This is a genomic window from Streptomyces sp. CLV115, from assembly GCF_038448545.1.
Taxonomy (GTDB): Bacteria; Actinomycetota; Actinomycetes; order Streptomycetales; family Streptomycetaceae; genus Streptomyces; species Streptomyces sanglieri.
Map to the genome: position 1 here is coordinate 1 of NZ_JBCEWQ010000062.1, position 46,737 is coordinate 46,737.

Here is a 46,737-nt window from a genome sequence, read left to right on the forward strand (position 1 = left end):
TCCGCCGCCCGCGCTCCGGCACGGGCGGCGGACCGCGCACGGGCGAAGCGCATATGGAACGCAAAAGGCCCGGTCCGGCGAGGAATTCGCCGGACCGGGCCCAAGCATGGAGCGGGCGACGGGAATCGAACCCGCGTAGCTAGTTTGGAAGACTAGGGCTCTACCATTGAGCTACGCCCGCAAAGCCGCACCGCAGGCCCGGGGGGCCGACGGCACGTGAAGCATCGTAGCGGGTCGCGGGCGCTGCCCGCACACCCGATCGCGGCCACCCGGTGTCGCGTTCGGTGACGCCCGCGAAAAGCGGCCGATGCACCGCCTGACTGCATGTACCCTACGTGTCGCACCGACGGGGTGTGGCGCAGCTTGGTAGCGCGTCCGCTTTGGGAGCGGAAGGTCGTCGGTTCGAATCCGGCCACCCCGACCACCGGCAAGATCCAGGGACCACCGCAAGCAGGATCAGGGACCGCCCGCAAGATCGCAGACCACGGGCAAGATCGCATTGTGGGAGTCCGACTCCTTGCCGTTACTATGCAAAATGCGTGCCCGTGTGTCTGATGTACCGGGCTCGGTCCGCGAAGCCGCCTCCAGTGCGGTGGAGCAGAACCCCAAGAAGTCAGCCACAAGGAGACCGAACCGTGAAGAGCGCCGTGGAGACCCTGAACCCGACCCGGGTTCGGCTCACTGTCGAGGTGCCCTTCGAGGAGCTCAAGGACAGCCTCGACGCGGCGTACAAGAAGATCAACCAGCAGGTCACGGTGAAGGGCTTCCGCAAGGGCAAGATCCCCGCCCGGGTCATCGACCAGCGTTTCGGCCGCGGTGCGGTGCTGGAGGAGGCCGTCAACGACGCCCTTCCGAAGTTCTACACCGAGGCCGTCAACGAGGGTGAGCTGAACGTCCTCGGTCAGCCCGAGGTCGACATCACCGAGCTGAAGGACGGCGAACTGCTGGCCTTCACCGCCGAGGTTGACGTACGCCCCGAGATCGAGATTCCGGACTACTCCGGCATCGAGGTCACCGTCGACGCCCTTGAGGTCAGCGACGAGGACGTCGAGAAGGCCGTGGAGCAGCTCCGCGAGCGCTTCGCCTCCACCAACCCGGTCGAGCGCGCCGCCGCCGAGGGCGACGTCGTGACGATCGACCTGCAGGCCAAGGTCGACGGCGAGGTCCTGGAGGACGGCGTGGCCGAGGGTGTCTCGTACACCATCGGTTCCGGAGAGCTCCTCGACGGCATCGACGCCGCCGTCACCGGCCTGGAGGCGGGTGGCGAGGCCACCTTCACCTCCGAGCTGAAGGGCGGCTCCGCCGAGGGCAAGGAGGCCGAGGTCACCGTCAAGGTCGCCACCGTCGCCGCCCGCGAGCTCCCCGAGCTGGACGACGAGTTCGCCCAGATGGCGAGCGAGTTCGACACCCTCGACGAGCTGAAGGCCGACAGCCGCAAGCGCCTGGAGAGCACCAAGCAGTACGACCAGGCCACCCAGGCCCAGGAGCGCGTCCTGGAGGAGCTGCTCAAGCTCGCCGAGGTCCCGATCCCGGAGAAGCTGCTCGCGGACGAGGTCCAGACCCGCAAGCACAACCTGGAGCACCACCAGCTCGGCCAGATGGGCCTGACCCTCGACAAGTACCTGGAGATCCAGGGCAAGACGGCCGAGGAGTTCGACGCCGAGACGTCCGAGCAGGCGGTCAAGGGCATCAAGACCCAGTTCGTCCTGGACGAGATCGTCAACAAGGAGAAGCTGAACGTCAACCAGGAGGAGCTCACCGAGCACCTCATGCGGCGCGCTGCTTCCTCCGGCATGAGCCCCGACCAGTTCGCCCAGGCCGTCGTCGAGGGCGGCCAGGTGCCGATGCTCGTCGGCGAGGTCGCCCGCGGCAAGGCGCTGGCCGTGGTCGTCGAGGCCGCCAAGGTCGTCGACACCAACGGTGAGCTCGTCGAGCTGGAGGACGACGAGGACGTGGCGGAGGAGGCCATCGAGACCGTCGAGGCCGCCGAGGGCACCACCGAGGCCGCCGAGTCCGCCGAGGAGAAGAACGAGGCCTGAGCCTCGCGCTGAACCCGAACGACGGGCTCCGGACGCATGTGCGTCCGGAGCCCGTCGCCGTATGGCGTACGGTGCCCCACAACCCTTGTGCGGACTGCGGACCTTGCGCTCCCAGCGAACAGTTGCGGAAGCGGGATGGCGTTGTCCCACCTGCGCGTTAGGGTCCATGAATAGGAAGGGCAGGGGAGCCCCCGCCCACCCGGTACGAAGACGCTGAGACGGCCGGAGCCGTCAGAGACGAGCAGGTGGATACGTGACGAATCTGATGCCCTACGCCGCCGGAGAGCCGTCCCTCGGTGGAGGCCTCGGTGACCAGGTCTACAGCCGGCTGCTCGGCGAGCGCATCATCTTCCTCGGTCAGCAGGTCGACGATGACATCGCCAACAAGATCACCGCGCAGCTGCTTCTTCTCGCCGCGGAGCCCGAGAAGGACATCTACCTCTACATCAACAGCCCCGGCGGTTCGGTGACGGCCGGCATGGCGGTCTACGACACCATGCAGTACATCCCGAACGACGTGGTCACGATCGGTATGGGCATGGCGGCCTCGATGGGCCAGTTCCTGCTCACCGGCGGCACCGCGGGCAAGCGCTTCGCGCTTCCGAACACCGACATCCTCATGCACCAGGGTTCGGCCGGCATCGGCGGAACGGCCTCGGACATCAAGATCCAGGCCCAGTACCTGCTGCGCACCAAGCAGCGGATGGCGGAGATCACCGCCCGTCACTCCGGCCAGACCGTCGAGACGATCATCCGCGACGGCGACCGCGACCGCTGGTACACCGCGGAGGAGGCCAAGGAGTACGGCCTCATCGACGAGATCATCACGATCGCATCGGGCGTTCCGGGCGGCGGCGGCACCGGCGCCTGATCCGGTCACCGGAGCAGGCCCCACCGCCCCGCGCACCTCTCGTACGCCGAGACACCCAGCCACAGAACGCCACCAGGATGGTGAACACCCACATGAACAACTTCCCCGGCGCCTCCGCGAGCGGCCTCTACACCGGCCCGCAGGTGGACAACCGCTACATCGTGCCGCGCTTCGTGGAGCGCACCTCGCAGGGCGTGCGTGAGTACGACCCGTACGCGAAGCTCTTCGAGGAGCGCGTGATCTTCCTCGGCGTGCAGATCGACGACGCCTCCGCCAACGACGTCATGGCGCAGCTGCTGTGCCTGGAGTCGATGGACCCGGACCGGGACATCTCGATCTACATCAACAGCCCCGGCGGCTCGTTCACCGCGCTCACCGCGATCTACGACACGATGCAGTTCGTGAAGCCGGACATCCAGACGGTCTGCATGGGCCAGGCGGCCTCCGCCGCCGCCGTGCTGCTCGCCGCGGGTACGCCCGGCAAGCGGATGGCGCTGCCCAACGCCCGTGTACTGATCCACCAGCCGTCCTCGCAGACCGGCCGTGAGCAGCTCTCCGACCTGGAGATCGCGGCCAACGAGATCCTGCGGATGCGCACCCAGCTGGAGGAGATGCTGGCCAAGCACTCCACCACCCCGCTGGAGAAGATCCGCGACGACATCGAGCGCGACAAGATCCTGACCGCCGAGGACGCCCTCGCCTACGGTCTCGTCGACCAGATCGTGTCGACCCGCAAGAGCGCGGCCGGAGCGTCCGCCTGACGTCCGCCTCCACCCCTTGGCACACCACGTTCGCCCGGTCTCTGCCGTGTGAACCGTGCCAAGGGGGGCCCGAACGGGGGGCAAGGCAAGGTACCGTCGGATAGAGGCACCAGGAGCCGCTGAACCAAGCTGCTCCCAGGCGAAGGGGAAGCACCTCGTGGCACGCATCGGTGATGGCGGCGACCTGCTCAAGTGCTCGTTCTGCGGAAAGAGCCAGAAGCAGGTGAAGAAGCTCATCGCGGGACCCGGTGTGTACATCTGCGACGAGTGCATCGATCTCTGTAACGAGATCATCGAGGAGGAGCTCGCCGAGACCTCCGAAGTGCGGTGGGAGGAACTCCCCAAGCCGCGCGAGATCTACGAGTTCCTTGAGGGGTACGTCGTCGGGCAGGAGCCCGCGAAGAAGGCCCTCTCGGTCGCTGTGTACAACCACTACAAGCGGGTCCAGGCGGGCGAGAACGGCGGCGCGCAGGGCCGTGACGACGCCATCGAACTGGCCAAGTCCAACATCCTGCTGCTGGGCCCCACCGGCTCCGGCAAGACGCTGCTCGCGCAGACCCTGGCCCGCATGCTCAACGTCCCGTTCGCCATCGCCGACGCGACGGCGCTGACGGAGGCCGGCTATGTCGGCGAGGACGTCGAGAACATCCTGCTGAAGCTGATCCAGGCCGCGGACTACGACGTCAAGAAGGCCGAGACCGGGATCATCTACATCGACGAGATCGACAAGGTCGCCCGCAAGAGCGAGAACCCGTCGATCACCCGCGATGTCTCCGGCGAGGGGGTCCAGCAGGCCCTGCTGAAGATCCTGGAGGGCACCACCGCCTCCGTACCGCCGCAGGGCGGCCGGAAGCACCCGCACCAGGAGTTCATCCAGATCGACACGACGAACGTGCTGTTCATCGTGGGCGGTGCCTTCTCCGGTCTGGAGCGGATCATCGAGTCCCGGGCGGGTGCCAAGGGCATCGGCTTCGGCGCCACGATCCGCTCGAAGCGGGAGATCGAGGCGAGCGACCAGTTCCAGGAGGTCATGCCGGAGGACCTGGTGAAGTTCGGGATGATCCCGGAGTTCATCGGCCGGCTGCCCGTCCTGACCTCGGTCCACAACCTGGACCGCGAGGCGCTGCTGCAGATCCTGGTAGAGCCGCGCAACGCGCTGGTGAAGCAGTACCAGCGGCTGTTCGAACTCGACGGCGTCGAGCTGGACTTCGACCGCCCGGCCCTGGAGGCCATCGCCGACCAGGCGATCCTGCGCGGCACCGGCGCGCGGGGTCTGCGGGCCATCATGGAGGAGGTCCTCCAGTCCGTGATGTACGAGGTGCCGTCGCGCAAGGACGTCGCCCGCGTCGTCATCACGGCCGACGTCGTCCGCAACAACGTGAACCCGACCCTGGTCCCGCGCGAGCCGCGGACGATCGGCAAGGGCGACGGCGGGCGGCACGAGAAGTCCGCGTAGCGATGCGCATACGGAAACGGGGCGCCCGGCCGGGCGCCCCTTTTCCGTATGCGCGGTCCGATCAGATCTTGGTGCGGGAGGTGTTGTAGAGCTCGGCGGCCAGGGCGGCCACATCATCCTGGGCCATGCCCTTGCCCGCCAGGGCGAGCGCCGCGTCGATGCCGTTGACCGTACCGACCGTGCTGTAGTCCGCCCAGACGCAGACGGGAATCACGAACTCCTTCGGGCCCTTGTCAGCCGTTCCGTCGCCGCTCTCGTTGAGCACCTTCAGGTCCTGGCACTTCATCAGCGCACCCTGGAATCCGGACGGTGTCACGGCCTTGGCGCTGCCGACGAGCTCGACGTTCATGCCCTCCTTGCTCTTCTTCAGCTCCGCCTCGGTATTGACGAAGGCGCTGTCGATGACCTTCGCCGGGTCGGTGACATCTCCCCAGATCCCCGAAAACGTCACGACCTTGTTGCTGATCGGGTTGTTCTTGGAACCCGACATGTACTGGGCCCTCACGTTCTGGGGGTCCTTGATTCCCAGCGCTTCGGCTTCCTTCTTGGTGTCGCCCGTCACCGGCCTCGACGTCGACGGCGTGCTGCTGTCCTTCTTGTAGCCGTTCAGCGTGGCAGCCGGCGTCAGCTTGTACCCCTTGGTGGAGTCCGCCACATCGCTGTTGCTGGCACCGCCCGATGTCAGGAAGTACACGCCGCCCGCGACGACCGCCAGCGCCACGACGGCGCCGACGACGATCAGGCCGGTCTTCTTCTTCGGCTCGGCCGGGGGCATCGGCATCGTGCCGTAGGCGGGCTGGCCGCCGTACGGGGGAGTGGGCGGCTGCTGGCCGTAGGGGCCGGGCTGCTGGGCCTGGGGGTAGCCGTAGCCCGGCTGGGGCTGCTGCTGGGGCGGGACACCCTGGGGAGCCTGCTGGGGATAGCCGTAGCCGGGCTGGCCCTGCGGGGGCTGCTGGCCGTACGGGCCCGGCTGCTGACCGTACGGGCCGGGCTGGCCCTGCGGACCGGGCTGGCCCTGCGGCTGCTGCTGGCCGTACGGTCCCGGCTGGCCCTGGGGCGGGCCACCGTAGGGTCCGGGCTGGCCCTGGGGCGGCTGGCCGCCGTACGGTCCCGGCTGGTTGTAGCTCATCTGCGGTGTCCCCTGTTCGGAAAAGCTCATCGGAATGCTTATGCGTTCCGAACATCCTGGCGGACGGCTCGCCCGGATGGAGCACCGGGAGTCACACCGTTACTCAACAAACCGGTTTCAGTGCATGACTGTGACGGCCCTAAACTGTCCCCCGTGACCGAGAAGACTCAGCAGACGCCAGCCAGCAACCCCGAACTGCCGACCCAGTACACACCGGCCGAGGTAGAGGGGAAGCTGTACGAGCGCTGGGTGGAGCGGGGTTACTTCGAAGCCGACGAGCACAGCGAGAAGCCGCCGTACTCCATCGTCATCCCGCCGCCGAACGTCACGGGCAGCCTGCACCTCGGGCACGCCTTCGAGCACACGCTGATCGACGCCCTCGTCCGCCGCAAGCGCATGCAGGGCTTCGAGGCGCTCTACCAGCCCGGCATGGACCACGCCGGCATCGCCACCCAGAACGTCGTCGAGCGCGAGCTCGGCAAGGAGGGCAAGTCCCGCCACGACCTGGGCCGCGAGGCCTTCGTCGAACGCGTCTGGAAGTGGAAGAACGAGTCCGGCGGCCAGATCTCCGGCCAGATGCGCCGGCTCGGCGAGGGCGTCGCCTGGTCCCGCGAGCGCTTCACCATGGACGAGGGCCTGTCCACCGCCGTCCAGACCATCTTCAAGCGGATGTACGACGACGGTCTGATCTACCGCGCCGAGCGCATCATCAACTGGTGCCCGCGCTGTCTGACCGCGATCTCGGACATCGAGGTCGAGTACCAGGACGACGACGGCGAGCTCGTCTCCATGACGTACGGGGAGGGCGACGACACCATCGTCGTCGCGACGACCCGCGCCGAGACGATGCTCGGTGACACCGCCGTCGCCGTCCACCCCGACGACGAGCGCTACAAGCACCTCGTCGGCAAGCAGATCAAGCTGCCGCTGACCGACCGCACGATCCCCGTCGTCGCCGACCACCACGTCGACCCGGAGTTCGGCACCGGTGCCGTCAAGGTCACCCCCGCCCACGACCCGAACGACTTCGAGATCGGCAAGCGCCACGACCTGCCGTTCCTCACGGTCATGGACGAGCGTGCGGTCATCACCGTCCCCGGCCCGTTCGAGGGTCTGGACCGGCTGGAGGCCCGCTCCGCGATCGTCGGCGCGCTGCGCGCCGAGGGCCGGATCGTCGCCGAGAAGCGTCCGTACGTCCACTCCGTCGGCCACTGCTCGCGCTGCAAGACCACCATCGAGCCGCGCCTCTCCCTCCAGTGGTGGGTCAAGGTCGCCCCGCTCGCCAAGGCGGCCGGTGACGCCGTCCGCGACGGCAAGGTCAAGATCCACCCGCAGGAGATGGAGAAGCGGTACTTCGACTGGGTCGACAACCTCCACGACTGGACGATCTCGCGCCAGCTCTGGTGGGGCCACCGCATCCCCGTCTGGTACGGGCCCAACGGCGAGGTCGTCTGCGTCGGACCGGACGACGAGGCCCCCACCGGCGAGGGCTGGACGCAGGACAGCGACGTCCTGGACACCTGGTTCTCCTCCGGCCTGTGGCCGTTCTCCACGCTCGGCTGGCCCGAACAGACCGACAGCCTCGCGAAGTTCTACCCGAACTCGGTCCTGGTCACCGGCTACGACATCCTCTTCTTCTGGGTCGCCCGGATGATGATGTTCGGCCTGTACGTCAACGAGGGCGTCCCGCCCTTCGGGACCATCGTCCTGCACGGCATGGTCCGCGACGAGCACGGCAAGAAGATGTCGAAGTCCTTCGGCAATGTCGTCAACCCGCTGGACTGGATGGACAAGTACGGCTCCGACGCGCTCCGCTTCACCCTGGCGCGCGGTGCCAACCCCGGTGTCGACGTCCCGATCGGCGAGGAGTGGGTCCAGGGCTCCGCCAAGTTCTCCAACAAGATCTGGAACGCCACCCGCTTCGCCCTGATGAACGGCGCCACGATCGAGGGCGAGCTGCCGTCCGCCGACGAGATGTCGGTGACCGACCGCTGGATCCTGTCCCGCCTCAACAGGACCGTCGCCGAAGTCGACGCGTACTACGACGACTTCCAGTTCTCCAAGCTCAGCGAGGCGCTGCGGCACTTCGCCTGGGACGAGGTCTTCGACTGGTACGTCGAGCTGTCCAAGACCACGTTCTTCGCGGGCGGCCGTCCGGCCGAGGTGTCGGGCCGGGTCCTCGGCGAGGTCCTCGACGTGATGCTGCGCCTGCTGCACCCGGTCGTCCCGTTCGTCACGGAGACGCTCTGGACCGCGCTCACCGGCCGGGAGTCCGTCGTCATCGCCGACTGGCCCACCGACTCGGGCTTCCGCGACGACGCGGCCGAGCAGGAGATCGCGCTCGTCCAGCAGGTCGTCACCGAAGTCCGCCGGTTCCGCTCCGACCAGGGCCTGCAGCCCGGCCAGAAGGTCCCGGCCGAGCTCACCCTGACCGGCACGCCGCTCGCCCCGCACGAGGCGGCCATCCGCCAGCTGCTGCGTCTCCAGCCCGCCGAGGAGGGCTTCCACGCCACCGCGTCGCTGCCCGTCGCGGGGGCCACGGTCGCCCTCGACCTCTCCGGCACCATCGACGTCGAGGCCGAGCGCAAGCGCCTGACGAAGGACCTGGGCGCCGCCGAGAAGGAGAAGGCCCAGGCCCTCGGCAAGCTCTCCAACGAGGCGTTCCTCGGCAAGGCCCCGGACAACGTGGTCGACAAGATCCGCGGCCGGCTCGCCAAGGCCGAGGCCGACATCGAGCGGATCGCCGGTCAGCTGGCGAGTCTGCCGCAGAGCTGATCACCTGAGCACGGAGCCCCCGTGCCCCTGACCGACCAGGGGCACGGGGGCTCCGCCCTTTCCGCGTACGGCGGGACCGCCCGTGCGACGGCCGCCCGGTACATCAGGTCTCCGGCGCCACCGGGCCCGCGGCCACCGGCTCCGCGTCGCGCCGCGCCTTCGCCCGGCCGTCGCGGCCGCGCGCAGCCTCCGCCGCCGGGTGCGGCGATCGGGATCAGCGGTCTGGATCAGCAGCCGGGGGCGCACGCCTCCGCCATGTGCCCGCCCGGCGCGACATGCCGACGGCGCTTCCCGCATGGGTGAACCGGGCCCGCCACCGGGCGCTGCGCGCGATGTCCGTGCCCATCCGTAGACTGGCCCCGTGAGTGAGCCCCGCCCTTCCGACCGGCACGACGACTCCGATCCCGACGAGACCTTCGCGGAGATCGTCGACGAAGAGACCCAGCGCGACCCCGACCTGGCGGTGATCGAGGCCGGGAGCCGCACGCTGCGCACCCGCTCCGGACCCCCGCAGGGCGACGAGGTCCCGGCCCGCCCCGCCGACCCCGAGGTGGACAAGGCGCTGCGCGCCGTGGAGCAGGAGCTCGCCGGACGCTGGGGCGAGACCAAGCTGGAGCCGTCCGTCGCGCGCATCGCCGCGCTGATGGACGTGCTCGGCGAGCCCCAGCGCGCGTACCCCTCGATCCACATCACCGGGACCAACGGCAAGACGAGCACGGCCCGCATGATCGAGGCGCTGCTCGGCGCCTTCGACCTGCGCACCGGCCGCTACACCTCGCCGCACGTCCAGTCGATCACCGAGCGGATCAGCCTGGACGGCTCCCCGATCGACCCCGAGCGGTTCATCGAGGCGTACCAGGACATCAAGCCATACATCGAGATGGTCGACGCCCAGCAGCCCTACCGGCTGTCCTTCTTCGAGGTGCTGACGGGCATGGCCTACGCGGCCTTCGCCGACGCACCGGTCGACGTCGCGGTGGTCGAGGTCGGCATGGGCGGCAGCTGGGACGCGACCAACGTCATCGACTCCTCGGTCGCCGTCGTCACCCCCATCTCGCTGGACCACACCGACCGGCTCGGCACCACCCCCGCCGAGATCGCCGGTGAGAAGTCCGGGATCATCAAGCAGGGCGCCACGGTCATCCTGGCCCAGCAGCCGGTGGACGCCGCGCAGGTCATGCTGAAGAAGGCCGTCGAGGTCGACGCCACGGTCGCCCGCGAGGGCATGGAGTTCGGCGTCGTCCACCGCGAGATCGCGGTCGGCGGCCAGCTGCTGACGCTGCGCGGCCTCGGTGGCGAGTATGAGGAGATCTTCCTCCCGCTGTACGGCGCCCACCAGGCGCACAACGCGGCGGTGGCGCTCTCCGCGGTGGAGGCGTTCTTCGGGATCGGTGCCGAGCGGCCCGGTTCACTCGACGCCGACACGGTCCGCCGGGCGTTCGCCTCGGTGATCTCCCCGGGCCGCCTCGAAGTCGTCCGCTCCAGCCCCACCGTCGTCCTGGACGCGGCGCACAACCCGGCGGGCGCCCGCGCCACCGCCGACGGCCTCTCCGAGGCGTTCGGCTTCTCCCGGCTGATCGGTGTGGTCGGCGCCAGCGGCGACAAGGACGTCAAGGGGCTCCTCGAAGCCTTCGAGCCGATCTTCGCCGAGGTCGTCGTCACGCAGAATTCCACCGCCCGCGCGATGGACGCCGACGCACTGGCCGCCGTCGCGGTCGAGGTCTTCGGCGAGGACCGCGTCCAGGTGGAGCCGCGCCTGGACGACGCCCTGGAGGCGGCGATCACCCTCGCCGAGGAGGAGGACGAGTACGCGGGCGCCGGGGTGCTGGTGACCGGTTCCGTGATCACGGTCGGCGAGGCCCGGCTGCTTCTGGGAAGGCGCTGACCGCATGCGTACGCTCTGTGCATCCACGCTGATCAGCGAGTTCTTCGTGATCGGCTTCGCCGGACTCGTCGCGATGAAGTCCGACGACCTGACCGGTGCCACCGTCTGGACCGTCTGCGGCATCGGGATGCTGCTGTCCGTGCTGCTCTGCGGGGCGGTCACCCGTCCCGGCGGGGTGCAGCTCGGCTGGGCGCTGCAGATCGCCCTGGTGCTGAGCGGCTTCGTCGTCCCGATGATGTTCATCCTCGGCGTGGTCTTCGCCGGGCTGTGGTGGGCCTCGGTGCACTACGGCCGCAAGATCGACGAGGCGAAGGCCCGCTGGGCGGCCGCGCAGGAGGCGACCGGGGCCCCCGCCGGCGGCTGACCCGGTGCCCGGTGGCCAAACCCGGCCGCCGGGCCGCCCCCGTACCCCTGTAGCCTCGGTTCACCGCACCCGCATGCCTGCAAGGAGCCGCACACCATGACCCAGCGCACCCTCGTTCTCCTCAAGCCCGACGCGGTCCGGCGCGGACTGGTCGGCGAGATCGTCGGGCGGATCGAGCGCAAGGCCGGATGGCGGATCACCGCACTGGAGCTGCGCACCCTCGACCGCGCCACGCTGGAGCAGCACTACGCCGAGCACGTCGGCCGCCCGTTCTACGAGCCGCTCGTCGAGTTCATGCAGTCCGGCCCGATCGTGGCGCTGGTCGCCGAGGGCGAGCGGGTCATCGAGGGCATCCGTACGCTGGCCGGCCCCACCGACCCGATCGCCGCCGCGCCCGGATCCATCCGGGGTGACTTCGGCACCATCACCCGGGAGAACCTCATCCACGCCTCGGACTCCGAGGAGTCCGCGGAGCGGGAACTGAAGCTCTTCTTCCCCGGAATCGTCTGATCCGCGATCAGCCGAACAGCGCTCATGACCTGGGGCGACCGAAGTAATTCGGTCGCCCTTCGGTATAGGGTCCGAGATCGCGGGAACGCATCCCTCCGACGTGACGTCACCATGAGTGGAACGGCCACCCGTTCCGCCCACAATGGCGAAGGACCCTCGCGCGGTGTCCGTCAATACGGCACTACGATGGAATCTTCCACGCCCACAGCGCTCACCTCGCCGTCCAGAACAAGCCACATCGCTTTCTCGGAAGGCCCGACGCATCCTCAATGGGGAACAAGGGGAAATCAATGTCGTTCATCGGCCGTGACATGGCTATCGACCTCGGGACTGCCAACACGCTGGTGTACGTCAGGGGGCGCGGCATCGTTCTGAACGAGCCGTCCGTCGTGGCCATCAACACCAACACCGGCGGCATCCTGGCGGTCGGCTCCGAGGCCAAGAAGATGATCGGGCGTACACCGGGCAACATCGTTGCCGTACGGCCCCTGAAGGACGGCGTGATCGCCGACTTCGAGATCACCGAGCGGATGCTCCGCTACTTCATCCTGAAGATCCACAAGCGTCGCTACCTGGCCCGACCGCGGGTCGTCGTCTGCGTGCCCTCCGGCATCACCGGGGTCGAGCGACGCGCCGTCATCGAGGCGTCGACGCAGGCCGGTGCGCGCCAGGTGCACATCATCGAGGAGCCCATGGCCGCGGCCATCGGTTCCGGACTGCCGGTCCACGAGGCCACCGGCAACATGGTCGTCGACATCGGTGGCGGCACCACCGAGGTCGCGGTCATCTCGCTGGGCGGAATCGTCACTGCCCAGTCGATCCGCGTCGCGGGCGACGAACTGGACAACGCGATCATCCAGCACGTCAAGAAGGAGTACTCGCTCCTCCTCGGCGAGCGCACCGCCGAACAGATCAAGATCACCATCGGTTCGGCGTACGACATGGACAAGGACGAGCACACCGAGATCCGCGGCCGCGACCTGGTCTCCGGGCTGCCCAAGACCGTGGTCATCTCGGCCGCCGAGGTCCGCAAGGCCATCGAGGAGCCGGTCAACGCGATCGTCGACGCCGTGAAGACCACGCTCGACAAGTGCCCGCCGGAGCTCTCCGGCGACGTCATGGACCGCGGCATCGTCCTCACCGGCGGCGGCGCGCTGCTGCGCGGACTGGACGAGCGGCTGCGCCGCGAGACCGGCATGCCGATCCACATCGCGGAGGACCCGCTGGACTCGGTGGCGCTCGGATCCGGCAAGTGCGTCGAGGAGTTCGAGGCGCTCCAGCAGGTGCTGGACGCCCAGCCCCGCAGGTGAGCAACTCCGCAGGTGAACAACACAATCGGTCCGCCGTACGGAACACTGCCGTTCCGTACGGCCGGTCGTTGACATACAGGCACGAACATTCCGACGAGGAAGGCACGGCCGCCGCACGTGAGGGACACACGAGAGAGCCGGCTGCTCCTGGTGCTGCTGATCGCCATCGCATTCGCATTGATCACGGTGGACATCCGCGGGGGCGAGGAGTCACCGGTGGACGGCGCCCGGCGGGCCGCCGCAGCGGCCTTCGGGCCGGTGGAGAACGGCGTCGCGGCAGCCGTCGACCCGGTGGGCAACGCCATAGGGGCGGTACGCGACTCCGGTGAACGGCACAACCGGATCGCCCAGCTGGAACAGCAGAACGCCGCGCTCAAGACGAAGCTCGGCAGCGACGACCGCAACCGCAGCCGGGTCCGCGAGCTGGACCGGATGCTGAAGAAGTCGGCCGCCGGCCAGTACGGCATCAAGGGCGCCGAGGTCATCGCCATAGGAGCGGCCCAGGGCTTCTCCTGGACGGTCACCATCGACGCGGGTTCCAGCGACGGAATCAAGCGCGACATGACGGTCATCAACGGTGACGGCCTGGTCGGCCGGGTCACCACCGTCGGCCCGGACACCGCCACGGTGCTCCTCGCCAACGACCCCGACTTCACGGTCGGCACCCGCATGGAGAAGACCGACGAACTGGGCTTCGCCACCGGCCAGGGCTCCCAGCCGCTGTCCGTCCAGTTCCTCAACGGCAAGGCCAAGGTGAAGAAGGGCGACCGGCTGGTCACCTTCGGCTCCAGCAAGGACAAGCCCTTCGTGCCAGGCGTCCCGGTCGGCGAGGTCGTCCGCGTCGACCCGTCCGGCGGCGGCCTGACCCGTACCGTCTACGTCCGCCCGTACGTCGGCTTCACCAAGCTCGACATCGTCGGCGTCGTCGTCCAGGCCCCGCGCGAGGACCCCCGCGACATGGTCCTGCCGAAGCAGCCCGCCAAGCCCGCGAAGCCGAAGCCCACGCCCACGGTCACCGTCACCATCTCGCCCAACGGCGACATCGTCGACACCGAGGGAAACGTGGTCGGGAACATCCACGAGAGCCCGGACCCCAGCGGCAGTCCGGACGCCACACCGAACGCCGGCAACGCGGTCAACGAGCAGAGGTAGAGCTGATTCCCATGCGTCTGAACCGGATTCTGCTCTCCACCGTCCTGGTCGTCGTCGCCCTCGTCGTCCAGGTCTCCGTGCTCGCCCGCCTCCAGCTCCCCGGCGCGGTGCCCGACCTGCTGCTCCTCGTCGTCCTCGCCCTCGCCTTCGTGTACGGGCACGTCAGCGGCGCCCTCATCGGCTTCGGCGCGGGACTCCTCGCCGACCTGGCGCCGCCCGCGGACCACGCGGCCGGACGCTACGCACTGGTCCTGTGCGTCATCGGCTACCTCGCCGGACTGGCGAAGCCGGAGAACGGGCAGCTGAAGTCGGCGATGGTCCCGATGATCGGGGTGGTCGCCGCGGCGATCGGCTCGACCCTGCTGTACGCAATGGTCGGCGCGCTCGTCGGGGACACGGCGGCCCGTCATGTCGGTCTCGGCAGCCTGCTGTTCACCGCGGCCGTGTACGACCTGCTCCTCGCCCCCTTCGTCGTGCCGCTGGTCATGGCGATCGCCAGACGCACGGTGAACGACCCGCTCGCCGACTCCTCCGGCGGCGACGTGGCCGCGGGCTGGCTCGCCTCCGGCACCGGACTGCGGATCGGCGGCCAGCGCGGCGGACTGCGCGTCAAGGCCGCCCGCAACCGCGCCTCCCGCGCCGGACGGATCAAGGGGGTCAAGCGACTGTGAGTCCGCACCACGGGCGGGACACCGCGCGTACCCCCGGCCCGACCACCACCGGGGGCGCCCCGTGACCAACATCCCCGAGACCGGCCGGACCCAGCGGGTCCAGATCCGGCTCATCGTCATCCAGGTCCTCGTCTTCTCCCTGCTGCTCACCCTCGGCGGGCGCCTCTGGTACCTCCAGATCCGCAACGGCCAGGAGTACAGCGACGAGGCGAAGAACAACCACGTGCAGCAGGTCGTCCAGCCCGCGGTCCGCGGCTCCATCCTCGACGCGCGCGGTGTGCCGCTGGCCGACAACGAGACCCGTCTCGTCGTCTCCGCGAGCCGCACCGAGCTGATGAAGATGAAGGACGACGGCAAGAGCGTCCTGACCCGGCTCGCCGGCGTCCTCGGCATGAAGCCCAAGGAAGTCCTCGACAAGGTCCGGCTCTGCGACTCCAAGACCCCGCAGCCCTGCTGGAACGGCTCGCCGTACCAGCCGATCCCGGTCACCGACGAGGCCACCACCCAGCAGGCCCTGACGATCCGCGAACGCGCCGAGGACTTCCCCGGCATCACCGCCGAGCCCACCGCCGTACGCCGGTACGCGGCACCCGGCAAGGCCAACACCGCCCAGGTCCTCGGCTACCTCTCGCCGGTCACCGACGAGGAGATCACCAAGGCCCAGGACACCGACTCGCCGTACCTGCGCTCCGACCAGGTCGGCCGCTCCGGCCTGGAGCGCACCTACGACAAGGAGCTGCGCGGCAAGGCCGGCGTCACCCGCTACGAGGTCGACAACCTGGGCCGGGTCATCGGCCAGGCCAAGAACGACAAGGCGGAGCCCGGCTCCAGCGTCGTCACCTCGATCGACGCCCGGGTCCAGGCCGTCGCCGAGTACGAGCTCAACGGGGCCATGAAGGAGGCCCGCAAGTCCTTCGACAAGAACACCGGCGAGAACTACAAGGCCGACTCCGGTGCCGTCGTCGTCATGGAGGCCAAGACCGGCCGAGTCGTCGCGATGGCCTCCCTGCCGAACTACGACCCCAACTCCTGGGTCGGCGGCATCTCCGCCAAGGACTACGCCAAGCTCACCGGCAAGAAGTCCAACTTCCCGCTGCTGAACCGGGCCATCCAGGGCCAGGCCGCCCCCGGCTCGATCTTCAAGGTCATCTCCTCAACCGCCGCGGTCAACGCCGGATACCCCTTCAACGGCCACTACCCCTGCCCCAGCTCGTACAACGTCGGCGGGCAGACCTTCAAGAACTTCGAGTCCCAGGGCTACGGCGACATCACCATCGGCCGGGCCCTCGAAGTCTCCTGCGACACCGTGTACTACGGCATCGCGCACAAGGAGTGGCTGAAGGACGGCGGGATGAGCCCCAAGAAGGGCGCCAAGGACTGGTTCTACAAGACCGCCCACCAGTTCGGCCTCGGCAAGGAGACCGGCATCGACCTCCCCAACGAGGTCAGCGGCCGGGTCCCCGACCGCAAGTGGAAGCAGGACTTCTACAAGGCGAACAAGGAAGCCTGGTGCAAGCAGGGCAAGAAGGGCGGCACGTACGTCGAGCAGATCGCGTACGAGAACTGCCTCGAAGGCGACAAGATGCGCGCCGGTGACTCCGTCAACTACTCGATCGGCCAGGGCGACACGCTCGTCACCCCGATCCAGATGGCCACCATCTACGCCGCGATCTCCAACGGCGGCACGCTCTACGACCCCACCGTCGGCAAGGCGGTCGTCAGCGGCGACGGCAGGACCGTCCAGGAGATCAAGCCCAAGTCGCACGGCAAGCTGCCCTTCACGCGCAAGACCCGCAACGAGATAGACGGCGCCCTCGCGGGTGTCGCGACCCGCGGTTCGGCCGCCTGGCGATTCGGCGGCTGGCCGCAGGACAAGATCCCGATGCACGCCAAGACGGGTACGGCCGAGGTCTACGGCAAGCAGACGACCTCCTGGTTCGCCACGTACACCAAGGACTACTCGATCGTCATGACGATCTCCCAGGGCGGTACGGGCTCCGGCGCCTCCGGGCCCGCCGTGCGCAACATCTACGACTCCCTCTACGGCCTCGACGACTCCGGCAAGCAGGATCTGAAGAAGGCGCTGCTGCCCACCCCGCAGAAGTCCCTGCCCAAGATCCAGCAGGACGGCTCGATCGACGCCCCGGAGATCAAGCCGTACAACCCGGCCTCGCAGAAGGTCCCGGAGGAACAGACCCTCGCCGCGATCCTCGGGAGGCGTGACTGATGGCCGGCTTCTCCGTCCAGCGGTACGCCCCCGAGCGGTCCGCCTGGGGCAAACTCACCGCCCGCGACTCCGTCGTACGCAAACTCGACTGGCCGCTGCTCGGCTCCGCGATCGCGCTCTCCTTCATCGGTTCGCTGCTGGTCTACTCGGCGACCCGGGGACGCGACTCGCTCACCCACGGCGATCCGTACTACTTCCTCTTCCGGCACGCCCTGAACACCGGCATCGGCTTCGCCCTGATGGTCGGCACGATCTGGCTCGGCCACCGCACCCTGCGCGGCGCCGTCCCGATCCTCTACGGCCTCTCGGTGCTCCTGGTGCTGGCGGTGCTCACCCCGCTCGGCGCCACGGTCAACGGCGCCCACGCCTGGATCATCATCGGCGGCGGATTCTCGCTCCAGCCGTCCGAGTTCACCAAGATCACCATCATCCTGGTCATGGCGATGCTGCTCGCCGAGCGCGTGGACGCGGGCGACCAGCTCCACCCCGACCACCGGACCGTCGCCAAGGCCCTCGGCCTGGCGGCCGTCCCGATGGCCGTCGTCATGGGAATGCCGGACCTCGGCTCCGTGATGGTCATGGTCGTCATCGTGCTCGGCGTGCTCCTCGCCTCCGGCGCGTCCAACCGCTGGATCGCCGGACTGCTCGGCGCGGGCGTGGCCGGCGCGATCGCGATCTGGCAGCTCGGCCTGCTCGACGAGTACCAGATCGCCCGCTTCGCCGCCTTCGCCAACCCCGCGCTCGACCCGGCGGGCGTCGGCTACAACACCAACCAGGCGCGCATCGCGATCGGCTCCGGCGGACTCTCCGGAACGGGCCTCTTCCACGGCACCCAGACCACCGGCCAGTTCGTCCCCGAACAGCAGACCGACTTCGTCTTCACCGTCGCGGGCGAGGAGCTCGGCTTCCTCGGCGCCGGGCTGATCCTCGTCCTGCTCGGAGTCGTCCTGTGGCGCGCCTGCCGGATCGCCCGCGAGACGAGCGAGCTGTACGGCACGATCGTGGCCGCCGGAATCATCGCCTGGTTCGCCTTCCAGGCCTTCGAGAACATCGGGATGACGCTCGGCATCATGCCGGTCGCCGGGCTCCCGCTGCCGTTCGTGTCGTACGGAGGATCCTCGATGTTCGCCGTCTGGGTGGCCGTCGGACTGCTCCAGTCGATCAGGGTGCAACGGCCGATAAGCGCCTGAGCCGGCACCGCAGCACTGCCCATTCGCGCACATACACGTCTAGATTCGGGTCATGGCGGACTCGAAGCGCGAGATCGAGCGGAAGTACGAGGCCACCCCGGCCACCCGGCTCCCGGACCTGAGCCGGGTGGCCGGGGTGGCCGCCGTCGCCCACCGCGGCGTCACCGAACTGGACGCCGTCTACTACGACACCGAGGACCTCCGGCTCGCGGCGGACTCCCTCACCCTGCGCCGCCGCACCGGCGGGAGCGACGCCGGCTGGCACCTCAAGTTCCCGGTCGCCTCCGGCATCCGGGACGAGCTGCAAGAACCCCTCTCCGACGCCCTGCCCCGCTCCTTCGCGGGGCTGCTGCGCTCCCGGGTCCGTGACCGCGGCCTCGTCCCCGTCGTCCGGCTGGTCTCCGCCCGCGACGTCCACCACCTGCTCGACGCGGACGGCGCCCTGCTCGCCGAGGTCGCCGTCGACCGGGTGCGGGCCGAACGGCTGACGGCGGGCGGCTCCACGGCCGCCTGGACCGAGATCGAGGCCGAACTCGCGGACGACGTCGACCCCGCGTTCCTGGACGCCGTGGAGCGCCGGCTGCGCAAGGCCGGGATCCACCCGTCCGCGTCCCCGTCCAAGCTGTCCAGGGCGCTCGCCGAGACCGCGCCGGAGCGGAAGGAGAGCCGGGCGGGCCGGGAGGACGACTCCGCGGACCGGAGGAAGAGCCCCGCGGGCAAGCGTCGGCGAAGGCCCACCGCGGGCGATCACGTCCTCGCGTACGTCCGCCACCAGGCCGAGGCGATCGTCGCCCTGGACCCCGCCGTGCGCCGCGATCTCCCCGACTCCGTGCACCAGCTGCGGGTCGCCACCCGCAGGCTGCGCAGCGTGCTGCGGACGTACCGGAAGATCCTCGACCGCGACATCACCGACCCGGTGGGGGCCGAGCTGAAATGGCTGGCCGCCGAGCTGGGCGTCGAGCGCGACCAGGAGGTGCTCGACGCCCGGCTGCGCTCCGGCCTCGACGCCCTGCCCCGCACTCTGGCCCGCGGCCCGGTCCGCAGCCGGCTCCGCGTCTGGTCGGTGGCCCGCCGCGACAGCGCCCGTCACCGCACCCTGGCCGTGCTCGACGGGAAGCGCTACCTGGCCCTCCTGGAGAGCCTCGACGCCCTCCTCGCCGCCCCGCCCCTGCTGCCCGCCGCGTCCCGCGCCCCGGAGCGGGCCCTGCCCCGGGCGGTGCTGAAGGAGTACCGGCGCCTCGCGACCCGGGTCGGCCGCGCCCTGGAGCTGCCGCCCGGCCACGGCCGGGACCTGGCCGTGCACGAGGCCCGCAAGGCCGCCAAACGCGTCCGGTACGCGGCGGAGGCGGCCCGGCCCGCGCTCGGCAGGCCCGCCGAGCGGTTCGCCAAACGGATGAAGGCCGTCCAGAGCCTCCTCGGCGACCACCAGGACAGCGTGGTGGCCCGCGAGGCGCTGCGCACCCTGGCCGCCCGGGCGCACGCGGCGGGGGAGTCGGCCTTCACCTGGGGACTGCTGTACGGACGGGAGGAAGCGGCCGCCGCCGCCCGCGAGCGGGAACTGCCGGAGGCCTGGGAGCGGGCGTCGCGGGCGGAACTCCGGGCGGCGCTGGGAGGCTGAGCATCGGGGTACGCTTGATGGTCACCCTTGCCGGCTCTCGAAAGTTCGCGATGTCTGTCGATTCGGTCTTCCCACAGCTCGAAGCTCTGCTCCCGCATGTGCAGAAGCCCATCCAGTACGTCGGCGGTGAACTGAACTCCACCGTCAAGCCGTGGGACGAATGCGACGTCCGCTGGGCGCTGATGTACCCGGACGCCTACGAGGTCGGGCTGCCCAACCAGGGCGTCATGATCCTCTACGAGGTACTCAACGAGCGCCGAGGTGTGCTCGCCGAGCGCACCTACAGCGTGTGGCCGGACCTCGAAGAGCTGATGCGCGAGCACCAGGTCCCGCAGTTCACCGTGGACAGCCACCGCCCGGTCAAGGCGTTCGACGTCTTCGGGCTGAGCTTCTCCACCGAGCTCGGCTACACCAACATGCTCACCGCACTCGACCTCGCGGGCATCCCGCTGGAGGCCCGGGAGCGCACGGTCGACGACCCGATCGTCCTCGCGGGCGGCCACGCCGCGTTCAACCCCGAGCCGATCGCCGAGTTCATCGACTGCGCGGTCATCGGCGACGGCGAGCAGGCCGTCCTGGAGATCACCGAGATCATCCGCGCCTGGAAGGCCGAGGGCCGCCCCGGCGGCCGCGAGGAGGTGCTCTTCCGCCTCGCGAAGACCGGCGGCGTCTACGTCCCGGGCTTCTACGACGTCGAGTACCTCCCGGACGGCCGCATCGGCCGCGTCGTGCCCAACAAGTCGGGCGTGCCGTGGCGGGTCTCCAAGCACACCGTCATGGACCTCGACGAGTGGCCGTACCCGAAGCAGCCGCTCGTCCCCCTCGCCGAGACCGTCCACGAGCGGATGTCCGTCGAGATCTTCCGCGGCTGCACCCGCGGCTGCCGTTTCTGCCAGGCCGGCATGATCACGCGCCCCGTGCGGGAGCGAAGCATCACCGGCATCGGCGAGATGGTCGAGAAGGGCCTCAAGGCGACCGGCTTCGAGGAGGTCGGCCTGCTCTCGCTCTCCTCCGCGGACCACACCGAGATCGGCGAGATCGCCAAGGGCCTCGCCGACCGGTACACCGAGGACAAGATCGGCCTCTCGCTGCCCTCCACCCGCGTCGACGCGTTCAACGTGGACCTGGCCAACGAGCTGACCCGCAACGGCCGCCGCTCCGGACTCACCTTCGCCCCCGAGGGCGGCTCCGAGCGGATGCGCAAGGTCATCAACAAGATGGTCTCGGAAGAGGACCTCATCCGTACCGTCGCCACCGCGTACGGCAACGGCTGGCGCCAGGTGAAGCTGTACTTCATGTGCGGCCTGCCCACCGAGACCGACGAGGACGTCCTCCAGATCGGCGACATGGCGGTCAACGTGATCGCCAAGGGCCGCGAGGTCTCCGGACAGAACGACATCCGCTGCACCGTCTCCATCGGCGGCTTCGTGCCCAAGCCGCACACCCCGTTCCAGTGGGCCCCGCAGCTGAGCGCCGAGGAGACCGACGCCCGGCTGACCAAGCTCCGCGACAAGATCCGCGGCGACAAGAAGTACGGCCGCTCCATCGGCTTCCGCTACCACGACGGCAAGCCCGGCATCGTCGAGGGCCTGCTCTCGCGCGGCGACCGCCGGGTCGGCTCCGTCATCCGGGCGGTCTACGAGTCCGGTGGCCGCTTCGACGGCTGGCGCGAGCACTTCAGCTACGACCGCTGGATGACCGCCGCCGGGAAGACGCTGCCCGAGTACGGCGTGGACGTCGACTGGTACACCACCCGTGAGCGGAGCTACGAGGAGGTCCTGCCCTGGGACCACCTGGACTCCGGTCTCGACAAGGACTGGCTCTGGGAGGACTGGCAGGACTCGCTCGACGAGACCGAGGTCGAGGACTGCCGCTGGACCCCGTGCTTCGACTGCGGCGTCTGCCCGCAGATGGACACCAGCATCCAGATCGGCCCGACCGGCAAGAAGCTGCTGCCGCTGTCGGTCGTGAAGTAGCCGTCCGCTCCGCGAGTCCGTTCCACGAGGTGACGGCTCGGTGACGAAGGCCCGGCCGGAAAACTCCCGGCCGGGCCTTCGCGTCGTTCACGGCATGGACCACGGCAGACACCGGGCCCCGGCGGGGTACGAGACCGGCGGGGGCTGTCCGACCACGCCGATCGGGATCCCGGTGCGGATCGTGGTGCGGGCCGTCGTCCTGCCCGTGCGACGGCCCGGGACGCCCTGGTGGTGGCGGCCCGGCCGTCGACCGGACTCCGTCGCGCCCGCTGGGCCGCGCGCCGACCGGCTGTACGAGTCGGTGCTCACCCCGGCAGGCCGGGAGATCGCCGACGCCCTCGGCATCGCCTGACGGCTCGCAGGCCGTCGCCCGGTCGGCCCGGCACCTGGGCGGGGCGCCGGTGACCTGGGCCCACCGCACCGTCTGCACACCGGTGGGGCATTTCGTGCGCGATCAGGTCCGGGCCCCGGCCGGGCAGGTCGCCGTCGAGACCGGGCGCGCGGTCCGGTCGGCGCCGCGCTCGGGGCGCGAGACCGTCCGCCGGGCGCCGCGCGATGCCCGGCGGGCCCTGGTCGGCGGGCCGGGGGCGGCCGAGCCCCGGGAACCGGGGAGCCCCCTTACGCGTAGGCTGGGTACTGCGCAACAAACAACGACTGTGCCCAGCGCGGCGCCCGAACCAGAGATCTCCTCGCCCGGAGCGAAAGAAGCCGGGTGGGGGTGAGCCGGACCGGACACCCCGGGCCACCGCATTTCGAGGGCGGCGTGCCACCGCGTCCGCCCCGCACCGAGGAGAAGAACCACTGGGCAAGCGACAGCCCGAAGGCCCGCCGCCCGCACCGGCAGTGCAGCGCATCCGACTGCGCTACACGAAGCGCGGCCGCCTCCGGTTCACCAGTCACCGTGACTTCCAGCGTGCCTTCGAGCGGGCACTGCGCCGCTCCGAGGTGCCCATGGCCTACTCGGCCGGCTTCACCCCGCACCCGAAGGTGTCGTACGCCAACGCCGCCCCGACCGGTACGGGCAGCGAGGCCGAGTTCCTGGAGATCGCCCTCACCGAGGCCCGCGATCCGGCCGTCCTGCGCGACCTGCTCAACGACTCGCTGCCGGACGGGCTCGACATCACCGATGCCGTGGAGGCCCGCACCTCGGGCCTCGCCGACCGGTTGACCGCCTCCGTCTGGGAACTCCGTCTCGACGGGGTCACCGTGGCGGACGCGGCGAAGGCCGTGGCCGCGTTCAACGAGGCGGAGACCGTCGAGGTCCAGCGCCGCGCGAAGAACGGCATGCGCACCTTCGACGCCCGCGCCGCCGTTGTCGACCTGCAGGCCCTTGATCCACAGGCTGATAGGCCCGAGGACAAGCCCTGTGCGATACTGCGGCTGGTTGTTCGGCACTTGACACCTGCCGTGCGACCTGACGACGTCCTGTCCGGTCTCCGCGTTGTGGCCGACCTGGCGCCGCCGGTCCCCGCAGCGGTGACCAGGCTGGCGCAGGGGCTCTTCGACGAGGAGTCCGGCACGGTGACCGACCCGCTCGCGCCCGACCGCGAGGCAGCCCCGGCCGCTCCATCCACAGCCGCCGGGAACGCCGTCGCGACGGCGCCGGAAGGTGCAGGTTCCGCGTAAGGCGGTCGTTGCAGCGCAGCCCTCGACTCGGAGCCATCCGGTTCGGGCCGCGCGATGACCCATAAGACTTTCGCCAGGCCGTACGCACCACGCGTACGGAACCGGCGAGCCAGACATTGAGCTCCCGTGCGGCGCCCGCGCCCCGGACGGCGGAGCCGCGTACATCACGCGGACCGTGCCGGACCGGAACCAGACGCGGCGCCCGGGAGCCTGACGGGAGAACCGCCCGCATGCCCCAGTCCAACGAGCCCGGCACGACCGGGAACGCCGAAGAGAACAACGCACCCGGCGACAAGCTGCCGCCGCGCCGCAGGCGCCGCGCCGCGTCCCGCCCGGCCGGTCCGCCGGTGGCGGACGCCCAGGGCACAGCCGCGGAAGCGGCCGCGCCGGCCATACCGGCCGTTGACGCCGCAGGGTCCGACAGCAAGCCCGCCGACGACGGCAGCGCCGCGTCAGAGGAAGCCGCGCCGCCCGCGCGTACGCGTCGTCGTGCGACCCGTAAGGCGACCGCTCCGGCGGGTGCGCCGCAGGCCGCCGAGGTGGCCGAGGCCGCTGTGCCGGTTGCCGAGCCGGAGGCCGAGGCCGAGGTCGTGGAGGCGGCGCCGGCGCGTACGCGTCGTCGTGCGACTCGTAAGGCGACCGCTCCGGCGGGTGCGCCGCAGGCCGCCGAGGCCGTGGAGATCGTCGAGGAGACACCGGCCGCCTCCGAGCCCGAGCCGGCCGCCGAGGCCGTCGAGCCGGAGCCCGCCGCGCCGCGCGGCCGCACCCGGCGCAGGGCGTCGGCCCCCGCCGGTGCCCCGCAGGCCGCCGAGCCGGTCGCGGAGACCGCCCCGGCGGAAGAGCCCGCCGAGCCCGTCGAGGCCCCGCGTGCGCGTCGTCGTGCGACCCGTAAGGCGACCGCTCCGGCGGGTGCGCCGCAGGCCGCCGAGGCCGTGGAGATCGTCGAGGAGACACCGGCCGCCGCCGAGCCGCCCGCCGCCGAGCAGCCCGCGACCGAGCCCGCCGAGGCCGAGGACGCCGTCCCGCGCGGCCGTCAGCGCCGCCGGGCCACCGCCGCCGCCGGCCGCCCGGAGTTCACCGGCAAGGCCGAGGAGCCCGTACGCAGGAGCCGTCGTGCCGCGCGTCCCGCCGTGGCCGTGTTCCAGGCGCCGGTCTTCGCCGAGCCGATGTTCCAGACCCCGGAGACCGCGGCCGCCGCCGCGGCGGCTTCGCGCCACGAAGAGGTCGAGGCGGAGGAAGAGATCGAGACGGTCGAGGAGCCGGCGGCCGTCGTCGAGGCCCCGGCCGCCGAGGCCGCGCCGCAGGGCGGTTCGCGTCGCCGTCGCCGCCGTCGCGGTGAGGCCGCCGAGCCCGAGCAGGCCGTGGCTCCCGCGGAGGAGCCGGTCGAGGAGGAGCCGGAGACCGAGGCCGAGGCCGAGCACGAGGCCGAGGGCGAGGAGACGGACGAGTACGGGGACCGGCCCTCGCGCCGTCGCCGCCGTGGTGGCCGTCGCCGCCGTCGTGGCGAGGCCGCCGAGGGTGACGAGGCCGCCGAGCAGCACGCCGACGAGGCCGCCGCCGACCACGCCGAGGACGACCAGGAGCGCGCCCAGGAGTCCGAGGAGGAGGACGAGGACCACGAGGCGTCCGCCTCCGGATCGAGCAGCAGCCGTCGCCGTCGCCGCCGCCGTCGTCGCAGCGGGGACGTCTCCGCCGACGCCGACAACGGCACGGACGACCCGGAGCGCACGGTCGTCAAGGTCCGCGAGCCCCGCAAGAAGGAGGAGCGGGAGCCCGGCACCGGCTTCGACGAGGTCCAGTCCATCAAGGGCTCGACCCGTATGGAGGCCAAGAAGCAGCGCCGCCGCGAAGGCCGTGAGCAGGGCCGCCGCCGCGTCCCGATCATCACCGAGGCCGAGTTCCTGGCCCGCCGCGAGGCCGTGGAGCGGGTCATGGTCGTCCGCCAGAACGGCGAGCGCACCCAGATCGGCGTCCTTGAGGACAACGTGCTCGTGGAGCACTACGTCAACAAGGAGCAGGCCACCAGCTACGTCGGCAACGTCTACCTGGGCAAGGTGCAGAACGTACTGCCGTCCATGGAGGCCGCCTTCGTCGACATCGGCAAGGGCCGCAACGCCGTGCTCTACGCCGGTGAGGTGAACTTCGAGGCGCTCGGCATGGCCCACGGGCCGCGCCGCATCGAGACCGCGCTCAAGTCCGGCCAGTCCGTCCTCGTCCAGGTGACCAAGGACCCGATCGGCCACAAGGGTGCCCGCCTGACCAGCCAGGTCTCGCTGCCCGGCCGCTACCTGGTCTACGTGCCCGAGGGCTCGATGACCGGCATCAGCCGCAAGCTGCCCGACACCGAGCGGGCCCGGCTGAAGACCATCCTCAAGAAGATCGTCCCCGAGGACGCGGGCGTGATCGTCCGCACCGCCGCGGAGGGCGCGAGCGAGGACGAGCTGCGCCGCGACGTCGAGCGGCTCCAGCAGCAGTGGGAGGACATCCAGAAGAAGTCGAAGAGCACCGGCAGCTCCAACGCGCCGACCCTGCTCTACGGCGAGCCGGACATGACCGTCCGGGTCGTCCGCGACATCTTCAACGAGGACTTCTCCAAGGTCATCGTCAGCGGCGACGACGCGTGGGAGACGATCTTCGGATACGTCTCGCAGGTGGCGCCCGACCTGACGGACCGCCTGTCGCGGTGGACCTCCGAGGTCGACATCTTCGCGACGTACCGGATCGACGAGCAGCTGATGAAGGCGCTGGACCGCAAGGTCTACCTGCCCAGCGGCGGCTCGCTGGTGATCGACAAGACCGAGGCGATGGTCGTCGTCGACGTCAACACCGGCAAGTTCACCGGCCAGGGCGGCAACCTGGAAGAGACCGTCACCAAGAACAACCTGGAGGCGGCCGAGGAGATCGTGCGCCAGCTGCGGCTGCGCGACCTCGGCGGCATCGTCGTCGTCGACTTCATCGACATGGTGCTGGAGTCCAACCGGGACCTGGTGCTGCGGCGACTGCTGGAGTGCCTGGGACGCGACCGTACGAAGCACCAGGTCGCCGAGGTCACCTCGCTGGGCCTGGTCCAGATGACCCGCAAGCGGGTGGGCCAGGGCCTGCTGGAGTCCTTCTCCGAGACATGCGTCCACTGCAACGGACGCGGTGTCATCGTGCACATGGAGCAGCCGGCCTCGGTCGGTGGCGGCGGCAAGCGCTCGAAGAAGCGCGGCCGGGGCGGCGCGGACCACGAGCACGCGGTGGAGGCCGAGACCGGTACCGAGGTCGAGACCGAGGCCGAGCTCGCTGCCGAGGTGGCCGCCCCGGTGGCGCTGCCCGAGCCGGAGTTCGTACCGGACGAGGAGCTGTACAGCAGCCCGGCCGAGGCCGAGGCGGCCGCCACGCGCGGCCGCGGCCGTCGCCGTGCGACGCGTAAGGCGACGGCCCCGGCCGGCGCCCCGAAGGCCGCGGCAGCGGCGGCCCCGGCCGTCGTCGAGCCGGAGCCGGAGCCGGTCGTGGTCGTGGAGCCCGCCCCGGTCGTGGCGCCGGAGCCGGCCGCCGAGGTTCCGGCCCCGGTGGTCGAGGAGGCCCCCGCGGCCGAGGCCCCCCAGGGCCGTACGCGCCGTCGGGCGACCCGGAAGGCGACCGCTCCGGCGGGCTCGCCCGCCCCGGCCGAGCCGGCCGCCGAGGTGCCGGCCGCCGAGCCGGCCCCCGCCCCGGTCGAGCAGCCGGAACCGGTCGTCGAGGCCGCACAGCCCGAGGCCGCACCCGAGGAGGTGGCCCCCGAGGCCGCCCCGCCGCGTGCGCGTCGCCGGGTGACCCGCAAGGTCACCGCTCCGGCGGGCTCGCCCGCCGGTACGGACGGTGCGGAGGTCGTCGTGGTGACGGGCCCGGCCGAGCCGAAGCCCGAGGCGGAGCCGGCGCCGGACGCCGAGGCCGTCGAGGCGGAGGCCCCGGCCAAGAAGGCGGCCCGCAAGACCGCCAAGAAGGCCACGGCGAAGAAGGCGGCCACCAAGAAGACGGCCGCCAAGAAGACCGCTGCGAAGAAGACGACGGCCAAGAAGGCGGCGACCAAGAAGACGGCCGCCGCGGGGAAGTCGCCGCAGCCCGCCGTCTCCGCCGACGCCGAGGCGTAGGCGCGGGCCGCAGAGCGGTTGCACGGCCGGTGGGCCACACTCCGACGGGGTGCGGCCCACCGGCCGTTCCCGTTCGGCTGGGACACCGGCCGTTCCCGTTCGGCCGGGACGCCGTCAGAAGCCCGCCACGCGGCCCCACGCGGCCGTCGGAAGCCTGCCGGGCAGGCCGTCAGGAGGCTCCCGCCTTCCGGGCGCCCGGAAGGCGCCGAAGGGCTTTCGGGGAGCTGCCGGTACGTGCCCCGCTGCGCCGCGACGGCGGTCGGCGGCAGGAGAGCGGCGAGGAAGCGGGAATGAACGGGGGAGCGGCGGGGAAGAACACAGGGCCCGGTTTGACCCTCCGGACGGCGGCCCGTAACCTTGCCCTTCGGCGTGTTTCCATGCGCCTGTCCCTGAGCAACCCCCTCCCTTCACAGGTGAGAGGCCGCTCGTCCATTCGGATCACCTCGGGCCCCGGCCCGTGTGAGCGGCTGGCATCAGGGGCCCCGTTCCGAGCGAGAGTGAGATCCGCGTGTACGCCATCGTGCGCAGCGGTGGCCGCCAGCACAAGGTTGCTGTCGGTGACATCGTTGAGGTTGACAAGATTTCCACTGCCCAGGTTGGCGACACGGTCGAGCTCTCGACCCTGCTCGTGGTCGACGGCGACGCCGTGACCAGCGACCCGTGGGTGCTGGCCGGGATCAAGGTCCAGGCCGAGGTCGTGGACCACCACAAGGGCGCGAAGATCGACATCCTTCGCTACAAGAACAAGACCGGCTACCGCCGTCGCCAGGGTCACCGTCAGCAGTACACGGCGATCAAGGTCACCGGTATCCCCGCGGCTGCGAAGTAAGGGACTGAGGAGACATGGCACACAAGAAGGGCGCATCGTCCACCCGGAACGGGCGCGATTCCAATGCTCAGCGGCTCGGCGTGAAGCGCTTCGGCGGTCAGGCCGTCAACGCCGGTGAGATCCTGGTCCGCCAGCGCGGCACCCACTTCCACCCGGGCACGGGCGTCGGCCGTGGCGGCGACGACACGCTGTTCGCGCTCGCCGCCGGTGCGGTCGAGTTCGGCACGCACCGTGGCCGCAAGGTCGTGAACATCGTTCCGATCGCCGGCTGATTTTCGGCGCTCGTCGAGCGGTTTCTGCGGAGGCGGACCTCACTTCCCGTACGGGAAGCGGGTCCGCCTTTCGCGTGTTTCTCCCATGAGAGACGGCTTTCTCCTCCGTGGGGACAGCGCGAGTGAGACATTTCTGCATGTATGTAACTGGAGGTTTCAACCATGACCACCTTCGTGGACCGCGTCGAGCTGCACGTCGCCGCGGGTAACGGGGGCCACGGCTGTGCCTCCGTACACCGTGAGAAGTTCAAGCCGCTCGGCGGTCCGGACGGCGGCAACGGCGGCCGCGGCGGCGATGTGACCCTGGTCGTCGACCAGGCGATCACCACGCTCCTCGACTACCACCACCACCCCCACCGCAAGGCCACCAACGGCCAGCCCGGTGCGGGCGACAACAGGTCCGGCAAGGACGGCCAGGACCTGGTCCTGCCGGTGCCGGACGGCACGGTCGTGCTCGACCGGGACGGCAACGTGCTCGCCGACCTGGTCGGCCAGGGCACCACGTTCGTCGCCGGTCAGGGCGGCCGCGGCGGCCTCGGCAACGCCGCGCTGGCCTCCGCCCGGCGCAAGGCCCCCGGCTTCGCGCTGCTCGGCGAGCCCGGTGAGGCCCGGGACATCGTCCTGGAGCTCAAGACCGTCGCCGACGTCGCGCTGGTCGGCTACCCGAGCGCCGGCAAGTCCTCGCTGATCTCCGTGCTGTCGGCGGCCAAGCCGAAGATCGCGGACTACCCCTTCACGACCCTGGTCCCGAACCTCGGCGTGGTCACCGCGGGCAGCACCGTCTACACCGTCGCCGACGTCCCGGGCCTCATCCCGGGCGCCAGCCAGGGCCGCGGCCTCGGCCTGGAGTTCCTGCGCCACGTGGAGCGCTGTTCGGTACTGGTGCACGTCCTGGACACCGCGACGCTGGAGTCCGACCGCGACCCGGTCTCCGACCTCGACATCATCGAGGAGGAGCTGAAGCAGTACGGCGGCCTGGAGGACCGGCCCCGCATCGTCGTCCTCAACAAGATCGACATCCCTGACGGCCAGGACCTCGCCGACATGATCCGCCCGGACCTGGAGGAGCGCGGCTACCGCGTCTTCGAGGTGTCCGCGGTCGCCCGTACCGGTCTCAAGGAGCTGTCCTTCGCGCTCGCGGGCATCATCGCCGAGGCGCGTGCGGCCAAGCCGGTGGAGGTGGCGACCCGGATCGTCATCCGCCCGAAGGCCGTCGACGACGCGGGCTTCACCGTGACGCTGGAGGAGGACGGCATCTACCGGGTGCGCGGCGAGAAGCCGGAGCGCTGGGTGCGCCAGACCGACTTCAACAACGACGAGGCCGTCGGCTACCTGGCCGACCGGCTCAACCGCCTCGGTGTCGAGGACGCACTGGTGAAGGCCGGTGCCCGCGCGGGTGACGGCGTGGCCATCGGCGCCGAGGACAACGCGGTCGTCTTCGACTGGGAGCCGACCCTGGCGGCGGGCGCCGAGATGCTCGGCCGTCGTGGCGAGGACCACCGGCTCGAAGCACCGCGCCCGGCGGCGCAGCGCCGCCGGGAACGCGAGTCGGAGCGCGACGAGGCCCAGCGCGAGTTCGACGACTTCAACCCGTTCTAGTCCGACGGCTTCGAACCCGTTCCAGTCCGACGGCTTCGCCCCGTTCGGGACGGGCCCGTTCCGAACGGGCGCGGCTCGTTCCGGAACGGTCACCGGCCGCCGGAAGGTCCTGTTCCGCAGGCCCGTCCGGCGGTCACGCGCACTCTCCGCGTCATACGTACGAGGGAACCGAACCCGCTCAGGGGTGAATCATGCCGCTCACTCGTGTGGCGTCGATCACCTGGCAGGGAAGCCCCGATTCCGGTATTCGCCCTGATCGCAGGGCAACAAAAGGTTTCGGTACGGCATGGGGCGGCCGACGTCCACCTTGCGAGACGGTAACGGAGAGTGCAACCATCGCTGTATCTCCCAGCCCTCGCAAGGTAGGTCGTCTGTGTCTGCTCAGCACATAGCCAAAGCCCGAACCACCGCAGTCGTGCTCGCCGGCGGTACCGGCCAGCGCGTGGGTCTGTCCATTCCCAAGCAGCTGCTGAAGATCGCAGGCAAGGCTGTCATCGAGCACACACTGTCGATCTTCCAGCAGGCCGACTCCATCGACGACGTCATCGTGCTGATGGCTCCGGGCTACGTGCCCGACGTCGAGAAGATCGTCGCCAAGGCCGGGCTCACCAAGGTCACCAAGGTGATCGAGGGCGGCTCCACGCGCAACGAGACCACCGAGCGTGCCATCGCGGCGCTCGGTGAGGGCCTGGCCGAGGGCGAGGACCGCAACGTCCTCTTCCACGACGCCGTGCGCCCGCTGCTCTCACAGCGCGTCATCAAGGACTGCGTCGACGCACTGGACCGCTACCAGGCGGTCGACGTCGCCATCCCGTCCGCGGACACGATCATCGTGACCCGCACCCACGGCGGCGACGGCGAGTTCATCACCGACGTGCCCGACCGCTCCCGGCTGCGCCGGGGCCAGACGCCGCAGGCCTTCAAGCTCTCCACGATCCGCCGGGCCTACGAGGTGGCCGCCGGTGACCCGAACTTCCAGGCCACCGACGACTGCTCGGTCGTGCTCAAGTACCTCCCCGACGTACCGATCTACGTCGTGGCGGGCGACGAGTACAACATGAAGGTCACTCAGCCGGTCGACGTCTTCATCGCGGACAAGCTCTTCCAGCTGGCCTCCACGGCGGTTCCGCAGCCGACCGACGACGCCGCCTACCGCGAGCTGCTCACCGGCAAGACCCTCGTCGTCTTCGGCGGCTCCTACGGCATCGGCGCGGACATCGCGACGCTCGCCGAGTCCTACGGCGCCACCGTCTACGCACTGGGCCGCTCCACCACCGGTACGCACGTGGAGAACCCCGAGCACATCGACGAGGCGCTCTCCAAGGCGTACGCCGACACCGGCCGCGTCGACTACGTGATCAACACCGCCGGTGTGCTGCGCATCGGCAAGCTGGCCGAGACGGACAGCGCGACCATCCAGGAAGCGCTGAACGTGAACTACCTGGCACCCGTGCAGATCGCCCGCGCCTCGTACAAGTACCTCGCCGAGACCAAGGGCCAGCTGCTGCTCTACACCTCCAGCAGCTACACCCGGGGCCGCGCGGAGTACAGCCTCTACTCGTCGACCAAGGCCGCCATGGTGAACCTCACCCAGGCGCTCTCGGACGAGTGGGCGGCCGACGGAGTGCGGGTGAACTGCGTGAACCCCGAGCGCACCGCCACCCCGATGCGCACCAAGGCGTTCGGCAACGAGCCCGCGGGCACGCTGCTGTCCTCCGAGGCGGTCGCCCGGACCTCGCTCGACGTCCTGCTCTCGGAGATGACCGGCCATGTCATCGACGTACGCCAGCAGGACCCGACGCGGGGGGCCTCCGAGGCATCCGGCTTCGAGCAGGCGCTTGCCGCTGTCCTGGACCGACAGGCCGATGTGTAATACTGCTTGACAATCGATTATTCGGACCCCTGCAGTCGCCGAGCGCGAACTGCAGGGGTCCGAATTCGTGAAGCTCTGTCTTCACATTCCCCTCGTAAGGTAATCAAGTCGGCACCCTCGGGAGCGGTACTTCGTGATTTCGAAAGCCATGCGTTTGGCTCGGGTGGGCAGCGGTTCGGAGCTGGCCGCCGCGCTCCTGGTGGCTCTGGGGTTCCCGTGCATAATGCTCGCGGCAATAATCCCCAATCTCTGGTTCTTCGCCGCGGCCACCGCGGTCACCTATCTCGCGGACCGGTATCTGCACCACTGCGGCAGCTATCTGATCAACCGGCTCGCCGCCGTCCGGGCCGGGCTCTCGATCCGCTTCCTGGTCCGTCAGCTGCTGCTCATCCTGCTGCTCTCCCGCATGGGATACGGCGAGGAGACGCTCTTCTACGTGACGGTCGCCTGTCTCCTGGCGTTCTACGGACTCCAGGCGCCGCAGAGCGCGATGGTCACCCTGATCCGGCTCCGCCGCAAGCTTCCGGTGGTCACCCGCAACATCGACCTGTCGTCGGTGCGGATAGCGGATGCACCGCCGCAGCGCCTGATGAACAGGCCCGCGGAGAAGATGCTGCACCTGGACGTCTTCGCGATCGTGGGCGTGCTGGTCGCCGTCGAGACCGGCAAGGACGTCATCGCGTACGCCGGCCTCGGCCTGACCCTCGTTCTCGCGGTCTGCTACCTGGTGGCGCTGCTGCCGTACGTCCGGCCGAGCCGGCTCGTACCGCCGGAGACCAAGGTCCTCAACGCGGTGGGTCACTGGCTCGACGAGTACCGGCCGACCGTGCTGCTGTACTTCTCCGGCTCCAAGGACTCCGCCTACCAGGTCAACATGTGGCTGGAGACCATGGCCCAGCTCGGCGGCCGGCCGATGATCCTGCTGCGTGAGCGCAACATCGTGCCGCAGCTCGCCACGACCTCGGTGCCGGTGCTCTGTGTGCCCGGTGGCGTGCACCTGATGAACCTGGACCTCTCGTCGGTGCGGGTCGCGCTCTACGCGGCCAACGTCGGCAAGAACATCCACCTGCTCCGGGTGCCGACGATGAAGCACGTCTTCATCGGTCACGGCGACAGCGACAAGATCGCCAGCGTCAACCCGTACAGCAAGGTCTACGACGAGGTGTGGACCGCGGGCCGGGCCGGCCGCGACCGCTACGCCCTGGCCGATGTCGGGGTGCGCGACGAGGACATCGTGGAGGTGGGCCGCCCGCAGCTGGCCGCCATCCGGTCCTGGTCCGGTACGCCGGGCAACCCGATCCCGACCGTCCTGTACGCCCCCACCTGGGAGGGCTGGGACGACAACCCGGGCAACACCTCGCTGCTGCTGGCCGGCGAGAACATCGTCAGGCGGCTGCTGGAGGCCGAGGAGCCGGTGCGGCTGCTGTACAAGCCGCACCCCTTCACCGGTACCCGCAGCGCCAAGGCCAAGGCCGTGCACCTGCGCATCACCGCGATGATCGAGCAGGCCGCGGCCCAGCGGGCCACCGACCCCCGCTGGGCGCAGGAGTCGGCCGCGCTGCAGGGCGAGCAGGCCGGGGCACGGGCCGAGATGGTCCGTATCGAGGCGCGGCTGGCCGAGCTGGCCGGCGGCGGCCGCACCGCCCGGGACGAGGCGGAGCTGTCCCGCGACTCGCTGGCCGACCCGGCGCGCGAGGCGGAGACGGCGAAGCTCAAGGACGAGTGGAACGCGGCGTCCTGGCGTGCGCAGGGCTGGTGGGAGCACCGGGTCATCACCGGTGCCCAGATGCGGCTCTACGACTGCTTCAACGAGTCGGACGCCATGGTCTCGGACATCTCCAGCGTGGTCTCCGACTTCATCGCGAGCGGCAAGCCGTACGCGGTCACGGACTCGGCCGAACTGGGCGAGGAGGAGTTCCGCCGGCAGAACACGGCGGTGCGTGCCGCGGTGATCCTGTCCAACTCGGCGGCCGAGCTGAAGGCCCTGCTCGCCGCGGTGAAGGACCCGGCCGCGGACACCCTGGCGGACGACCGGCGCGAGCTGAAGCAGTACCTCCTGGGCCCGGACGAGCCCACCTCGATCGTGCAGTTCGACACGGCCGTGACGACGCTCGCGGCCAAGTCCGACGCGCGGAACACCGGGGTGGCGAAGAGCCTGGGTGAGCCCGTGGGCGGCTGAGAAGTCAACCGTCTGCTTTACATGATTGAGCAAGGCCCGGCATACCCCTGAGAGGGTTGTGCCGGGCCTTTGTGATGAGTGTCACTTTTTGTCGACGGGGTGTAAGACAACCAACGGCCCGGGCTGACTGTCTTCTGTTTGTGTGAACGAGACGCAAATTCCTGACGTGACCGTGGTTGTCGGTGCATATGAGGCGATGCCCTACCTCATCCGTTGTCTCGAATCGGTGGAGGCGCAGACCATCGGTGCCGAGCGGATCGAAATCGTCGCGGTCGACGACGGCTCCACCGACGGTACGGGCGAGTACCTGGAAGAATTCGCGGCGAGATCGCAGGTTCCGACCAGGGTGATCAGGCAGAAGAACTCCGGCGGCCCCAGCGGTCCGCGGAATGTGGGCCTCGGTCTGGCCCGTGGCCGTTATGTGTTCTTCCTGGACGCGGACGACTACTTCGGCGAGGAGGCCCTGGAGCGGATGGTGGCCATGGGCGACCGGGCCGGCACCGATGTGGTGCTCGGCAAGGTGGTCGGGGTGAACCGGGGGGCGCCGCAGTCGATGTGGCGGGCCACCAAGGACCGGGTCGACGTCTACAACTCCAAGGTCATATACACCCTGAGCGCCCAGAAGCTCTTCCGGCGTGAACTCCTGGAGCGGCTCTCCCTGAGGTTCGACGAGAATCTCAGGACCGGCGAGGACGCTCTCTTCACGATGGAGGCATATCTGCGCGGCGCCGGTGTCTCGGTGATCTCCAATTACGTCTGCTATTACCTGGTGGGCCGTGACGACGGGAAGCACGTCACCAAGAGCGGAACCTATGAATGGCGCTTCGACTCGATGCGCGCCATGATGTCGCTCATTCACCGGATCGAGCCCGCCGGCCCGAAAAGGGATTTCCTCATGGTCCGGCCCTTCACGGTGGGGATGCTCCAGCAGTTCGGTCCCGTGGTGCTGAAGGACTCGGAGGAAGTCCGCCGGCACAAAATGGAACTCGCGGCTCCGTTGATGGAAAAGTACTGGGACGATGGTGTGGCCCGGCTGATCAAGGTCTCCGAGCGGCTGCGTCTCGCCTGTGTGGCGCGGGGCAGGACGGACCTGCTGGTCGAGGTGGTGCGGTACATCCGGGCGAAGACGGTCCCGGACGTGGTCGGTTCCCGCGACGGTGCGACGCTGTACCTCGCGTACCCGCACTTCCGTGACAAGTCGGCCGGTCTGGCCGATTCCACCTACGAGGTCACGGTGCCGGACTGGCACGACGGCAAGCGCATCGACCAGCCGAAGGTCGCCGCCCGCCGGGCCTCGCTGTCCCGCCGGGTGGCCCGCAGGATGCGCCGTGACATGCGGCGATGGAAGGCACGATTGAACGTGGCGTGACGGTCGCTCGTCCGCCGGGCGGGTTCCGAGTGCGCCCACCGGGCGGATTCGCGGAACAGCACACACGCAGGCTCAGTAAAATCGTTCGGACGTCGCGCCCGCGACAGGACCGACAGAACACCATGGGGACTGGTCACGTGAAGGCTCTCGTACTATCCGGAGGGGCCGGCACCCGCCTGCGTCCCATCACACACACCTCGGCCAAGCAGTTGGTGCCCGTGGCGAACAAGCCCGTGCTCTTCTACGGCCTGGAAGCCATCGCGGAAGCAGGTATCACCGAGGTCGGCATCATCGTGGGCGACACCGCCCCCGAGATCCGCGAGGCGGTCGGAGACGGCTCCGCGCTCGGCATCGAGGTCACCTACATCCCGCAGGACGAGCCGCTCGGCCTCGCCCACGCGGTGCTGATCGCCCGCGACTTCCTGGGCGACGACGACTTCGTCATGTACCTCGGCGACAACTTCATCGTCGGCGGGATCACCGGTCTGGTGGACGGGTTCCGCGCGGACAAGCCCGATGCGCAGATCCTGCTGACGCAGGTGCCCAACCCGACCTCCTTCGGTGTCGCCGAGCTCGACGCCGACGGCCGGGTGGCGTCGCTGGAGGAGAAGCCGAAGGAGCCCAAGAGCGATCTGGCGCTCGTCGGCGTCTACCTCTTCACCCCGGCCATCCACGAGGCGGTCCGCGCGATCGAGCCGTCCTGGCGCGGCGAGCTGGAGATCACCCACGCCATCCAGTGGCTGATCGACCAGAAGCGCGACGTGCGCTCCACCACGATCCGCGGCTACTGGAAGGACACCGGCAACGTCACCGACATGCTGGAGGTCAACCGGACCGTCCTGGAGGCCGTGGAGCCGTTCCAGGAGGGTGCCGATGTCGACGCGGACAGCGAGATCATCGGCCGGGTCCGGATCGAACCGGGCGCCAAGGTCAGCGGCAGCCGTATCGTCGGGCCGGTGATCATCGGTGCCCGTTCGGTGATCAGCGGCGCGTACGTGGGCCCGTTCACCTCGGTCTCGGAGGACGTCCGCATCGAGGACAGCGAGATCGAGTACTCCATCGTTCTGCGGGGTGCCTCCCTCTCCGGTGTCCGCCGCGTCGAGGCGTCGCTCATCGGCCGTGACGTCGAGGTGACCCCCGCCCCCCGTTCCCCGTCCGCCCACCGACTCGTGCTCGGCGACCACAGCAAGGTGCAGATCTCTTCATGACCACCAACATCCTGGTGACCGGCGGCGCCGGCTTCATCGGCTCGCACTACGTCCGTACGGTGCTCGGTCCCGAGGGCCCCGGCGACATCGCTGTCACCGTCCTCGACAAGCTCACCTACGCGGGCAACCCGGCCAACCTCGACGAGGTGCGCGACCACCCCGGCTTCCGGTTCGTGCAGGGTGACATCTGCGACCCGGAGCTGGTCGCCAAGCTGATGGCCGAGCACGACCAGGTGGTGCACTTCGCCGCCGAGTCCCACGTGGACCGGTCCATCGACGGCGGCGCCGAGTTCGTCCGCACCAACGTGGTGGGCACCCACACGCTGATCCACGCCGCGCACCTCGCGGGCATCAAGACCTTCGTGCACATCTCCACCGACGAGGTCTACGGCTCGATCGACGAGGGCTCCTGGCCCGAGACCCACCCGCTCGCGCCCAACTCGCCGTACTCCGCGGCCAAGGCGTCCAGCGACCTGATCGCGCTCTCGTACCACCGCACCCACGGCCTCGACGTGCGGGTGACCCGTTGCTCCAACAACTACGGGCACCACCACTTCCCCGAGAAGGTCATCCCGCTCTTCGTCACCAACCTGCTGGACGGCAAGACGGTCCCGCTCTACGGCGACGGCGCCAACGTCCGCGACTGGCTGCACATCGACGACCACGTCCAGGGCATCGAGCTGGTCCGCACCAAGGGCCGGGCCGGCGAGGTCTACAACATCGGCGGCGGCACCGAGCTGTCCAACAAGGAGCTCACCGGCCTGCTGCTGGACGCCTGCGGCGCCGACTGGGACACCAGCGTCACCTACGTAGAGGACCGCAAGGGCCACGACCGCCGCTACTCGGTCGACTGCACCAAGATCCGCGAGGAGCTCGGCTACGAGCCCCGCAAGGACTTCCGCACCGGCCTCGCCGAGACCGTGCAGTGGTACCGCGACAACCGCGCCTGGTGGGAGCCGCTGAAGGACCGGGCCGCCCTGTGAGCGCCGTCTGGCTGGTCACCGGAGCCGCCGGGATGCTGGGCCGGGACGTCCTGGCCCGGCTCGCCGGTGAGGACGTCACCGCGGTCGCCGCGGACCGGGCGGCGCTGGACGTCGCCGACCCGGAGTCGGTACGGGCGGCCTTCGCGGAGCACCGTCCGGCCGTCGTGGTGAACTGCGCGGCCTGGACCGCGGTCGACGACGCGGAGTCCCAGGAGGACGCCGCGCTGCGGGTCAACGGCACCGGCCCCGCCGTCCTCGCCGAGGCCTGCCGGGAGCACGGCGCCGTGCACCTCCAGGTCTCCACGGACTACGTCTTCGCCGGAGACGGCGAGAAGCCGTACGCCGAGGACGACCCGACCGGGCCGCGCAGCGCCTACGGCCGCACCAAGCTGGCCGGCGAGCAGGCCGTGCTGAGCACTCTGCCGGAGTCCGGTTACGTGGTCCGCACGGCCTGGCTGTACGGCGCGGGCGGCGGCAACTTCGTCCGTACGATGATCAAGCTGGAGGGCGTCAAGGACACCCTCGACGTGGTGGACGACCAGCGCGGTCAGCCCACCTGGACCGTCGATCTGGCCGACCGGCTGGTCCGGCTCGGGCAGGCGGCCCTCGCGGGCACCGCCCCGGCGGGCGTCTACCACGGCACCAGCGGCGGCGAGACGACCTGGTTCGGCTTCACCCGGGAGATCTTCCGGCTGCTCGGCACCGACCCCGAGCGGGTCCGTCCCACGACCAGCGAGGCCTTCGTGCGGCCGGCCCCCCGGCCCGCGTTCAGCGTGCTGGGCCACGACCGCTGGGCCGCGGCCGGGATCGAACCGGTACGGGACTGGCGGGCGGCACTCGCGGAGGCATTTCCGGCACTCGTCGCGGCAGAGCGGGCATGATCATCAATTGATCGTATAGATGGTCAAATCTCGTCGAATTTCAAAGATGTTCGCAACGAATGTTTACATCAGGGAGAACGCTTACATCACAGTGCGGTCATGAGGTAACTTCGCCGGGAACCGGACCAGTTGGTTTCCTCCGAAGGGCAGCTCCACGTGAACCGCCACGACTTCCTGCGCCATCTGCACCGCGTCTACCGGCCTCGGAACTATCTGGAGATCGGGGTCAACGACGGCAGAAGTTTGGCCCTCTCACGGGTACCTTCCGTCGCCGTCGACCCCGCCTTCCGGGTCGTGACGGACATCAGCTGTGACGTCCACCTGGTCAGAGCGACCAGCGACGACTTCTTCGCCCGCAAGGATCCGCTGCTTCACCTGCGCAACGGCAGGAACCCGTTCCGGGCACTGGCCCGCCGCGATCCGCTCAACGTCCTGGGCGGGGACCCGAAGCTGGAGCTGTCCTTCATCGACGGCATGCACCTCTTCGAGTACGCCCTGCGCGACTTCATGAACGTGGAGAAGCACTCCCGCTGGTCGAGCGTGATCGTTCTCGACGACATGCTGCCGCGCGACGTCGACGAGGCGGCCCGCGACCGGCACACCAAGTACTGGACCGGCGACGTGTACAAGGTGGTGCAGGTGCTCCGCCGCTACCGCCCCGACCTGGTGGTCGTCGAGGTGGACACCGAACCGACCGGCGTGGTCGCCGTGTTCGGCGCCGACCCGGAGAACAACGTCCTGAAGAACGAGTACGACAAGATCATCGAGGAGTTCGTCGTACCCGACCCGCAGGACGTGCCCGAAGAGGTACTCGTCCGCAAGAACGCGGTCCGGCCCGAGACGCTGCTGCGCGCCGACTTCTGGCCGGCCCTGGCCCGCGCCCGCAACCTGCACCGCTCGCGCTCGGCCTTCGCGCCGCTGCGCTCGCGCATCAAGGCAGTGACGGGCTGATCCCACCCGGACGACGCCGAAGCCCCCGTGATCCGTACGGACCACGGGGGCTTCGGCGTGTCGGCGGGTGGCTCAGCCGCGGGCGCGCAGCTGCGCGTAGTACGCCTGGCACGCCTCGTAGGAGGGCAGCAGGCCCTGCTCCTCGGCCTCGGCCAGCGAGGGCGCCGCGGCGTCCTTGTCGGACAGCAGCGGGGTGATGCCCTCGGGCCACTCGATGCCCAGCTCCGCATCGAGCGGGTTGATGCCGTGCTCGCGGCCGGGCGCGTAGCCCTCGGAGCACAGGTAGCTGACCGAGGCGTCGTCCGTCAACGCCATGAAGGCGTGCCCGAGCCCCTCGGCGAGGTAGACGGCGTGGTGGTCGACGTCGTCGAGCCGGACGGCCTCCCACTGCTTGTACGTGGGGGAGCCGACCCGGATGTCCACGATGACGTCGAGCACCGCGCCGCGCACGCACTTGACGTACTTCGCCTGGCTCGGCGGCACATCGGCGAAGTGCACCCCGCGCAGCGTCCCCCGGCTGGAGACGGAGAAGTTGGCCTGCGCCAGCCGCAGCGTGTGGCCGACGGCCTCGCTCAGCTCCGACGCCTTGAACCACTCGTGGAAGCTGCCGCGGCTGTCCGGGAAGACCTTGGGCTCATGCACCCAGGCCCCTTCGATGGAGAGCTGCCGCATGCGATCACGTCCTTGTTCTGTTGCTCGTGGCCGATGCGATCGGCCGGTGTTCTGATGGGAGAGGTACGGCGGTACGGGCGAGGGTCAGCCGGTGAACCGGGCGGCCAGGCGACGCGCCCGCTTGCGGCTCTTGGCCGGGAGCCTGCGCACGATGGGACCGCCCACGGTGCGCAGCGCGCGGCGCAGCTTCGCCTTCCGGCGCCTGCTGGTGATGCCGAGCATGATCCCCGGGTCGATCGCCGGGAGGCTCGCGGGCAGGGTGATCCGGCCGTTCTTGGCGACGGTGACGTCGCAGAGGTGGAACGCGGGGTTCTTGTCGCCGTCCAGCCGGACCGCGAGCTTCCACGTACCGGCCGGGACGCCCGGCGCGCGGTCGGGCACCGTGAGGTGGGCCCGGCCGTCGGTGGGCCGCAGGGTGGTGCGGAGCTGGTGCGAGGAGCCGCCCGCCCCGTCCGCCGGGCTCAGGACCAGGGTGGTCGGGGACGGGCCGGTGCCGTCGGTGGTGAAGAGGTCCAGCCGGAGCTCAAAGCCGCCGGGGGACCGCTGGAGCGGCCGCCCTTCGAGGTATTCGGCCAGCTTCTTGGCGCGCCGGGCCACATCGAGGGTGATGTTGCCGTGCGGGTCGGTGAAGTACGGGATGACGGCCCGGGCCGGCGAACCCAGCAGGGCGGGCAGGCAGGCCGCGTCCACCTCCGGGGCGCGGTCGGCGCCGAGCCGGGCCTTGCGGACCAGGCCGAGGCCGCGCAGCGGCACCCAGACGTCCCAGAAACCGCGCGACACCCGGCCGCGGCCCGTGACCGCCTCCGAGCCGACCTGGCCGCTGCCGTGCAGCACGACCTCGCAGACGTCGTCGCCGAGCTCCTCGACCCGGGCGGTGAAGCTCGCGGGGCAGGACCACTCGACGGCGGTCTCACGGTTGCGCAGCGACAGCTCGGCGGAGAATCCGGCCATGTCGTCGGTGACGTCCAGGAGCTCGCCGTCCGGCAGCAGACCCTCGGTGATGTCGGGGTGCAGGAAGTAGCGCCCGTCGCGGCGCAGCAGCGTCAGCGGCCTCTGGTCCTCGCCGTGGACGAGGCGGCCGCTGATGGTGAGGTCGATCCGGCCGTCCGGCCGCCAGGCGAAGCCCTCAAGACGGGCCGCCGCCTTGACCGACGCGGCGAACCGGGAGATCCGGACCAGGCCCTGGCGGTCGTTGTTGCGCAGCAGCGTGGAGCGCAGCCGGAGCACCGGGCCGAGCCCGTCGTGCACCCCGTCGTCCATGAAGTCCGTGGCCAGGCCCTGGACGGCGTCGCACATCTCGTCCAGGTACTCGGGGGCGTACTTGAGGACGGCGGGCTCGCTGAGCCGGCCGAGCATCTCGACGCGGTAGAAGCGGCGCAGCAGCATGTCCCGGAACTCGCCGGGCTCGGTGTTGTCCACGACGACGTCGAGGACCTCACGGAGGTTGCCGTAGTAGCCGGACGGCACGATCTTCGCCGATCCGGCGTTCTGGCCGTCGTCCCGCCGGGAGTAGTAGTAGCAGGTGTAGTTGCCGAGGATCGAGACGACCTTGGCGGGGAAGTACGCCTGCATCATGTAGAGCTGGTCCTCAAGCCGGCGCTTGCCCTCGGGGTAGGCGATGCCGTTCTCGCGGAGGAACTCCGTACGGAACATCTTGTGCGGCGTGAGGCTGTCGTACAGGGGCGCGTCGTGCAGGGTGCACTTCTCGCGGTTCTTCTTGAACACGCCGTGCGGGACGCCGCGGAAGTTGCTCGCCACCTTGCCGATCACGATGTCCGAACCGTTGCGGTGGCCCATGTCGTACAGCCGCTGCAGGGCGCCGGAGGCGAGGTAGTCGTCCTGGTCGACGAACTGGACGTACTCGCCCTTCGCCTCGTCCACACCGATGTTGCGGGGCTTCCCGGGCCATCCGGAGTTCGGAATGGTGATCACACGGAAATGCGGGTGCTCCCCGGCCAGCTTTTCGAGTCGCTCACGAGTGTCGTCCGTCGAGCCATCGTTGACGAAGAGGACTTCGAATTCCCCTGCCGGGAGGGTCTGTCGCAGCAGCGAGTCGATGCAGGGGTCGATGTACTTGCCCGGGTTGTATACAGGAATGACGACACTTACTTTGACTGGCATTGCTGCTGTCCCATGTCTGTGAGAAGTCCCTCTGGCCGGCGGCGGATGCGAGGCCTGCGCTGTTGAAAATGGCATAGGAAGCCATCCGCCGTGCACCCTATCGGCTGTTAGATGACTGAGATGCCTCAACGGTTGCTCATGCCTACCCGGCGTGATCCTTCCGACAGTGCGCGGACGAGAGGGTCCAGAGGGCGGAACACCCGGGCGCCGGATTCGCCGCTCGCGTAGATTGCGGGGGCTGGGCGAGGCCGAATCATTGGGGATGGACGTGTCAGGGGCAAGACAGGGCGTCACAGAGGCCCGCAGGATCGTGGTCAAGGTCGGTTCCTCGTCCCTCACCACCGCGGCCGGCGGCCTCGACGCGGACCGCGTCGACGCACTCGTCGATGTACTGGCCAATGTGCGCAGCGGCGGGGAGCGCGAGATCGTGCTCGTCTCCAGCGGTGCCATCGCGGCCGGGCTCGCCCCGCTCGGACTGCTGCGTCGGCCCAAGGACCTGGCGAGGCAGCAGGCCGCCGCCAGCGTCGGCCAGGGACTGCTCGTCGCCCGCTACACCGCCTCCTTCGCACGGTACGGCGTACGCGTCGGCCAGGTGCTGCTGACCAGCAACGACACCAGCCGCCGCGCCCACTACCGCAACGCCTGCCGCACCCTGGACCAGCTCCTGGACATGGGCGCGCTCCCGGTCGTCAATGAGAACGACACCGTCGCCACCGACGAGATCCGGTTCGGCGACAACGACCGGCTCGCGGCCCTGGTCGCCCACCTCGTCCGCGCGGATCTGCTGGTCCTGCTCTCCGACGTGGACGGCCTCTACGACGGCGACCCCAGCACCCCGGGCACCTCGCGGGTCGCCGAGGTGACCGGTCCCGAGGACCTCGCGGGCGTCACCATCGGCAGCGCCGGGAAGGCGGGCGTCGGCACCGGCGGCATGGTCACCAAGGTCGAGGCGGCCAGGATCGCCACCGCGGCCGGCGTGCCCGTCGTCCTCACCTCGGCGAGCCGGGCCGCCGACGCCCTGGCCGGCCGCGACACCGGAACGTACTTCCACCGCACCGGACGCCGCTCGGCGGACCGGCTGCTCTGGCTCGCCCACGCCTCCACCCCGCAGGGTTCGCTGACCCTGGACGACGGGGCCGTGCAGGCGGTCGTCGAACGCCACAGCTCGCTGCTGCCCGCCGGGATCGCCTCGGTCGAAGGGGATTTCACCGCCGGTGACCCGGTGGAGCTGCGCGATCTCGAAGGCCGGCCGGTGGCCCGCGGACTCGTCAATTTCGACGCCAAGGAGATCCCGCAACTGCTCGGCCGTTCCACCCGCGACCTGGCACGGGAGCTCGGCCCGGCGTACGAGCGCGAGGTCGTACACAGGGACGATCTGGTCGTACTGCACGGCTGACAAACCCCTGAAACGACTGAAAGTCCAGCCTCGGGGCAGAGACCTTCACGAAAACCGCCCCATCCCCGGCCGCAGGCTGGTCAACTTTGTAACGGGGAAACAGCGGGGTACAGCACAGCAAACGCATTCACAGGAGGCCGCCGGTGAGACGAGCGCGCCCGGGGGCGCCGCCCCGAGGAACGGGTGGCCGGGCCCTGACCAGCGTCGGAGCCGGTTCAGGCTTCGACGGGGGCCGGACCAAGGAGCGAGGGGACGACCGGACCACCGGGTCCGAGCAGACGGTGGTGAAGGAGGAACGCACCCCGTCGAGGCTGTGGCACATCACGCTCAGCGTCTCGGGAACCGCCACCCCGCTGGCGGAGATCAGACGCGGACTCGAACAGCTCGCGCACGACCATCCCTTCCTGCTGACCAGCAGGTACGCCGACGACCACGCGGAGATCCGCTACTGGGAAGAGGCCCGCGATCTGCACGACGCGGCGGCCGTCGCGCTGCGGCTGTGGGGCGAGCACCGTTCCACGGCCAAGCTCCCGCCCTGGGAGATCGTCGGTCTGGAGGTCATCGACCGGGAGACGTACCACCAGCGCATCGCCGAGGGATACGGGCCGCCTCCGGCCGCCCCGGTGGGGGTGCATCCGTACTGAGCCCGGCGGTCCCCGGGGGCGGTGGCTCCGGGGGACCGCGGTTCCGGGGGTTCCGGGGCGCCGCCACCGGTGGGACGCCGGCGGGGAGCCCCGACCGGGGGAGCCGCCGTTGAGGCCCGCTGGTGGAAGCTGCCAGGGGGAGCTGTCTCGCATCACGGGATACGTGCCGGATGCCCGTAGTGTGCGCACTACCCTGCGGGCATGACCACGCTCTCGCCGTACGACAACATGTCCCCGGTCGCCCAGGCCGCCTACCGGGCACGTTCCGCCGCCGCCGACATCGCGCCGCTGCCGCGCGCCGCGAAGGACGACGCGCTGCTGGCCATCGCGGACGCGCTCGAAGTGCGGACGGCCGAGATCGTCGCGGCCAACGCCGAGGACGTCGCCCGCGCCCGGGAGGCCGGAACCAGCGAGTCGATCATCGACCGGCTCACCCTCACCCCGGAGCGGATCCGCGCGATCGCCGCCGATGTGCGGGACGTGGCGGCGCTGCCCGACCCGGTGGGCGAGGTCGTCCGCGGCTCGACCCTGCCCAACGGCATCGACCTGCGACAGATCCGGGTGCCGCTCGGCGTGGTCGGGATCATCTACGAGGCCCGGCCGAATGTGACGGTCGACGCCGCGGCCCTCTGCCTGAAGTCCGGCAACGCCGTTCTGCTGCGCGGTTCGTCCTCCGCGTACTCCTCCAACGTCGCGCTGGTACGGGTGCTGCGCGACGCCGTCGGCGGCTCCGGGCTCCCGGCCGACGCGGTGCAGCTGGTCCCGGGCGAGAACCGTGACTCGGTACGGGAACTGATGCGCGCCCGCGGCCTGGTCGATGTCCTCATCCCGCGCGGCGGCGCCTCGCTGATCCGCACGGTCGTCGAGGAATCCACCGTGCCGGTCATCGAGACCGGCACCGGCAACTGCCATGTGTATGTGGACGCGCAGACCGACCTCGACATGGCCGTGGACATCCTGATCAACTCCAAGGCGCAGCGACCGAGCGTCTGCAACGCCGCCGAGACGCTCCTGGTCCACAAGGACGTCGCCGCGCAGTTCCTGCCGCGCGCCCTGGACGCACTGGCCGACGCGGGCGTGACCGTCCACGGCGACGAGCGGGTCCTCGAATACGCCGCGGGGTCCAAGGCCACCGTGGTCGAGGCGACGGCGGAGGACTGGGAGACGGAGTACCTCTCCTACGACATCGCCGCGGCCGTCGTGGAGTCGCTGGACGCGGCCGTCGCACACATCCGGCTGTGGTCCTCCGGACACACCGAGGCGATCGTGACCACCTCGCAGGCCGCGGCCCGCCGCTTCACCCAGCTGGTGGACTCCACGACGGTGGCCGTCAACGCGTCCACCCGCTTCACCGACGGCAGCCAGTTCGGCTTCGGCGCCGAGATCGGCATCTCCACGCAGAAGCTGCACGCCAGGGGACCGATGGGCCTGCCGGAGCTCACCTCGACGAAGTACATCGTCACGGGCGACGGCCATGTCCGGTGACCTTCCCGGGCCGGTGAATGTTGCGGGCTCCCTGCCCAGAACGTCCCTTCGGGGCTAGTCTGGAGCGGTGCCGGACGACGTGGGGGGCAGGCCGTTCCCGGACGGCTGGGAGCCCGACGACGACCGCGGGGGCGCGGACGAGGACTTCGCCTCCGTGGTGTTCGACGAGGACTTCGTACGGGCCGCCGAGATCCATGAGCCGACCGCCGTGGAGCGGCTGCTGGCAGCCGCCCAGGCGCGCGCCGAGGCCGAGGCCTCCAGGGCGCGGGCGGGCGGCGGCCCCATGGACGACGAGCTCTACGACGAGGGGTACGGCCCCGGCGAGTACAGCCGCGAGGGCGCCTACGACGACCCGCTGGACGGCGATGACGGCGCGTACGGCAGCGGCGGCCCCTACGGGCGCCACGGCGGCGCTCTGCGGCCCTACCGGGGCGCGGCGCGCTGGCACCGGCCGGTGGCCTGGCTGCTCGCCGTGCTGATGGGCATCGGCATGGTCGCGCTGGCCTTCAGCGCCGTCTACCGCAACAACTCCGGCAGCCGCCAGGACCCCGCCCCGCCGCCCGCCACGACCGGCGTGGACAGCGCTCCGGCCTCCGCCCC

At 70.1% G+C, this 46,737-nt stretch carries 35 protein-coding genes and 2 tRNA genes; 33 read left to right on the forward strand and 4 right to left on the reverse strand.

Features of this window, described 5'->3' with window-relative positions; translation table 11 throughout:
• Positions 1-107: 107 nt before the first annotated feature.
• Positions 108-181 (reverse strand) — tRNA-Gly (locus tag AADR41_RS21680).
• Positions 182-347: 166 nt separating this feature from the next.
• Between AADR41_RS21680 and AADR41_RS21685 the strand changes: the two genes are divergently transcribed.
• The 5 genes from AADR41_RS21685 to clpX all read left to right on the forward strand — a co-directional run bounded on the left by AADR41_RS21685 (position 348) and on the right by clpX (position 5,127).
• Positions 348-424, forward strand: a tRNA-Pro gene (locus AADR41_RS21685).
• 211 nt (positions 425-635) lie between these two features.
• Positions 636-2,039 (forward strand): trigger factor, encoded by a 1,404-nt coding sequence (gene tig, locus AADR41_RS21690; RefSeq protein ID WP_342283047.1) that lies wholly within the window; start codon positions 636-638, stop codon positions 2,037-2,039.
• A 265-nt stretch (positions 2,040-2,304) separates the two neighbouring features.
• Positions 2,305-2,910 carry an ATP-dependent Clp protease proteolytic subunit gene (locus AADR41_RS21695; RefSeq protein WP_164495234.1) on the forward strand — a complete coding sequence of 202 codons (606 nt, stop codon included), beginning with the start codon at positions 2,305-2,307 and terminating at the stop codon, positions 2,908-2,910.
• A gap of 77 nt (positions 2,911-2,987) precedes the next feature.
• Positions 2,988-3,671: an ATP-dependent Clp protease proteolytic subunit gene (locus tag AADR41_RS21700; RefSeq protein WP_342283048.1), complete on the forward strand. Its 684-nt coding sequence runs from the start codon at positions 2,988-2,990 to the stop codon at positions 3,669-3,671.
• A 157-nt stretch (positions 3,672-3,828) separates the two neighbouring features.
• On the forward strand, positions 3,829-5,127 hold the full coding sequence (gene clpX, locus AADR41_RS21705) for an ATP-dependent Clp protease ATP-binding subunit ClpX (protein ID WP_072483632.1): 1,299 nt from the start codon (positions 3,829-3,831) through the stop codon (positions 5,125-5,127).
• Positions 5,128-5,188: 61 nt separating this feature from the next.
• On the opposite strand, the gene AADR41_RS21710 is transcribed toward clpX, so the two are convergent.
• On the reverse strand, positions 5,189-6,256 hold the full coding sequence (locus AADR41_RS21710; protein ID WP_342283073.1) for a hypothetical protein: 1,068 nt from the start codon (positions 6,254-6,256) through the stop codon (positions 5,189-5,191).
• A gap of 153 nt (positions 6,257-6,409) precedes the next feature.
• On the opposite strand from AADR41_RS21710, the gene AADR41_RS21715 reads away from it, so the two are divergent.
• The 24 genes from AADR41_RS21715 (at position 6,410) to AADR41_RS21830 (ending at position 39,819) form a co-directional block, all read left to right on the forward strand.
• Positions 6,410-9,031 carry a valine--tRNA ligase gene (locus tag AADR41_RS21715; RefSeq protein WP_342283049.1) on the forward strand — a complete coding sequence of 874 codons (2,622 nt, stop codon included), beginning with the start codon at positions 6,410-6,412 and terminating at the stop codon, positions 9,029-9,031.
• A 361-nt stretch (positions 9,032-9,392) separates the two neighbouring features.
• A complete protein-coding gene (gene folC, locus AADR41_RS21720) occupies positions 9,393-10,916 on the forward strand; it encodes a bifunctional tetrahydrofolate synthase/dihydrofolate synthase (RefSeq protein WP_342283050.1) in 1,524 nt (507 codons plus the stop codon).
• 4 nt (positions 10,917-10,920) lie between these two features.
• Entirely contained in the window at positions 10,921-11,280 is a 360-nt protein-coding gene (locus tag AADR41_RS21725; protein ID WP_342283051.1) for a DUF4233 domain-containing protein, read from the forward strand.
• 96 nt (positions 11,281-11,376) lie between these two features.
• Positions 11,377-11,790: a nucleoside-diphosphate kinase gene (ndk, locus tag AADR41_RS21730; RefSeq protein ID WP_342283052.1), complete on the forward strand. Its 414-nt coding sequence runs from the start codon at positions 11,377-11,379 to the stop codon at positions 11,788-11,790.
• 290 nt (positions 11,791-12,080) lie between these two features.
• Complete coding sequence (locus tag AADR41_RS21735) at positions 12,081-13,100, forward strand: rod shape-determining protein (protein WP_124717728.1); 1,020 nt, start codon at positions 12,081-12,083, stop codon at positions 13,098-13,100.
• A 117-nt stretch (positions 13,101-13,217) separates the two neighbouring features.
• Entirely contained in the window at positions 13,218-14,252 is a 1,035-nt protein-coding gene (mreC, locus tag AADR41_RS21740; protein ID WP_342283053.1) for a rod shape-determining protein MreC, read from the forward strand.
• A gap of 11 nt (positions 14,253-14,263) precedes the next feature.
• Positions 14,264-14,923, forward strand: a complete 660-nt coding sequence (gene mreD / locus AADR41_RS21745) for a rod shape-determining protein MreD (protein ID WP_342283054.1) — start codon at positions 14,264-14,266, stop codon at positions 14,921-14,923.
• A gap of 61 nt (positions 14,924-14,984) precedes the next feature.
• Entirely contained in the window at positions 14,985-17,150 is a 2,166-nt protein-coding gene (gene mrdA / locus AADR41_RS21750) for a penicillin-binding protein 2 (protein ID WP_342283055.1), read from the forward strand.
• Positions 17,150-18,340, forward strand: coding sequence for a rod shape-determining protein RodA (gene rodA / locus AADR41_RS21755; RefSeq protein ID WP_124717732.1), 1,191 nt, complete (start codon positions 17,150-17,152; stop codon positions 18,338-18,340). The genes mrdA and rodA overlap by 1 nt, the downstream gene beginning before the upstream one ends.
• A gap of 52 nt (positions 18,341-18,392) precedes the next feature.
• Entirely contained in the window at positions 18,393-19,958 is a 1,566-nt protein-coding gene (locus AADR41_RS21760; protein ID WP_342283056.1) for a CYTH and CHAD domain-containing protein, read from the forward strand.
• Between the two features lie 50 nt (positions 19,959-20,008).
• Positions 20,009-21,934, forward strand: a complete 1,926-nt coding sequence (locus AADR41_RS21765) for a TIGR03960 family B12-binding radical SAM protein (RefSeq protein ID WP_342283057.1) — start codon at positions 20,009-20,011, stop codon at positions 21,932-21,934.
• Between the two features lie 94 nt (positions 21,935-22,028).
• A complete protein-coding gene (locus AADR41_RS21770) occupies positions 22,029-22,286 on the forward strand; it encodes a hypothetical protein (RefSeq protein ID WP_342283058.1) in 258 nt (85 codons plus the stop codon).
• Positions 22,287-22,777: 491 nt separating this feature from the next.
• A complete protein-coding gene (locus AADR41_RS21775) occupies positions 22,778-23,560 on the forward strand; it encodes a TIGR03936 family radical SAM-associated protein (RefSeq protein WP_342283059.1) in 783 nt (260 codons plus the stop codon).
• A 230-nt stretch (positions 23,561-23,790) separates the two neighbouring features.
• Positions 23,791-27,675 (forward strand): Rne/Rng family ribonuclease, encoded by a 3,885-nt coding sequence (locus tag AADR41_RS21780; RefSeq protein WP_342283060.1) that lies wholly within the window; start codon positions 23,791-23,793, stop codon positions 27,673-27,675.
• A 508-nt stretch (positions 27,676-28,183) separates the two neighbouring features.
• Positions 28,184-28,504 (forward strand): 50S ribosomal protein L21, encoded by a 321-nt coding sequence (rplU, locus tag AADR41_RS21785; protein WP_030921216.1) that lies wholly within the window; start codon positions 28,184-28,186, stop codon positions 28,502-28,504.
• 14 nt (positions 28,505-28,518) lie between these two features.
• Positions 28,519-28,776, forward strand: coding sequence for a 50S ribosomal protein L27 (gene rpmA / locus AADR41_RS21790; RefSeq protein WP_018103204.1), 258 nt, complete (start codon positions 28,519-28,521; stop codon positions 28,774-28,776).
• Positions 28,777-28,938: 162 nt separating this feature from the next.
• Positions 28,939-30,375, forward strand: coding sequence for a GTPase ObgE (obgE, locus tag AADR41_RS21795; RefSeq protein WP_124717737.1), 1,437 nt, complete (start codon positions 28,939-28,941; stop codon positions 30,373-30,375).
• 373 nt (positions 30,376-30,748) lie between these two features.
• Positions 30,749-32,248 (forward strand): bifunctional cytidylyltransferase/SDR family oxidoreductase, encoded by a 1,500-nt coding sequence (locus AADR41_RS21800; RefSeq protein WP_342283063.1) that lies wholly within the window; start codon positions 30,749-30,751, stop codon positions 32,246-32,248.
• Between the two features lie 148 nt (positions 32,249-32,396).
• Positions 32,397-34,427: a hypothetical protein gene (locus AADR41_RS21805; protein WP_342283064.1), complete on the forward strand. Its 2,031-nt coding sequence runs from the start codon at positions 32,397-32,399 to the stop codon at positions 34,425-34,427.
• 157 nt (positions 34,428-34,584) lie between these two features.
• Complete coding sequence (locus tag AADR41_RS21810) at positions 34,585-35,796, forward strand: glycosyltransferase family 2 protein (protein WP_342283074.1); 1,212 nt, start codon at positions 34,585-34,587, stop codon at positions 35,794-35,796.
• 137 nt (positions 35,797-35,933) lie between these two features.
• Complete coding sequence (locus AADR41_RS21815; protein ID WP_342283065.1) at positions 35,934-37,004, forward strand: glucose-1-phosphate thymidylyltransferase; 1,071 nt, start codon at positions 35,934-35,936, stop codon at positions 37,002-37,004.
• Positions 37,001-37,987 (forward strand): dTDP-glucose 4,6-dehydratase, encoded by a 987-nt coding sequence (rfbB, locus tag AADR41_RS21820; RefSeq protein WP_124717742.1) that lies wholly within the window; start codon positions 37,001-37,003, stop codon positions 37,985-37,987. Before AADR41_RS21815 ends, rfbB begins: the two co-directional genes overlap by 4 nt.
• Entirely contained in the window at positions 37,984-38,868 is an 885-nt protein-coding gene (gene rfbD / locus AADR41_RS21825) for a dTDP-4-dehydrorhamnose reductase (protein ID WP_342283066.1), read from the forward strand. The genes rfbB and rfbD overlap by 4 nt, the downstream gene beginning before the upstream one ends.
• Positions 38,869-39,024: 156 nt before the next feature.
• The gene (locus tag AADR41_RS21830) at positions 39,025-39,819 is read left to right on the forward strand and encodes a class I SAM-dependent methyltransferase (RefSeq protein ID WP_124717744.1); all 795 of its coding nucleotides are present in this window, start codon (positions 39,025-39,027) and stop codon (positions 39,817-39,819) included.
• Positions 39,820-39,891: 72 nt separating this feature from the next.
• Here AADR41_RS21830 and rfbC read toward each other — a convergent pair whose 3' ends face one another.
• Positions 39,892-40,491: a dTDP-4-dehydrorhamnose 3,5-epimerase gene (gene rfbC / locus AADR41_RS21835; protein WP_342283068.1), complete on the reverse strand. Its 600-nt coding sequence runs from the start codon at positions 40,489-40,491 to the stop codon at positions 39,892-39,894.
• An 84-nt stretch (positions 40,492-40,575) separates the two neighbouring features.
• Positions 40,576-42,612 (reverse strand): glycosyltransferase family 2 protein, encoded by a 2,037-nt coding sequence (locus AADR41_RS21840; protein ID WP_342283069.1) that lies wholly within the window; start codon positions 42,610-42,612, stop codon positions 40,576-40,578.
• A gap of 310 nt (positions 42,613-42,922) precedes the next feature.
• Between AADR41_RS21840 and proB the strand changes: the two genes are divergently transcribed.
• The 4 genes from proB to AADR41_RS21860 form a co-directional block, all read left to right on the forward strand.
• Positions 42,923-44,008, forward strand: a complete 1,086-nt coding sequence (proB, locus tag AADR41_RS21845) for a glutamate 5-kinase (protein ID WP_342283075.1) — start codon at positions 42,923-42,925, stop codon at positions 44,006-44,008.
• Positions 44,009-44,151: 143 nt separating this feature from the next.
• Positions 44,152-44,652 carry a hypothetical protein gene (locus AADR41_RS21850; RefSeq protein WP_342283070.1) on the forward strand — a complete coding sequence of 167 codons (501 nt, stop codon included), beginning with the start codon at positions 44,152-44,154 and terminating at the stop codon, positions 44,650-44,652.
• A 201-nt stretch (positions 44,653-44,853) separates the two neighbouring features.
• Positions 44,854-46,137 (forward strand): glutamate-5-semialdehyde dehydrogenase, encoded by a 1,284-nt coding sequence (locus AADR41_RS21855; RefSeq protein WP_342283071.1) that lies wholly within the window; start codon positions 44,854-44,856, stop codon positions 46,135-46,137.
• Between the two features lie 67 nt (positions 46,138-46,204).
• Positions 46,205-46,737, forward strand: a 533-nt coding sequence (locus AADR41_RS21860) for an SCO2584 family spore wall biosynthesis protein (protein ID WP_342283072.1), incomplete at its 3' end; no start/stop codon positions are given.

Coding starts and splice junctions, on each gene's coding strand:
- rfbC (WP_342283068.1), bottom strand. CDS start 40,491: ATGCGGCAGCTCTCCATCGAAGGGGCCTGGGTGCATGAGCCCAAGGTC.
- AADR41_RS21855 (WP_342283071.1), top strand. CDS start 44,854: ATGACCACGCTCTCGCCGTACGACAACATGTCCCCGGTCGCCCAGGCC.
- AADR41_RS21770 (WP_342283058.1), top strand. CDS start 22,029: ATGGACCACGGCAGACACCGGGCCCCGGCGGGGTACGAGACCGGCGGG.
- AADR41_RS21725 (WP_342283051.1), top strand. CDS start 10,921: ATGCGTACGCTCTGTGCATCCACGCTGATCAGCGAGTTCTTCGTGATC.
- mreD (WP_342283054.1), top strand. CDS start 14,264: ATGCGTCTGAACCGGATTCTGCTCTCCACCGTCCTGGTCGTCGTCGCC.
- AADR41_RS21840 (WP_342283069.1), bottom strand. CDS start 42,612: ATGCCAGTCAAAGTAAGTGTCGTCATTCCTGTATACAACCCGGGCAAG.
- obgE (WP_124717737.1), top strand. CDS start 28,939: ATGACCACCTTCGTGGACCGCGTCGAGCTGCACGTCGCCGCGGGTAAC.
- ndk (WP_342283052.1), top strand. CDS start 11,377: ATGACCCAGCGCACCCTCGTTCTCCTCAAGCCCGACGCGGTCCGGCGC.
- AADR41_RS21780 (WP_342283060.1), top strand. CDS start 23,791: ATGCCCCAGTCCAACGAGCCCGGCACGACCGGGAACGCCGAAGAGAAC.
- AADR41_RS21710 (WP_342283073.1), bottom strand. CDS start 6,256: ATGAGCTACAACCAGCCGGGACCGTACGGCGGCCAGCCGCCCCAGGGC.
- AADR41_RS21735 (WP_124717728.1), top strand. CDS start 12,081: ATGTCGTTCATCGGCCGTGACATGGCTATCGACCTCGGGACTGCCAAC.
- AADR41_RS21760 (WP_342283056.1), top strand. CDS start 18,393: ATGGCGGACTCGAAGCGCGAGATCGAGCGGAAGTACGAGGCCACCCCG.
- AADR41_RS21805 (WP_342283064.1), top strand. CDS start 32,397: ATGCGTTTGGCTCGGGTGGGCAGCGGTTCGGAGCTGGCCGCCGCGCTC.
- rfbB (WP_124717742.1), top strand. CDS start 37,001: ATGACCACCAACATCCTGGTGACCGGCGGCGCCGGCTTCATCGGCTCG.
- AADR41_RS21765 (WP_342283057.1), top strand. CDS start 20,009: ATGTCTGTCGATTCGGTCTTCCCACAGCTCGAAGCTCTGCTCCCGCAT.
- rpmA (WP_018103204.1), top strand. CDS start 28,519: ATGGCACACAAGAAGGGCGCATCGTCCACCCGGAACGGGCGCGATTCC.
- AADR41_RS21700 (WP_342283048.1), top strand. CDS start 2,988: ATGGTGAACACCCACATGAACAACTTCCCCGGCGCCTCCGCGAGCGGC.
- rodA (WP_124717732.1), top strand. CDS start 17,150: ATGGCCGGCTTCTCCGTCCAGCGGTACGCCCCCGAGCGGTCCGCCTGG.
- AADR41_RS21695 (WP_164495234.1), top strand. CDS start 2,305: ATGCCCTACGCCGCCGGAGAGCCGTCCCTCGGTGGAGGCCTCGGTGAC.